This is a genomic window from Flavobacterium sp. (genome assembly GCF_027531705.1).
In the GTDB taxonomy this organism is placed as follows: Bacteria; Bacteroidota; Bacteroidia; order Flavobacteriales; family Flavobacteriaceae; genus Flavobacterium.
Genome location: NZ_JAPZSP010000006.1, coordinates 1 through 51451 on the forward strand (window position 1 = coordinate 1; position 51451 = coordinate 51451).

Consider the following 51451-nt stretch of genomic DNA (forward strand, 5'->3'; position numbering starts at 1 on the left):
GCTCTACAGAATATACTAAATCTTCAATAGAAAATTATTCTAAAAGATGGTTTGAATATCCTTATCCTGCTGCCATAAATGTTGCTGGTAATGAAGGCGGAATGGAATATCCAGGAATCGTTTTCTGTGAATACAAATCAAAAGGAGCAGAACTTTGGGGCGTTACCGATCATGAATTTGGTCACATTTGGTTTCCAATGATTGTGGGTTCAAACGAACGATTATTTGCTTGGATGGATGAAGGATTTAATACTTTTATTAACGGATTGAGTTCACAAGATTTTAATAATGGAGAATATAAGCAAGAAACTCCCAACATGCATCAAGCGGCTTATACACTGACTAATCCAGATATGGAACCAGTTATTGCTGCTCCTGATAATTTGAAAGAAGATAATTTAGGTTTTTTAGCGTATTACAAACCAGCAAGTGCGCTTGAAATATTGAGAAATCATATTTTAGGAGCAGAACGATTTGATTTTGCTTTCAAAACTTATATCAATCGTTGGGCATATAAACATCCAACGCCAGATGATTTTTTCAGAACTATGGAGAATGTTTCAGGTGAAAACCTTAGTTGGTTTTGGAGAAGTTGGTTCTTAAACAATTGGCAATTTGACCAAGCAATTAAAAGTGTTAAATATGTAAAAGGTGATGCGTCCAAAGGAGCGATTATTACGATAGAAAATCTTGAAAAAATGCCATTACCAGTTATTGTTGAAATTAAGACTGTTAATGATAAAGTGAAAAGAATAACATTGCCAGTAGAAGTTTGGCAACGTAACGTAGCTTGGTCATTCAAAGTTGATACTAACGAAGAATTAGATACTATTAAATTAGATCCTGATGCTGTTTTTCCTGATAACAATGAAGATAATAATTTGTGGATAGCTTCTAAAAATGGTGTAGAGAAAGTTGAAAATCTTGAAGCTTATACTGGAAAATTTGCGAGTAAAATGATTCCAATAAAAATTGAGGTTATTGATGAAGACGGAACATTAGTAATAAATGCCGAAGGACAACCATCTTTACCTTTGGTAAATGAAGGAAACGGAAAATTCACCATGAAAGAAGCAGGTGTTAGTGTGCAATATGACAATAAAAAAGAAACTTTTGCACTAGATATTAGCGGTCAAATATTTGAATTCGCAAGAGAAAAGTAAATTATAAAATAGAATCTTTAAAATATAAAAGTCGCAAAGAGATAAATCCTTGCGACTTTTTTTATTCTTTTTAGATTAGTAAGAAAAACGACTGTATATTTGTAATCAAATAAGTTAAGAGTATGAAAAAATATTATTTTTTGATTGTTGGATTTTTATTTTTTGGAGTTGCGAATGCGCAAGTTGTGAATATACCAGATACTTTTTTTAAAATGAAATTGATAGAAATTGGTATTGATTCGAATAATGATAATGAAATTCAAGTTAGTGAGGCATTGGCTACAACTATTTTAGACGTATCTTATTCTTCAATTGCTGATTTAACAGGTATTGAAGAATTTGTAAATCTTCAAGATTTAAATTGTGCTGGTAATGAATTAATCAGTTTGAATATTGATCAATTGACAAGTTTACTTCATTTAGATATTAATGGCAATCAAATAACTAATTTAAATCTAAATGAATTGACAAATCTTACTATTTTGAGTTGCCCTAACAATCAAATTTCTTATTTAGATTTGAGTGGCTTGACAAATCTTGAAACTTTAAATTGTGAATTTAATCAATTAGCTAGTTTGGATTTAAGTGAATTGATTAATCTTCATAATATAAACTGTAACTTTAATCAAATTTCAACTATTAATTTTAGTGGTTTAGTAAATATTGAAGAAATTATCTGCAAATACAATTCAATCCAAAATTTAAGTTTGGTTGGTATGCCAAATTTAAAGCATTTAGAATGTAATGTCAATATCATTTCAAATTTAGATTTAACGGGATCAACAGCTATTCTTGAATGGTTGGATTGTTCTTCAAATAATTTGACAACTTTAGATTTAACAACGGCTACTAATCTTAAAGGATTACTTTGTTCAGGTTCACCAATAACTAGTTTGAATATTAGTGGTCTTTCAGAGTTAGAATCAGTAGATTGTTCATATTGTTCATTATCAAATCTAGATATCAATGGTTTAGATAGTTTGTATTATTTAAATTGTGATAATAATCTTTTTACTAATTTAGATTTTTTAAACGTATTTACATCTTTAGCTGAATTTCACTGTGCAAACAATCAATTGTCAAGTTTGGATTTTAGTGGAATAGGATTTGGTTTTTTAGACTGCTCTCATAACCAACTAACAAGTTTGATTTTGAGTGATGTTAACATTCTTAAATGCTCTTACAATCAACTTACTAGTATAGATTTATCAAGTGTTTATAGTCTTCAGTCTTTATCGTGTGATAATAATCAACTAACAAATTTGAGTGTCGAACATTTACAAATTGGTGGTTTTATGGAAGGAATTAATTGCTCTACTAATCAATTAATATCCTTAAATATTAAAAATGGGACTGTTGAGAATGAATTAAATTTTTCAGGCAATCCTAATTTGCAATATATCTGTTCTGATGATGATCAGCTAGCATCTATTGAAAATAAGCTTGTTGATTATGGTTATACAAATTGCAATGTAAATTCATATTGTTCTTTTGTGCCTGGCGGATATTTTTATTCCATCCAAGGAAACGTAAAGTATGATAATGAATTCGATGGCTGTGATGCATTTGATAATAGTTATCCAAACTTAAAATTTAATATTAGTAGTCAATCAAGCAGTGGTAGTTTTATTACTAATTCGTCTGGTAATTATATGATTCCAGTTTCATCAGGAACGCATACAATTACTCCAGTTTTAGAAAACCCTTCCTCTTTTACAATTTTTCCAACATCATTAGAAGTTTCTTTTCCCAACGAAATTTCAAATCTTATTGTTCAAGATTTCTGTGTTACATCTGTACCTATTAATGATTTAGAAATTACTTTATTACCTTTGAACATTGTTCGTCCGGGTTTTGATTCTAAATATAAAATAGTATACAAAAACAAGGGTAATCAAACGCAATCAGGAACTTTAGATTTATCTTTTAATGATGCTGTTTTAGATTTAGTGATCTCTAATCCTTTTGTAACTAGTCAATCTACCAATAATTTATCTTGGGATTTTTCAGATTTACAACCATTTGAAACTAGAGAAATTTTAGTAACATTAAATCTTAATTCTCCACTAGAAACTCCGCCGGTAAATGCAGGTTATGTGTTAAATTACACAGCAACAATTTCTGGTGCTACTGACGAAACACCATTAGACAATATTTCAACTGTAAACCAAACGGTTGTCAATTCTTTCGATCCAAACGACAAAACTTGTCTTGAAGGCGCAACAATCACACCAAATCAAGTTGGAAAAGAGGTGCATTATATGATTCGTTTTGAAAATACTGGAACAGCAAATGCTCAAAATATTGTGGTAAAAGATATGATTAATACAACCAAGTTTGATGTTAATTCATTAATTCCAATTAGCGGAAGTCATCCATTTGTAACGAGAATTACTAATACTAATAAAGTTGAGTTTATTTTTGAAAACATTCAATTACCATTTGATGATGCCAATAATGATGGTTATGTAGCTTTCAAAATTAAAACAAAACCTAATCTAATTTTAGGCAATACTTTTAGCAATACAGCAAGTATTTATTTTGATTATAATTTTCCAATTGTTACCAATACTGCAACAACTACCGTTTCAAATGTATTAACCAATCAAGATTTTGAGTTTGCTTATTTTATTTCAATAAATCCAAATCCCGCAAAAGAAACTTTAACGATTAATGCTCAAAATATTGAAGTTTCTTCAATTAGTATTTACAACACTCTAGGACAATTAGTTCAAGTCATTCCTAATGCTAAAGAAATAAAAACAATTGATGTTTCTCAATTAAAATCTGGCAATTACTTTATCAAAGTTATTTCAGATAAAGGAATGAGTAGCAGTAAGTTTATAAAAGAGTAATTTTCAAAATTAACAAAAAAAAGTCGCAAAGAGTTAAATCCTTGCGACTTTTACATTTTATAAAAACTTTACTTCTTTTTAGAAAAATCTGTCGTTGCTGTCAATTCTGCAATGCGAACAATAACGTCAATTGCTTTTTGCATACTTTCTACAGGAACATATTCATATTTTCCGTGAAAGTTGTGTCCACCTGCGAAGATGTTTGGGCAAGGTAATCCCATGTATGATAAACGACAGCCGTCAGTTCCACCACGAATTGGTTTGATTAATGGTTTTATGCCCAAATCTTTCATTGCTCTTTCTGCTAAGTCTACTATATATTTTACAGGCATAACTTTTTCTTTCATGTTGTAATATTGGTCTTTAACTTCCGCAATTACTATATCTTCGCCAAATTGTTTTGCAAATTTCTTATTGATTTTTTTGGTTATTTTTTCAATAATTTCTTTACGCTTTTTGAATTTTTTGGCGTTGTGATCTCGAATAATCAATTCTAATTTGGTTTCTTCAATGCTTCCTGATAGTTGGGTAACGTGAAAAAAACCTTCGTAACCTTTAGTTTCTTGTGGTGTTTCACCTTTTGGCAATTCGTTGATGAAATCGTTGGCAATCAACATTGAGTTGATCATTTTACCTTTTGCATAACCAGGATGCACACTTTTTCCTTTGAAAGTAATTTTGGCACCAGCCGCATTAAAATTTTCATATTCCAATTCACCTATTTGACTTCCGTCCATAGTGTAAGCCCAATCTGCACCGAACTTTTTCACATCGAATAAATCTGCTCCACGACCAATTTCTTCATCTGGTGTAAAGCAAACTCTGATTTTTCCGTGTTTGATGTCTGGATTTTTGATTAAATGTTCCATAGCGGTCATAATCTCGGTAATTCCAGCTTTGTCGTCGGCACCAAGAAGCGTCAAACCGTCAGTTGTGATAAGCGTTTGTCCTTTGTATAACAATAAATCTTTGAAATAACTAGGCGATAAAACGATGTTGTTTTCTTTGTTCAAAACTATATCTCCACCATCATAATTTTTTACAATTTGAGGGTTTACATTAGCACCAGTAAAATCGGGAGTTGTATCGAAATGGGATACAAAACCTATTGTTGGTACTTTTTCTTTCACATTGCTAGGTAAAGTCGCCATAACATACGAATACTCATCAATCGTAACGTCTTGCATTCCGATTGCTTTTAATTCTTCTACTAGTTTGTTGGCTAAATCCCATTGTTTTTTGGTACTTGGAGTAGTTTCTGAATTGGGATCAGATTCGGTATCGATTGTAACGTAGCTTATAAAGCGGTCAATAATATGTTGCATAAGAATTTTAATATTTTAGCAAAGGTACAAATTCAAAATGAATCTTTGAAGTTTGCGAATAGGACAACTTTTAAGTTTCTTTTTGCAGGTGCCAGAATTCTTTCCGCATACGTAAGAATTCTTTTTGCAGGTTCTAGTTTTCTTTCTGCGTACACGAGAATTCTTTCTGCCTACGCTAGTTTTCTTTTTACAGGTACTAACTTTCTCTCCACATACGCCAGTTTTCTCTATGCATAGGTGAGATTTCTTTTTGCAGAAGCTAGTTTTCTTTTGGTAGGCTTGAATTTTTATTTTTTATGAATAGGCATTGTGTGACTTTGTGCTTTTCTTTGTGTTTTTGGTGTAAATATTTAGAGGTTGCACAAAGTTTTTCACGAAGTTTTGCTAAGACAGAATTCTATACAGTCATTGAGAACAATTGTGTTTGTGGTGCTTTGCGTTTTAGGCGTAGGTCAAATGCCATGCATAGGTTGCGTACAAAGGGTTTTCCTTTTTCGGTTACGGTTATGTTAGTGCTGCTTATTTCTACCAAACCGTCGTGTTCCATTTCGTCTAACTGATGGATGATTTCTGGCAACTCGTTAAAAAACAATTCTTTGTCTTCCAAAGAAGTCGTAAATTGACACATTAGATTCAAAATGTGTTTGCGTATAATCAAATCTTCGTTGGTTAGCAGATGTCCTCTGTAAACAGGTAGTTCGTTTTGCTCCAATTTGGCGTAGTATTCTTCGAGTGTTTTTACATTTTGTGCAAAACTATACCAACTATCACTTATAGAAGAAACGCCCAAACCAATCATAACCTGCGTTTTAGACGAAGTGTAGCCCATAAAGTTGCGGTGCAATTTCTCATCTAAAAACGATTGGTACATGCTGTCACTTGCAAGTGCAAAATGATCCATTCCAATTTCGTGGTAACCGTTTTGGCTTAGTAATTTTTTGCCTTCTTCGTATAGTCTACGCTTTTCATCATCTCTTGGCAAATCTTCATCGTTAAAACCGCGTTGTCCGTTACCTTTTATCCAAGGCACATGCGCATAGCTGTAAAACGCCAAGCGATCGGGTTGGAGTGAGTTGGTTTTGTCAATAGTATCCATAACGTCTTCAAGCGTTTGGAACGGTAAACCAAAAATCAAATCGTGCCCAATAGAAGTGTAACCAATTTCTTTTGCCCAAAACGTAACTTTCGCTACATTATGAAACGGTTGGACACGATGTATGGCTTGCTGAACTTTGCTAGAATAATCTTGAACACCAAAACTTACGCGTCTAAATCCCAAATCATATAAAGTTTGCAAATGTTTGCGAGTTGTATTGTTAGGATGTCCTTCAAAACTGAACTCGTGATTGGTTGCTTTTTTGGCTCTTTTAAAAATACCATTGATAAGCGTAGTCAAATTTTCTGGTGAGAAAAAAGTGGGTGTGCCGCCACCCAAGTGAATTTCTTTGATATTAGGTTGTTCCGAAAGTAAATCGCAGTACAAATTCCATTCTTTCAGAACTGCCTCTATATAAGGATGTTCTACATCGTGTCGTTTGGTTATGCGTTTGTTGCAACCGCAAAACGTACAAAGGCTTTCACAAAAAGGCAAGTGTATATAAAGGCTAATGCCTTCGATAGTATTGCTTTCGTCAAAAGAGTTTTGGAGTGTTTTTTTCCAGTTTTCTAGAGAAAATAAATTTTCTTCCCAATATGGAACAGTAGGGTAGCTGGTGTATCGAGGACCAGGAACATTGTATTTTTGTATTAAGGAAACTGACATGAAATACTATCTTTTAAGATACAAACTTAGTTTTAAGGATTGTATAATAAAATGATAAATATCATGTGAAGGTACGAGGTTAGAAATACGAGGTACGAAGTTTGGATGTAGATTGCAGAAAGTAGATGGCAGATTTCAGGTTTTCATGGGTTCTCGATACAATTTTGTATTTCAAAAACTAGCGTTTTTAAAACACAAAATCACTCGAAGTGACGTTTGGTTTAGAAAGAAGTTTTGTGTTTTTTGGGAAGTGTGGATTTTATGTTTTTTAGAATTTTTATGTTTCAATTCTCCACTTTCGTCACTTCGAGTTTTTTATAAAATGCGTTAGCTTTTTAGAAAAAGTATCGAGAACTTAGAAGCAATATAATTAGTTTTTCACAGGTTCTCGATACAATTTTGTATTTCAAAAACTAGCGTTTTTAAAACACAAAATCACTCGAAGTGACGTTTGGTTTAGAAAGAAGTTTTGTGTTTTTTGGGAAGTGTGGATTTTATGTTTCTTAGAATTTTTATGTTTCAATTCTCCACTTTCGTCACTTCGAGTTTTTTATAAAATGCGTAGCTTTTTAGAAAAAGTATCGAGAACTTAGAAGTAATATTTTTTCAATTTTTCAAAGGTTCTCGATACATCCACCGCTGCAGACACTCGAAGTGACGTTGAGTTAAAAAAAAAACTTTGTGTACTTTGTGTTTTTTCTTTGCACTCCTTGCGGTTAAAAAAAACAAAACCCCGAAGTTTTACGTTCGAGGTTTCCAATTATTTTAAAGAAAAAACTATTCTGCTTTTAGGTTGCGAAGTTGTTTTAATTTGTCTTTTAAAACCGTTAATTCTTCTTTGTGTTTTTCGATGTTTTTACGTACTTCTAACACAATTGAATTTTCTTTTTTGGCGTTTTTAGTATTGGTAAAAAACTGAATGTTGTTTTCCAATTGGAAGATTTCGCCTTGCACTTCGTCGATTTTGCGCATTAGGAAAACTTTTTCGTTTTCTAATTTTCTCGAATCGTCAGAACCAGCTAATTGCTCAATACGATTGTTGAAACGCATCATGTCGGTTTCTTTTTTGCTCAAGCTCAATTTTTCGAATAAAACATCTAATATTTTATTGAATTTTCCTTCGATATGTCTTCTGCCAAAAGGAACTTTACCAAAACCTTTCCAAGTTTCGATATGCGCTTTGATAGCATCTAAATCGGTTTTGTGATCGCCCGTCATTTCAAAAGCACGCAAAGTTTCAAGGTATTCTTTTTTCTTTTCGAATGCCTCTACTTCTTCAGCGTTTTCTTCGTTTTTGCTTTCTTTTAATTTATCAAAATAATGATTACAAGCCGCTCTAAATTCAGCCCAGATTTTATCAGAAAACTTTCTTGGCACGTGACCAATCGTTTTCCATTCATCCTGAATTTGTTTCATGATTGGCGTAGTTGCTGCAAAATCTGTACTGTCTTGCAATTCAACTGCTTTGGCAACCAAGGCTTGTTTTTTGGTCAAGTTATCGGTTTGGTCTTTTTTAATGTCTTTGTAAAAAGAATTTTTAAGTACATTAAAATTACGAACGGCTGTTTTGAATGTTGACCAAGTTTCTTCGTTTACTTCGCTAGGAACTTTTCCTGTTGAGAAAAATTCGTTGCGTAACGCTTCTACTTTTGCCACTTGAGCTGCCCAAAGAGCATGAGAATTTACTTTTTCGGTAGCTAAAACTTCAATTTGAGCAATGATATTTTTCTTTTTCTCTAAATTTTCTGTTTCACCAGCACGCAATTTTTCAAAAATAAGTTCGCGCTTGTCGTGCATAATTTTGGTTAATTCACTGAATTTATTCCAAATTTCCTCACGGTGTTCTCTCGAAACGGGACCGATTTCTTCTTTCCAAATTTTGTGTAAATCCTGCAATTCACGGAAAGCTTTGTTCACGTCTTCCATTTGTGTTAACTCTTCAACACGTGCAACGATTTTTTGTTTTTGTTCCAAATTGTGTTTGAAATCAATATCTCTAGCTTCTCTATCTAAATGAAGGAAGTCATAGAAATTCTCCATATGAAAATGGTAGTTATTCCAAACGTGGTTGTATTTATCTTTAGGAATTGAGCCAGCGTTTTTCCAGCGATCTCTAATATCGTTCAATTGCTTAAGCGAATTAGTAATATTTCCTGGATTGGTAACCAAATTTTTCAATTCTTCAACAAGTGCTAAACGATTTTGAAGATTGGCTTCAAGATTAGATTGTAAGCTTTTATAATGTTTGTTTTTTCTATCTCTATAATGAGAATAGATTTGGTCAAACTTAGTTTTTAGTGGAAAATGATATTCAAAATCCTCAGTTGTATCTGGATTTTCGGCATGAAATTCTTCTTTTTTCTCATCAATAAAATGATGGTATTTTGCCAAAAATGATTTTTTAATTTCTTCAACGTGCTCTTTCACAGCCATCACTTTTTCGTTTTCAGCTACTTTTTCAAGTGCATCAACAAGAGATTCCATCGACATTGCTTCATAATCTTCCATAGGAATTTCATGGCGAATGGTTTCGTCTTCGCTTTCGGCAGCGTTGGTTGCAGCAATTTCATTGATAGCGATGATACTTTCGTCAGCTATTTCTAGCGTATCGTCAGCAACTTGTTCATCAGTCAATTCTACGATGTTTTCTTCGGTAGTGGCTTCAACTTCTGGCGCTGGTTCGGCAATTTCTTCTATTGTAGCTGTTTCTTCAGTTTCTGCAACTGTTTCTTCAACTTCTTGAATTTCAGAAGTAGTTGCTTCTACAGCATTGTTTTCGCGGTTTCCATCTGCTAGATTTTCGTTACTAGGCAGGTTATCATTCTTTTCTTCAGACATTTTTTTAAATGTGTAAGGTTTATAATTATACTATATAATAGGGCGAAAGGTAGTAAACACGGAACAAAATTCAAAACAAATCGAAAAATTAAACAAATAAAAATGAAAAAGCATCATTAAAGAAATTTCTTTAACGATGCTTTTATAAAATTAGACAAACTTTTTAGACACAAATTTCACAAATTATCACAAAATTGTTTGCTACGATTATTACATAAATGATTGCTGATAGCAATTTTAATTAGTGAAATCTATTTTTAGAATTTTTTAATTCGTGTAAATTCGTGTAATTAGTGTTTAATGAAAATCTAGTTGTTTAAATCAAAATCTTCCAATTTTTTATCTTCAATTTTGCTATTGTGAAGGACAACTGGTTTACTGTTTTTGCGCATTTTGATATTCAAAAATTCTACAAATAATGAGAAGAAAATGGCAAAATATAAGTATCCTTTTGGAATGCTATGTATTTCAACATCAGAACCAAAGCGGAAATGCGCTAAGTGAGAACCTTCTGCTAAAAGCATTACGCCAATCAAGATTAAGAATGACAAACCAAGAATTTGAATAGTTGGATGTTCGTTCACAAATTTACTTACTGGACCAGCAAAAATCATCATTATAACGATAGAAATCACTATAGAAAGAATCATAATTTCGATAGCGCCTGAGTAGCCAAAACCACCTTCTGCTGGAGATTTCATGCTAATCATTCCGATGGCTGTTAAAATACTATCAAATGAAAAAACGATGTTTAGCATCGCTATTTGAAAAACGGCACTTGATAAACTTGAAGCCGATTTTCCTGAAGCACTTTCTTCTTCGCCTTCCATTTTGTGATGAATTTCAGAAACGGATTTGTATAATAGAAACAAACCACCACCAAATATTATTAAACTTTGACCCGTAATATGTGCTTCAAAAAATCCCCAGTCAATATGAAAAAGTGTTTGTTGTAAACTTAAAACCCATGAAATTCCGAATAATAAAATTATTCTGAAAACCATTGCAAGTAATAAACCGATTCTTCTAGCTTTTGGTTGGTCTTCGGCTTTCAATTTTCCTGAAACAATTGATAGAAAAACGATGTTGTCGATTCCTAAAATGATTTCTAAAAAAGTTAAGGTTAATAAAGCTATCCAAGCATTTGGGTTTGAAATTAATTCGAGCATTTTATTTTAAAATTTAGTTTATAAAAGTTGTTAAACGTATGTTAGTCGAGTTTTGTTACAAAACCTTGTTGTTTTTTTGCATCGCCTACAAAAGAGAATTCAAAGGTATAGGTTTTTTCTTTTGTGGCAACAATTTTCATACTAATAGCTTTCTTTTCGGCACTATTCTTCGGATTTATTTTTTGCAAAATAAATTCACAATCGTTAATCCATCGTACCGAAGCTGAATCTGTTTTTCCTTGAAAAGTTTCAACTTGAAGTTTATCAGTTCGTTCGAATGTTGAAGTTATTTTTTTACCATCAATTTCTTTAGTAAATTCAAATTTTCCTGTTTTAAAATCGGTGCAATTGCATTCGGTTTTTGATGGCATACAGGAAGCAAGTGTAAGCAAAAATAGGATAAGAATTGGTTTCATTTAGTTGTTTTATTTTTTTTAAATTGTTAAAATTTATTCTATTTTTAAATCATATTTATCTAATAAATTCGGAATTCCTTGTAATGAAAACTTTGCTTTTTTCATCGAATTGAATTCGGGATCAATTTTGAAATTATAAGAAGTGGTAAAATCGACTTCTTTTAGTTCTGTTTCATTGAAAATAGCATTGATAAGATTACAATTTTCAAAAATAGAATTAGCTAAATTGGTTCCAATAAAATTTACTTCTTTAAGTGAACAAGAAATGAAATTGGTTTTTGGCATTTTTTTATTGGCAAATGAAGCATAATCTAATGTAGAATCTTGAAAATGAACACTGAATAAAAAATCTGTACATTCTTGAAAAGCGATTCCTAGTAATTTGCAGTTTTTGAATGTAACTGTTTTTAAACTTGCATTTTGAAGCTTAGACATTGATAAATTGCAATCAATAAATTCACAATCTATAAAAGTTGTTTCGGTAAAATTTGCATTAGAAAAATCACAATTTTTGAACGTACAACCGTCAAATTCGCGATTGGTAATCTTGGCGTCGAGTAGAATTACTTTTTCAAAAGTGGTGTTGATGTATAGAAGCTCGTTCATTAATGATTTTTTGGTTTTCTAGAAGTATGTCGTACTCTAAGAATTTGTATTTCTTGATTTGTTATTCTGAAAGAAATCTTATAATTATAAACATGATAAGCTCTGAAAGTTCCATCATTAGGTTTTCTTTGTTCGTCTAATTCATAAATTTCTGGTTTTGAAATCAAAACTTCAGCGCTATCAAATATAGTTTCAATTACTTTATCAGCAATTCTTATTGATTTAGTTTCAAAAAATATATAAAAATGAATATCTTCTAGTTGAAGTAAAGCATCTTCTGACCAAATTATTTTCTTCCCCATTTTTTAGAGATAGCTCGAGCTTCTTCCATTGAATAAAACTTTCCTTCTTCGATGTTTTTCAGGGCATTATCAATTTCTTGGTTGTATTCTGAATCGGTTTCAGGTTTATTGAAAAATTCCAAAAGATGTTTCAATTTTTCAATAAAAGATGTGTCATTGATAGTGTCAATTTCTTTATGAATCCACTTTTTATTTGTTAAAATATCCATAGCCTAAAATTTTAGCTAATATACAAAATTAATCATTAAATAAAGCTTTCATAATAGTTTGCAAGCCTTTGTACATAAAATAGACAGCTAATCCTGAAAGAAAGATTCCGACTGCTAAAACAAGATAATGCCAAACATTTTGCTTGTTGATAAAGGCGTTATAAATCACTGATGGACCAATAAAAAGTAGTGGTAAAGCAAAAACTAAATATTTGATTCCTTTGGATAAAACAGTTCTATTTGTTGACATTTTTTTACAAATTATAATTATCTACAGCTTTTCGAACGCTTCCATATTTTGAAAGTAGCGTAGCGGCTTCTTCGTAACTAACTGGGATTTCGCTCATAATCATTTTTACGCCTCTGTCAACTAATTTGTCGTTGCTTAGTTGCATGTCGACCATTTTGTTGCCTTTTACTTTTCCGAGTTGTATCATGGTTGTTGTTGAAATCATATTTAACACCAACTTTTGAGCAGTTCCTGCTTTCATTCTTGAACTTCCTGTGACAAATTCTGGTCCGACAACAACTACAATTGGGAAATTTGCTACCAATGCGAGCGGACTTCCTTCGTTGCAAGTTATACAACCAGTCACGATGTTATTTTCGTTGCATTTTCCCAAACCTTTGATGACATAAGGCGTTGTGCCAGAAGCTGCAATTCCGATTACAACATCATTTTGCGAAATGTTTTGTTCTTGCAAATCTAGCCAAGCTTGCGTTGTATTGTCTTCGGCATTTTCAACTGCACAACGAATTGCTTTGTCACCACCAGCGATTATTCCGTTTACCAAATCAAATGGAACACCGAAAGTTGGTGGACATTCTGATGCATCAACAATTCCTAATCGTCCAGAAGTTCCTGCGCCGATGTAGAAAAGCCTTCCACCTAATTTCATTTTCTCAACAATTTTGGCGACCAAAGATTCAATTTGAGGCAATGCTTTTTCGACTGCCAATGGAACGGTTTTGTCTTCATTGTTGATATTTTGCAATAATTCGGCAACAGACATTTTTTCTAAATGTTCGTATTTGGATGATTGCTCTGTGGTTTTGATAAAATTCATAACCAATTATTCTTCGTAACGTTGAATTTCTCTATCGTAAAATTCGTTGGCAAGAGTAATCAAGTTTTCCATTTCGGCATTGAGTTCGGCTTCGTCAAGATCTTCATCTTCTTCCATAAATTCTACTTCATCATCTTTTAGATTGATAATAAAACGTGGATAATCAAGGTGAATGATGAAAATATCTTCGGGAAAATCTGTGTTGTCGCCTAGAACAAATTTTGGTAATTGCATTATAGTTATTTTAGATATTATAAAAGATTTTTAAACTTCAAGATGACCCCAATTTTCACCAGTTCTTATGCGCCAAAGTTGTTGTGTACTTATATTGAATTGTTTGGCAATTAATGTTAAACGTGTTTTATTATCTTCACGTTTCAACATTTTTTTGATGCGAATAACTTGAGTAGAAGTTAGTTTTCTACCATCTGCTTTTTTGTTATATTCAATAATAAATTGCTTAGCTTTAATAACTAGTGGATTTTTGCTATGGTGCGCTGTAAGCTCTTTTTGATTTGCCCATTTTAAGTTAGATACATGATCATTAACTTTGTCAAAATCTAAATGAAGCACAAATCGTCTGTCATCATCAGGAGCTTTTTCGATGAAATATTCTGCAACGAGTCTGTACATAAACATATAAACTGATTTACGTTTGCCATCTGTATAAACTGCATATTTCCATATTCTATAACCTTCGAGCATGCTTCCTCTTAGTTCGTTTCCTTTTAAAACTTCCTCTTTATAACTTACAAGACGACCATAATTAGAAATGGCATAATTTAATTTTAAGCTTTCTGGAACAACAATTTTTCTAAATTCCTCACCTCTTAAAAGTTGAATCATGATAAAATTATTTAGTATTAATTAATTTTTTAGTTAGAATGTGAAAGCGAATATACAAAAAAAGTGCTGCAAATGATAATCCTGCTAAAAGTCCTATCCAAACACCAACAGCTTTTAAGGATGTATGTTCGCCAAGATAGTATGAAATAGGAAAACCAATAACCCAATAGGCCACAAAAGTGATGTACATTGGAATCTTTACATCTTGTAAACCACGTAACGCACCAAGAACTACCACCTGAATTCCATCTGAAATTTGAAAAACTGCCGCAACTAAAAGTAATTTGGCTGCAATTGAAATAACTTCATTATTGTCTAAAAGTTGAGCTTGATTTTCCATATTTAGAAAAATATAGGGTAACGAATTATGCAAAAGCACAAATAGTATGGCAAAAATAATTTCGATAAAAATAGCCAGCAAAAATATAGAACGCGCTATAATTACCAAATTTTTATAATCTTGATTTCCTTTTTGATTGCCAACTCTAATCATGGCTACAACACTCAATCCCATTGCAAACATAAAAGTCATCGACGCCAAGCTCAAAGCTATTTGATTAGCAGCTTGACTTGTTTTACCAATATTTCCGCAAAGCCAAATTGCTGCTGTGAAAAGAACCACTTCAAAAAGCATTTGCATAGCAGATGGAAATCCTAGGTTGACAATTTTAGAGATAGTCTCTTTCTTGATTTCGTCAAAACTGAATCCTTGAAAATAGTGTTTTAGTTTTTCTTGTTTGGCTAAAATAAAGTGCATAAAAACAACCATAGCAATACGGGAAATTACCGTTCCTAATCCGGCACCGATGATTCCCATTTTTGGAAAACCCCAAACTCCATATATTAAAACATAATTAAAAAACACATGCACAATATTTGCCATAACAATAGCATACATTGAATATTTGGTCATAGAAAGTCCGTCGGCAAATTGCTTATAACCTTGGTAAATAATAAGGGGCACAAGCGAAAAAGCAACCCAATCAAGATAAGGTTTAGCTAATGTTATTACTTCTTCGGGTTGTTGCAATAATTCCATTACCGGTTTGGCAAGTACTACCAATCCAAATAGGGCAAAACCTAAAATGGTGCATAAAAATAACCCGTTGTGAAAAGCCAAACGTATTTTGCTACGATTATTTTCGGCATCAGCTTCGGCAATTATTGGTGTTATGGCTGTTGAAAATCCGATTCCTAATGACATGGCTACAAAGATTAGACTGTTTCCTAGAGAAACCGCTGCCAACTCTGTTGAGCCTAATTTGCCCACCATAATATTGTCGACAATTGCTATTAAGGTATGGCCAACCATTCCTAGAATAACAGGATAAGCCAGTTTAAGGTTGTATGAAAACTCTTTTGTATAGGTAGATAAGTTCATTTTTGTTTTTTAATTAATCCCAACATTCCATTAGTAATAAATCGCCTTCTTGGTGTTTGATTTTTACAATTCCGTCTTCTATTACGTGGTTGCTACTTCCTGTTCGGTAACCTATTGTAAGCTCTTCATTCCTTAATGGATAATATAAGTTTTCGGTTGTTATTCCAGTTACTTTTCCAATCGGAATGAGAGAAATTGGCGTTTTTGCAGTATACCATTTTTCAAATTTTGTTGGTAACAAGAATATTTTTGAGTGATCGTCGAGAATTACAATTTTCAATTTATCTCGGTAACTTACAATATTGGTGATATTTGTGATAGTATGATCGGCTCGTTTACCAGTTGCCCAAACAACATTTACGGCTTTGTGTCCTTTTTCTATAAGATAGTCAAAAGCTTTTTCTAAATCGGTTTTGTCTTGGTTGGGTGCATACACAATTTCTAGTGGAAACTGTTTTTCTTTGTAAAGTTCTGGATTAAAATTATCATCGAAATCGCCTAATAAAACATCTATTTTTATGTCTAATTGCAAAACACGGTCGATTGCGTTGTCTAAAACTATCACAATTGGTGACCATTCTAATAATTGTCCTAATAATTCATAACTGCATGCGGCGCCGTTAGCAATAATTAATGCTGGTTCTTGGTCGTCGCGAACAATGTGATGAGAAGACATTTTGATTTAGGATTTTTTATAAATGCAAATTACGAACATAATCGTTTGAATTCATAATTTTTTTAGCCAAGATAGTAATGGAAAGCAAAACCTTGTTATAAGTTTAGTTTTTCTTATTTTTTCAAAGCGACCAACGGAAGCTCTTGAAGAAATTTAGAAAACTGCTTATAACAAGGTTTTCTTGGAATGGATAGCTTGATTAGCTACTCAATGGTATAAGAACCTGTATCAATTTCGGATAAGTGAAAGTAACCTAACGGATAATTGTCTGCGTTGTTTTGGTTTACGATATTTCCACGAAGAGTTGCTGGCGGTGTTGAAAAAGGACTTCCACCGTCACTGCCAGCTATGCTTAACAATTTGTTCATGTAATTACTATATTTTTCGGTAATTCCTTGTAACGAATAATCGATTACATCTCCAGCTTTTAATTTGTCATCGATATAAACGCCAAACATCATGTTTCCTTGAAAAAATTCATCAGTTATAACGCCATATTCAGGATATACAATATTACTGTTTTTGGCACCAACAAGGTAAAAATTATCTTCGTCACCGTTGTCAACAAAATAAAATTTGACTTGAACAATTTCATCACCACCAAAACCCGGAATCATTGTTTGTTCGTCAAACTCGATTACTGGTGTCGGCATGAGTTTGGAAGTTGCTTTATAAGTTTCACCAGCATAAACAATAGTTAGTTGGTATTCGTCGTTGATAATTGGATTAAAATTAGTGCAAACATAAGTACCTGGAGTAGTTTCGGTAAAATTATAAATTATAGTAATATCTGAAGATAAATTGATAACAGAAACCGTTGCGCCAGTTGCTGGTGGAATTGTATTAGAATAAAAATCAGTAGTTGTTGAAAGATTTATTGTTTGAACATTTCCCGTTTCGCCTTTTTGCCATTTTATAGAAGCATCTATAACTAGTTTTGGATTGGCTGTATCTAAATTGACATCGATAACATCTTCACAGCTTAGTATTGAAAATGAAGTTAAAATAAGGACGATATATAGTTTTATATTTTTCATACTATTAGAATTTAAAATTATAAGAAACTGAAGGCACAATTCCGAAAATTGATAATCTTGAAGCTTCATTGTTTCCTGTTTCAGAATTTTCACGGAAGCTTATGGAAGCAGCATTTTTACGACCGTAAATGTTGTAAACGCTAAAAACCCATTCGCCTTTCCATTTTTTTGTTTGACTACTTTTAGGCGTTAGTGTTGCAGCAACATCTAGATGATGGTAGGTTGGTAAACTATTTTTATTACGTATTCCGTAACTTGGAACTGTAATGCCTTGGTAAGTATATTGCCCATTTGGATAGGTTACAGGTTGACCAGTTTGCAGCGTGAAGTTTGCACCAAAATTCCATTTTTCGTTCAATTTATAACTTCCTGTAACGGCGAGATTGTGTGTTTTATCATAAGCAGAACGATACCATTCGCCATTATTAATTCCGATTTCGTCAGCGGTTCTTCCTGGTGTTTTTTGTTGCGATTTTGATAAAGTATAAGCAATCCAACCGCTCAAGTTTCCAGTGTTTTTGCGAAGCATGAATTCAAGTCCATAAGAACGCATTTCGCCGTTAAGAATAACTTGTTCGATAGCTTCGTTTGCAATCAAATCGGCGCCATCAATATAATCCATTCTGTTTTTGATTGTTTTATAAAAACTTTCAATTTCTACAGTATAAGCATCTTCTTTGAAATTGTTAAAATAACCAATAGCAACTTGGTCAGCAATTTGAGGTTTGATATAATTATCACTTGGCATCCAAACATCAAGTGGAGTAGGTGAAGCCGTGTTTGAAACCAGTTGAAGGTATTGTACCATTCGATTATAACTAGCTTTTACCGATTGATTTTCATTCAATTCATAAGCTGCTGCAAAACGTGGCTCGAAGTTGTCGAAACTAGCGATAGTTTTGTTTTTTCCAAAATTAGTAGTGCCGATTGGTTTTGCTTTTTCGTAAATTTTTAAATCAGCATCATAATTTACAGGTTGATTATTTTCGTATAAATTTACCGTTGAATTTCCTAATCGATAAAATAAACTGTAACGTAAACCGTAATTAATAGCTAATTTGTCAGTAAGTTTTTGTTCGGCTTCGAGATACAATGCTGGTTCAAAAGCGTATTTTTTGTCTAATTGTTTAAAATTGATTTGTGAATTTTCGTCAATTGGCTCGATGGTTCCAGGATTGAAATCGTAATAAGTTCCATTGAAACCGTAATTCAATTTGATATCATTGGATAAATAATGTTTGAAATCGTATTTTAAGTTATAATTTTTGATTCCAGAATCCCAATTGAAGCCAATGAAATCAAGTGTTAATCCGTAGTAGTAATCACTATAGATTAATGATAAATTTGAAAATAATTTGTCATTGAAAAGATGATTCCAACGCAGATTTAGAGTTGAATTTCCATAGGTATTAGTAAACGTTTCGTTTAGTGAAAACACATCGCGACCAAAATAACCTGAAAGATATAAGCTATTATTTTTATCTAATTTGTAGTTCAATTTGGTGTTTAAATCATAAAAATAAGCAGAATTTTTATTGTCAGAAAGCTTCAAAAATAAATGCGCATAAGATCCACGACCACCAACAAGGAAAGAACCTTTGTCTTTTACAATTGGACCTTCAGCAAGAATTCTACTGGTAATTAATCCAATTCCGCCATTGATGTGAAAATCTTTACTGTTTCCATCTTTTTGGTAAATATCTAAAACTGAAGAAGCACGACCGCCAAACTTAGAAGGTATTCCACCTTTATATAATTTCAAATCTTTGATGGCATCTGGATTGAAAACCGAGAAAAAGCCGAAAACGTGTGATGAATTGAAAATAGTTGCTTCGTCTAACAAAATCAAATTTTGATCGGCACCACCACCACGAACGTTAAAACCCGATTGACCTTCGCCAGCATTGGTAACACCTGGTAGAAACAGAATCGATTTGATAACATCAACTTCTCCCATCACAACAGGCATTTGCTTTATTGTGCTAATTGAGAGTTTGTTAACACTCATTTCAGGTTTTCGAATATTAGCTCTTGTTTTTTCGGAAGTCACCACAACTTCTTTCAACTCTTGACCAGATTCTCGCAGCGAAAAATTTCTTTTGGTATTTTGATTTAAAGAAATTGCTTCTGAAATGGTTGTAAAACCTACATAACTGATTAGGATTTCATAATCACCTTTGGGTAATGTTAGCGAGTAAAACCCGTATTCGTTGGTTGTTGCGTAGAGTTTGGTGTCTTTGGCAATAACATTTACACCTATTAATGTTTCGTTGCTGCTGGCATCAGAAATGGTTCCGCTAAGCGTAAATTTTTCTTGAGAGAATCCTAAATTTGAAATAAATAGAATTAAAATGAAGGGTATAATTTTTTTTAAAATCATGATTTTGGTTTTGTACTGCAAATTTGACGAAAAATTGGTGATTTTGTTACACAACGACTGTTAATGTATCGTTAAGTAAAATAGTTAAGGTAATTTAGAAAGCAACATTTGAATGTTTGTTATAATCAAATTAGGTTCACTGAGCATAACATAATGACCAGATTTGGTTGTTGTTATATGTGTAAAATCGGTAATACCATTTCTTAAAGCTTCTTTTGAATTGAACCATAATTGTCTATCATCTGCGTTATGTTCAGCATCAATTTTCATACTAGTTATTGCAATTACAGGAATGTTTGGAAGATTTGGTAGTGTTGTCATATATTGTGAATCTTCTATTAATTGTTGTGCTTCCAAAGTTCCACCAAAATTGTTTCCGTAAGCATCTTTAAATAGATTGTAAATTAAATCTTCTTCGGCTTGATCTGGATTATTATACAATTCGTGAGATGCATCAACAAAAAGTAAAGCGGCTGTTTTAGTCGGATTTTGAATGGCATAATCTCTAATAATCATTCCACCAAGAGAATGTCCTACTAAAATTACTTTTCTACCATTTGAAAATTTGTTGATTACCGATTCCAATTCAGTTCTTAATTTTGAAATGGTTCTTGCTTCATTATTTATATCTGATTTTCCATAACCAGCTCTATCGTAGAGTAAAACATCAGATGATTTTGCAATATTATTTGCTACGCTTTTATCTTTCCAAACTTTATGATCATCCCCAAGTCCTGATTCAAAAACGATTAGATATTTAGAATTATTAATTATTGAAAACGAAGCTAGTTTGTGCGTGATTAAATCAATTTTTGCTTCTTTAAAACTTGCTTCCTGAGTATTGTTATCATCGTCTTTTGAGCATGATGAAATAACTAAAAGAACTAAACTTGCAAAGATGTTTGCCAAATGTTTCATTTTGTTTTTTTTAAAATTATTTGGCAAAAATCAACATTGACAAGAGTTAGAATGTTCCTGTTTATAAATCGGAACTACTTTTTTTGTATTCTGAAGGTGTTTTTCCTGTTATTTTTTTGAAAGTGGTATTGAAAACGGTTTTAGAATTAAATCCAACTTCAAAACCTATTCCAAGAAGACTTAAATGATTCATTTTCGGATTTAGAATTAAATTTTTTGCTTCTTCAATTCGATATCTATTTATAAATTGAAAAAAATTTTCATCAAATCCATTATTAATTAAATATGAAAGTAGGTGAGATGAGAGATTCATTTTGTTGGCTAGTTTGACTAAATTAAGCTCACTATCTAAAAAAGGTTTTTCAGTTTCCATTAATTTTATCAATTCGGATTTTATTTTATCTAAATTTTCATCTGAAATTAGTTTTTTCTTTTTGTCTTCGACCAAATTCGATTCTTCAATGATTGAAATAATTTCATTTTTTTCTTCAATAGAATAAGGATAAATTTCTTCTTGTTTTAGCCAGAAAAAAGCAATGTACATTATTGTAATTAGATATAAAAAGCTAGTAAAAATATCGAAAAGAATAAATTTTTCTGAAAGTTGAAATAAAAGATCTGTCGCAAAAAAGAATCCCATAATAATTACAGCAAGACTAATTTTTTTTAGCCAACCTAAGTCAATGTTTTCAGTTGTTGAACGATAAAGCAAAATGTTTTTTTGATGCTCAACAATTTTTCTATAAGATAAAAAACAATAGGTGAAAACCTGAATTGAAACAATTGAAGCTAAAATATAGTTTGCCACATGAATAGTGTTTTGCGAAACATCTTCTGCTTTTGGATTTTCATCAAAAAAAAAGGATAAAATAAATAGGAATAGATAAAAGTATCCCAACCAAAAATGTAAATGATTTAGATGTTTCCAGCTATTAGTTGGCTTAATAAAATATGTGATGCTTAGATAAAAAAATGGAGAAATAAGAAAAATAAAAATAGAAAGTCCCTCTACAATAATTGAACTTTCATAAATTGTTTTTGATTCAACCAGAATAGTTACGCTGGTTAAAACGAGTAAACAAAAGATAAAACCCGCAAACCATTTATTTGCTATAACATTCACTTTTTTTACATTAATTAGAATAATGTAAAGCAATAAAAAGCAAGCTCCAGCTATTAATGCGCTTAAAAAAAAGGACATAAAAAGTAATTTATCTTGGTTAGACAAATAAACAGAATTTATGTTACAAAATGACAAAAAAAAGACAACCATTGCTGATTGTCTATATCTTATAATTAGTTTAAAAATTGTTACAATTTCATCTCTGATTTTTTAACAATTTTAGCAATTCTTTTTTGTAAATCACCCATTAGCTCTTCCATCGCGCTATTACACATCGGAAGTACTTTTTCTGCTGATATAACAGGAATTCCACCCACCATTATGGCTGTTTTTTTTGAATCTTCACCTTCAAAAAAAGCAAACACCTTTTCTCCTTTTTTATTGTATAGTGCAAGTCTTGCAGTGGCTCTTACTTTTAATGTTGATGTCCCTCCAATTCCAAAACCTTTTTGAAATGCAAAATTAAGATTTACGAATAATACTCCATCTACTTTGTCGCCTAATGCTTTTGCAATTCCTTCTTCATTATATTTACCTGCAAAGCCTTCATAAATGTATTTGTAATTTGGGTATAATAAATAATTTCTATCAAAATATTTATCTTCATACTTTGGTTCAAATGAAATATAGTTTGGATTTGTCAATACCTCTTGCTCTGGCATTAATTCAAATGGGAATTGTTTTGAATATTCGTTAAAAAAATCATTATGAAATTTTTCTAAAGTAGGCGTTAAATTAAAATTTGGATCGTCTCTTAAGTTTGTCACTTCTTTTATAATTGTTGCTAAACCACCAAGTTCAGAAACATCTACCATTTTGTCGGCATAAAAAGTAACAACGGCTACTTTCTTTTTTTGAGCAGATGATACTAGTGTAGTTGCTAGCAGTAGTACTACTAAAATTTGTTTTAAATTTTTCATTTTATTGTTTTTAAAGTTTTTACAAATATAGTTTTATTTTTAATTAAAAAAAGACAACCATTTCTGATTGTCTTTTTTAATATAAATTATAGAAAATAAATTATCCTAATTTACTATCCAAGTTAGTTTTAATTGCTTCTAAGAATGCTTCAGTTGTTAAGTAGTCTGCATCTGTTAAACCTTCTGGCTTAACTAACATAGCTAAATCTTTAGTCATTTTTCCAGATTCAACTGTATCAATACAAACCTGCTCTAAAGCATTACAGAAATTAATTAATTCTTGATTTCCGTCTAATTTTCCTCTATGCTCTAAGCCTCTTGTCCATGCAAAAATTGATGCAATTGGGTTGGTAGAAGTTGCTTTTCCTTGTTGATGCATTCTGTAGTGACGTGTTACTGTTCCGTGAGCAGCTTCAGCTTCAACCGTTTTTCCATCTGGAGTTACCAATACAGAAGTCATTAATCCCAATGAACCAAATCCTTGTGCAACAGTGTCTGACTGAACATCGCCATCATAGTTTTTACATGCCCAAACAAATCCTCCGTTCCATTTCATTGCAGATGCAACCATGTCGTCTATAAGTCTGTGTTCGTAAGTCATTCCGTTTGCATCAAAATCGGCTTTGTAGTGTTGTTGAAAAACTTCTTCAAAAATATCTTTGAATCTTCCGTCGTAAGCTTTCAAGATTGTGTTTTTGGTAGAAAGATATAATGGCCATTTTTTAGTCAACGCCATTTGGAATGAAGAATGAGCAAATCCGTAAATACTTTCGTCAGTATTGTACATTGACATTGCTACACCATCACCTTTAAAATCGTATACTTTCCATTCAGTAGTTTCACCAGCTTCGTTGGTAAAAGACATTGTTAATGTTCCTTTTCCTTTAATAACTTTATCAGTAGCTTTGTATTGATCTCCAAAAGCGTGACGACCAATAACAATTGGTTTTGTCCAACCTTGTACATACCTTGGTACGTTGCTCATAATAATTGGTTCACGAAAAACTGTTCCACCAACTATATTACGAATGGTTCCGTTTGGTGATTTCCACATTTCTGATAAATTGAATTCTTTTACGCGCTCTTCGTCTGGTGTAATAGTAGCGCACTTGATACCGACATTGTATTTTTTTATTGCTTCGGCTGAGTCAATGGTGATTTGGTCTTTGGTAGCTTCTCTGCTATCTCTGCCTAAATCGTAGTATTTTATATCTAATTCTAAGTAAGGAAGAATTAATTTGTCTTTAATAAATCTCCAAATAATTCGTGTCATTTCATCGCCATCCAATTCGACTACTGGATTGGCTACTTTAATTTTTGCCATATTAATTGTGTTTTGTTTGTTTTTATAAAAAAATCGCGGAAACAAATATAAAGAATTTAAACCTTTAAAATAAAACTTTAGACACGAAATCGATTGAATTGTGAAATTGCTATTTTAAGGTTTTTAAATTGCGAATTTGATAATTTGAACCTATTTTTTTTGCATAAAAAAAGTCTCGAACAAATCGAGACTTTCTATAAATTGTGAAAAAAGAATTATCTTCTTTTGTCTTTAATTTTTGCTTTTTTACCAGTAAGTTCTCTGAAGTAGAAAATTCTTGCTCTACGTACAGCACCTTTCTTGTTAATTTCAATTTTTTGTAAAGCTGGTAAGTTTACTGGGAAGATACGCTCTACACCAATTGCACCAGACATTTTACGGATTGTAAAAGTTTCTGTTGATCCAGAACCTCTTCTTTGAATAACAACTCCTTTAAAAAACTGAGTTCTTGTTTTTTCACCCTCTTTAATTTCGTAGTAAACTGTGATAGTATCACCAGCTCCAAATACAGGGAAATCTTTTCTTGTTACAAATTCGCTATTAACGAAATCTACTAAATTTGCCATTTTAATTGCTAATTATGGTTTAAAATCAGAGCAACATTCGCGGTTTTCGCCAGAGGTTGGTCAAATGTGGGTGCAAATTTACAACTTTATTTTAAATAAACAACTTTTCATTTTAGTTTTCAGTCTCAGTCTCAGTTTTCAGTAAATATACTGAGACTACGACTGTCAACTGCGACTATTCTTCCAACAAATCAGGTCGTCTATTCTTAGTATGTTCAAACGCCATATCTTCTCGCCACTTGTCAATTTTGGCAAAATGACCGCTAGTTAAAACTTCTGGTACTTTCCAACCTTTGTAATCGGCAGGTCTTGTATATATTGGTCCCGAAAGCAATCCATCCTGAAAACTATCGGTCAATGCTGAGGTTTCATCACTCAAAACACCTGGTATTAATCGTATAATGGAATCGCAAAAAACGATGGCACCAATTTCACCGCCACTCAAAACATAATCACCAATCGAAATTTCTTTGGTAATAAAATGGTCGCGAACGCGTTGATCAACACCTTTATAATGTCCACACAAAATAATTATATTTTCGTACATCGATGCTGTATTGGCCATTTTTTGGTTCAGCGTTTCTCCATCAGGCGACATGTAAATAACTTCATCATAATCACGCTGACTTTTCAAATGAGTAATACAAGCATCAATTGGTTGCACCATCATCACCATACCAGCGCCACCACCAAAAGGATAATCGTCAACCGATTTCTGTTTATTGGTTGTATAATCTCTCAAATTATGAAAATGAACTTCCACCAAACCTTTATCAATAGCACGTTTCATAATCGATGCTTCAAAAGGACTTCGTAGTAATTCTGGTAAAATGGTAATGATATCTATTCGCATTTGGCAAAGATAGTTAAATGACAATATCAAATTCAAAAATCAAATTCAATAAAATTGTAATTGATTTTTGCTATTGTAATTGATTTTTGAATTCTATTTCTTACTTGCTTTTATAGCATAAACCATCGGGATTTTATTTTCAAACTTTTTAATTCTGAATTTATTAGGTTCAAATTCTTCGGTTTCATTAAAGCAATTGTACGGAGAATAATCATATTCATTGAAACAATTAATTTCCAAACCGCTAGTAATAAGAGCATTCAAAATTTCAGAAATCGGGTGATTCCAGCCGATAGTTTTTGCTGAAAGTTGAGCTTCTTTATCAGCATACGTTCCAGATTCTTCTTCTATTATTGGTTCAATATTAAAATAGCTATAAAAAACTTCTTTAAAATCATTATCGTACATCCAAACCACAGGATGAAAATCTGCCATTACAAACTTTCCATCTGGTTTTAAAAAATGCGAAATCACATTTGCCCATTTCTCCAAATCAGGAAACCAACCAATGGTTCCGTAACTTGTAAAAACAATATCGAATTTCTCGTCAATAAACTTTGGAGTGTCATAAATATCACAACAAACAAAAGTCGTGTCCAAATTTAATTTTGCAGCAAATTCTTTGGCTCTATCAATAGCTTTATCTGACAAATCAATTCCTGTAGCTTTTGCGCCCATTCTCGAAAAAGTCATCGTGTCTTGACCAAAATGGCATTGTAAATGCAAAATATTTTTTCCTTTTATATCGCCAAGTAATTCTAATTCAATAGTATTTAAAGTTGATTTCCCGTTAAGAAAACCTTCCATATCATAAAATTCAGAATCAATATGAACATCGGTTTTATTGTTCCATGTTTGTTTGTTGATAGTTATGTAGTCAATTTTTGTTTTCATTTCAAAGTAATAATATTTCAAATGTAGTATTTAATATAAATTAGAACAATTTTAATTTTGTAAATTTGCACCACAAATAAAAAATACAATAGAATGGAAAACGGAATATACGCTAAATTCAACACTTCAAAAGGTTCAATTTTAGTAAAATTAACGCACGATTTAACACCAGGAACAGTTGGAAACTTTGTAGGATTGGCTGAAGGTCAGTTAGAAAACTCAGTAAAACCAATGGGGAAACCGTATTATGATGGATTAAAATTCCACAGAGTAATTCCAGATTTTATGATTCAAGGTGGTTGCCCACTTGGAACAGGAACTGGCGATGGTGGTTACAAATTTGATGATGAGTTTCACCCAACTTTAAAACATGATAAACCAGGCGTTTTGTCAATGGCAAATGCTGGACCAGGAACTAACGGAACTCAGTTTTTCATAACGCATGTTCCAACACCATGGTTAGATGGTAAGCATTCTGTTTTTGGTCATGTTGTAGAAGGTCAAGATATTGTTGATGCTGTTGCGCAAGGTGATTTGCTTGAAACAATAGAAATTATTAGAGTAGGTGAAGAGGCAGAAAAATGGAATGCAATAGAAGCTTTCAGAACTTTTGAAGGTTCAAGATTAAGAAGAATTGAAGAAGCAAAAAAACAAGCTGAAGAAGCAATGGAAAAATTAGCAGCTGGTTTTGATAAAACAGAAAGCGGTTTGCGTTATAAAATTATCCAAAAAGGAAATGGTAAAAAAGCAGAAGCTGGAAAAACAGTTTCTGTTCATTATACAGGACAATTAGAAAATGGTAAAACGTTTGATTCTTCTTATCCAAGAAAAAAACCAATCGAATTTCCGTTAGGAAAAGGACATGTTATTGAAGGTTGGGATGAAGGAATTCAATTATTGCAAGTGGGTGATAAAGCTCGTTTTGTAATTCCATCGTATTTAGGCTACGGAACAAGTGGTGCTGGCGGTGTAATTCCACCAAATGCAACTTTGGTTTTTGATGTTGAATTGATGGATGTGAAGTAAAAGTACGAGGTACGAAATACAAGATACGAAGTTAAAAGTAATCCTGATAGTTAATTCTATTGGGATTTTTTTATATTTACAGAAATGATATTGTATGAAAAACACATTAAATTTCAGTTTTATATTTTTCTTATTTACTTTATTTGGATTTGCCCAACATGATTCATTAAAGGTATATAAAAGCCAAATAAATAGTAATTCAAATAAAAATTTCATTAAAAAGCCAATACTAGTCGTTGATGGAAAATTAATTGATAACGAATACTTAGATAAAATTGTTCCTGATAATATAAAAAGTATAACAGTTTTAAGAGTAGAAAAAGCTATTTCAAAGTTTGGAGTGTTGGCAGCTAATGGAGTTCTTTTGGTTGAAACAAAAGGAATAAGTCGAAGAGAAAGAAGAAGAATGCAAGATCTTTACCAATTAGTTCAAATAAATAATTCTGACAAGAAAGTATTTCAACTTAAAGGTAAAATTTATGATTGTGAAGAAGTCCCGATTTCTTCTGCAAGAGTTTTTAATTTAAACTCATCGGTAGAAGTTGTTACAGACAGTTTGGGAAATTTTGAGATACCGGCAAGAATTGATGATGTATTAAATTTCACTTGTCTAGGTTATGAATCAACAAGAGAATTGATTGTAAGTGAAAAGTTAAAGAATGTTTTTTTAAAATCAGCAATAGATAACAACACAGGAATTATGGTAAAAAAACCTGTAATTTATCTTTATCCTGAAAAAACTACAGAAGTTGATTTTAAATTTAATTTCAAAGGGAAACTTTTGACAACATTTCCAAAATATGATACAAGTTGGAAGATCACAGCTTATCCTGATGGTAAGATTTTTGATAAAAAAACCAATCGATTTTATAATTCATTATTTTGGGATGGAGAAATGGCATTTCCTTCAGAGCATTATGACTATAAATCAGGATTTGTCGTTGCCAAGAAAGATTTGACATCATTTTTAATTCAAAAACTAGAACACATTGGTCTGAATACAAATGAAACGAATGATTTTATTCAATTTTGGTTGCCTATTTTAGAAAAAAACGAATTGAATTTTATTCACTTTTTAGTTAATTCTGATTATGATAGTATTTCTACAAACGACATTAACCCAAAACCAGATACCAATTTAAGAGTATTTATGGAGTTTTATAGTTTAGAAGAATACATTCAAATAGAAGAGCAAAAATTGCCAAAAACAAATCGCATAGGTTTTACTCTAGTAGAATGGGGTGGAAGCGATGTTAGTCAAAATAGTTTCAATAAATATAATATTTTAAAATAATTATCTATTTTTACTTTTTATAATCCAAAAACAACTAAAAAATGAAGACAAGAATTTCAATTATCTCCTTAATAGCATTGCTAATTTTTGCGTGTTCTCCTAAAACTTCACCAACAACAAGTACTAGTCAAACTGCTAAAATCGTTCTAACACCAGACTTGATTGCAGCCAAAATGTCTTACGAAAACAATTGTGCAAAGTGTCATGAATTGTTTAAACCCAAAGATTATACAGCCGAACAATGGAAACCAATTTTGCTAAGTATGCAAAAAAAAGCTAATATTACAGACCAAGAGAGAGAAAAAATATATGCTTATTTGACTATGAATTAATCATATTAAAACATGAAAACATTACAACAATGGTTTGATGAATATGCAGTTAGTCATCAAAACGAAACTAATATATCTATTCATTATATTTGTGTGCCAGCAATTTATCTTTCAATTGTTGGTTTGATTATGACTATTCCAGCTGGAATTTTAAATAAGATTTTTACTTCACACTTGCCAGTTATTGAAAATTGGGCATCTGTAATTTTAATTTTTGTACTGCTTTTTTATGCAAGCTTATCAATTGGATTGGCAGTAAAAATGTTTTTCTTCTCGTTTTTTTGCTTGGCTTTTAATAGTCTGATAAGCGATTATTTACCTTTATTACCCTTTTCAATTGTTATCTTTGTCATTGCATGGATTGGACAATTTTACGGACATAAAGTAGAAGGAAAAAAACCTTCTTTTCTAAAAGATTTACAATTTTTACTAATTGGACCTGCTTGGGTGTTTGAAAAGTTGACTAAATAAATAATAATAAAAAAGTCCAAATCTATTTGAAATTTGGACTTTTTTTTTCTTTAAATCGTAAAACCATCTGGCAAAGTAACTCCTTTTTTTACCACAATAATTCCATCTTTTATGGTGTATAAATCGGTATTGGCGTCTTTTAAATGTTTGCCACCATTAAGCTTTACATCGTTTCCGATTTTACAATTTTTATCAACGATTGTGTTGTTTATGAAGCATCTTTCTCCAATTCCAATGTTGATAATGTTGTTGTAAATATTATGACTTATTTCATCCAAATTCTGATAATAATCGTTACCCATCAAATAGGAATTGGTAATGATTGAATCTCTATTAATTCGCGTACGGATTCCAATTACTGAATGCTCAATTTTGGTTCCGTTTATGATGCAACCTTCTGCTATTATTGATTTGTCGACGGTCGAACCACCAGTAATTTTTGAAGGTGGTAATACTCTGGCACGAGTATAAATTTTTCCTGAGTTGTCAAACAAATTGAATTTCGGAATATCGTCTGTCAATCCTAAATTAGCTTCAAAAAATGAATCAATGTTTCCGATATCAGTCCAATAACCTTCGTACTGATAACTTAATATTTTTTGTTTTCCGATGGCTTGCGGAATGATTTCTTTACCAAAATCTTTCGTGTCAGGATTTGACATTAAATCAATTAACAATTTGCGATTGAAAATATAAATTCCCATTGAAGCCAAATAATGCTTGCCTTCAGCTTTCGATTCCTCACTAACTTCCGAAGTCCATTCTGGTAATAAATCAGCATTTGGTTTTTCAATAAATGAAGTGATAAAGTTCTCAGAATCGGTTTTCAAAATTCCAAATTCGGGTGCTTCTTTTGCATTTACTGGTAACGTTGCTATCGAAATATCGGCACCGCTTTCTTGATGCGCTTTTATCATTTCATTGAAATTCATTTGATATAATTGATCACCTGATAATATCAATGCGTAATCAAATTCGTGATTCAAAAAGTGGTTCATACATTGCCTTACAGCATCCGCCGTTCCTTGAAACCATGTTGGATTATCAGGTGTTTGCTCTGCAGCCAAAATATCTACAAAAGCAGTGCTAAAATGACTAAAATGATACGTGTTTTTGATGTGCTGATTTAGCGAAGCCGAATTAAATTGTGTCAAAACAAACATTCTTTTAATGTCAGAATTAATACAATTTGAAATCGGAATATCTACCAAGCGATACTTTCCAGCAATTGGAACTGCAGGTTTAGAACGACTTTCTGTTAATGGGGATAATCTTGAACCTTGTCCGCCACCCAAAATAATGGCTAATGTACTTTTTCTCATTTTTTTGTCATTGTGAGGAACTAAACAATCGTATCCTCTATGTTATTTTTATTTTTTGGGCACCTTTTCCGCCTTCCACTCCCGCTTTTTTATCTTTTCTAAAAAAAGAAAAGATAAAAAGAGCTCCGTTCAAGTCGGGGTGCAACGTCTGTCTTTTATTTAAACTTTGTTTTTTCTAACTTCTTCCATCTTCCATCTTCCAACTCCCATCTTCCAACTACCATCTTCCTCACGCTTTTTCTTTCTCAAACTTAACAATCACTTCTTCGTAATAATTATAAGTTGTTTTGGCTATTGATTCCCAACTAAATTTTTCTAAAACTCTTTTTCTTCCTGCTTTTCCCATTGCCGTTGCTAACTTTTCATCTGCCAATAATTGATTCACTTTTGAAGCAAAATTCTTTTGAAATTCAACTGGATTTTTCGGATTGAAATCGGTTCTTGAAACACTTTCAAGTTCAATTAAATAGCCAGTTTCGCCTTCTACAATAATTTCAGGAATACCACCAACGGCACTTCCAACAACTGGCGTTTCGCACGACATAGCTTCAAGATTTATAATCCCAAATGGTTCGTATAATGACGGACAAGCAAAAACGCGTGCATGACTATACAAAACTTTTATTTTTTCTCTCGAAAGCATTTCAGAAATTAGGATGACACCGTTTCGAGTTGCTTTCAAATCAGAAATTAATTCTTCCGTTTCTTTGGCAATTTCGGGAGTGTCTGGCGCACCAGCGCAAAGTACAATTTGGCAATTTTCATCAAAGTATTTGGCTGCCGAAATCAATTGCGAAATTCCTTTTTGACGCGTAATTCTTCCCACAAAAAGCACAAATGGAATTTCAGGATTTATACCATATTCTAAAAGAAGATTAGTGTCAAAAGTTGGTTGGTAAAACTCAGGATCAATTCCGTTGTGAATAACCGTAACTTTTTTAGGATTGATTCCATAAGCCTCAACAACATCAGTTTTCATTTGTTCGCTAACGGCAATTATGCCATCGGCTGTGTTATAGGCATGATTTTCTATCCAGCGAGAAAGAAAATAGCCATTGCCCAATTGTTCTACTTTCCAAGGGCGATGTGTTTCTAAACTGTGCGTTGTCAAAATTAATGGAACTTGTAACAATTCGCGAGAGAAAATACCCGCCAAATGCGTGTACCAAGTATGACAATGAATAATATCGGCTTGTAAAGTATGTTGCGACATTTCCACATTTTTACTCAAATTATGAAACATTTTTATGTGCGGATTAGTATCATCTTCCATTTTGGTTAACGATGATTGTATTCCGATAACGTTCATTTTATCGTTTTCTTCCAACTGATTTCCGAAACAGCGTACTTCTACTTGAGCCAATTTAGCTAATTCGTGACTTAAAAAATCGATATGTACACCAGCACCACCGTATATATTGGGCGGAAATTCATTTGAAAAAAGCGCTATTTTCATTTTTTGATAAAATCATAATTTGTGAATCATAAAGTTATGAAATTATTTGTATCAAATTACTTTTTAAATTATATAAAAACTATACAAATTGTATTTTTGTAAATCAACACCTTATTTATGGAAACAATTACTTGGAATGATTTTGAAAAAGTAGAAATGCGAGTAGGCACAATTCTAGAAGCAAACGATTTTCCCGAAGCAAGAAAACCAGCTTATCAATTACGAATTGATTTTGGTAACGAAATTGGAATAAAAAAATCTTCTGCTCAACTAACAAAGCGTTATTCGAGAGAAGATTTAGTTGGTAAACAAATTATCGCCGTTGTCAATTTTCCAAAAAAACAAATTGGAAATTTTATGAGCGAATGTTTGGTTTTAGGTTCTGTAAAGGATAATGATATTGTGTTGTTATCATCAGATTTGAAAGTAGAGAATGGGTTGAGAATTGGGTGATTTTGATTAAATAATTAAATACCTTCAACTTTTTCACTTTTCTCCGATTTCACTTTTAGAGTTTTTTTTGTAACTTTTAAATCTTTGAAATAACCAGTTGTAGCAATATCTACATATAATCCAACATATCCTTTTTTGTTTTTGCCTAACATTTTATTTACAATAAACGAAGAGTATTTCATATCGTTGATGAACATTTCGGCAGTTTCGCCATTTATTTCTAAACGCATTGTAATCCATTCATTTAGCATTACTGGAGCAGAACCTTCATACGAACCTGCTGGAAATTTATCTCTCAAAGTCTGAAATTTGAAATCTGGATATGAAAAATACTGTACCGCGTGATTTCTTGCCATTTGGTTATCAATTCTTCCAACTTTTGGGCGTAAGTATATTGATTCGAACTCAGAATCATCTTCTTTAATTCTATAATAAAGACCAATAAATCCTGCCGCTGGAGCATAAGGCGATGGATTTTGAATTTGGCTATACATTTTTATTTCTATTGTTCCGTTTTCAAAATCATCTAAGTCAGCAAGTCGAGCATAATGACGGTCGTCAACAGTATTTTCTAAATTGTTTTCGTCAAATGGTAGTGCTTTTAAATCTCTTTCAATTTTTAATACTTTTTTTCCTTGAAATTTCACAACTTCACCAGTAACATTATGTAATTCAAATGTTTGTTTTTTTAATTTTATTGTTTTCCAGTTTTGTGCATTAATAGAAACACCAAAAATTAATGTTGATGTAATTAATAGAAACCTTATGAATGAATTTTTCATTGCTTATAATTTTAATTTATATTTTGTAAATGTCCAATTATAATGTGTCACTTAGCAATAAATTAGTTTAATAAAAATTCTTAAACTAGTTTAAGCAAATGTTAGCAATTTAATTTGCTTTAGCTCTAATTTGACTTAAAAATTCAGGTGTTATGCCTAAATATGCAGCAATTTGAGTATTGGGTAATCTATTTGACAATTGAGAATATTGTTTTAGAAACTCTTTATAGCGTTCTTGTGCATTTGAACTAATATTTTGCAAAAGTCTTTTTTGTAATGAAATGTGAGCATTTTCAATAAGAACTCTAAAAATAAGATTAAATTTTGGTGCATTGGTATATAGTTGAATAAGGTTTTCATAACTTATTTGTAGCACCAATGTATCTTCTAAAGCATCAATATTTAACTCAGATTCTTTTTTTGTATGAAAGCTTCCGATATCTAAAATCCAGTTATTTTCTGTAGCAAACTGTAAAATATGTTTATTACCTTTTTCGTCTATTTTATAAAGTCGTAAGCATCCTTCAACCACAAAATTGAATTGTTTACAAATATCACCTTCTTGCAAAATATAATGTCTTTTTCTAAACAATCTTGGTTTGAAAAAGTCCAAGACCATTTGTTTTTCAGCTTTATTTAGTCGAACTATATTTTGAAAATAGTTGAGAAGTTGTTCAATTTGTTTTTGTACTAATTCGTCTTTATCCATAAAACAAAAGTACAGAATTTTTTTTTGTACGTAATGACTATGTATACTTGTAATCCGAACTACATTATGTTCCATTTTAGTTTGTTTAAATGAAACAAGCTATTGTTTGATATAAAAGTTGAGAAAGTTGACCTTTTGCAGAAATGTATGTTAATATAATTGCGTTAAACTAATTTTTATTTATCTTTTTTTCTAAATATTTCCTTCATCGTTTCCGAGTCAATGCTTTTCATGTCGATTAGTTTCAACGACTTTACCATTTTTAAAGTACTAGTTTTATATTCCTGAAAATGAGGTGTTTTAAGGTGCGCTTCGTAAGCTTCTCGATTTGCATAAATTTCTAAAATACGGATTTGTGTTGGGTTTTCAATTTGATACAATGGATATATTGCTATAACACCAGCTTCTAATAGAACTGATGCTCTAGATTCTTCTTTAAGAATAGAATTATATTCATCAAGATAGTTTGAATCAATTTCAATTTCTGATATACGAATCATCATGTCTTTTGTTTTAGCAGAAACGGCTTGAGCATTTGAATTAATTGTTACTAAAAGTAAGTTGAATAGAGTCGCTATAAAAAATATTTTTTTCATTTATAAAATTTTAATTCTTGAAACTGAGTCAAACGTGTTACTATCATTACTAAACTTAATTTATAACCAACTTCCTAACAGTAGTCTTATTATTTTTCTCAATATTTATAAGGTAAACACCTGTACTTAGGTTGGTTTTGTTAAATTCCATCAGATTGTTTTCTGCATCAACTTGTTGGATTAAGTTTCCTAAAATATCATAGATTTTTATTTTAGAATTAACCAAATTAGTTCCTTCAATGCTAAATGAACCTTTTGTTGGATTTGGATAAATTTTCAATTCTTCTGAAGCTTCAAAAATTTCATTTGCCAATAGAGTATCAACTGAGAAGCTATAGTCAAAACCACCACCAAAATCAGGATTGAATGTTTTTAGTACAACATCATTTGCATCTAATAATTTTACATATCCGGTTCCTTGTGCTGTATTTGCCCACCATTGTAAACCATCTTTTCCAGTATCGTTTACACGTAATCTGTAGCAACCATTTGCAATTTGTGGTGCTTGGTAAGTGTAAGTATAAATAGTGTTTGCTGTTGGGAAAGTTTTGGTGTCAACTACTGTTCCTTCAGCGTCATATAAAGTGTAATTATTTTGACTTGGACTATTATTAGTTTTCAAGCTAATTTTAAAAGTTGTCGGCACAACATCAGGAAGCGTAAGTGGAGACGTCATCATGTTGTTGTTAGCATATTGGTCTGGACTTTCATTTACCAACATAATTTTGGCATGAAATTTATTTCCAGTAGCTTGTATTGCAGTTGACCATAATTCATTAAGCGGTAAAACCACATCTACATCTGCCATTGAAGCCAAAGTTCCTGTCCAAGTAAACGTTTGATGTTCTGAAGCATTGTTTAACCAATAATCAAAACTTATAGAAGTTATAGCATTACTTCCATTATTTCTAACGGTAATTTTTGGTTTTTCACACATTGGATTCACTCTCGAGAACTCTGCATTGGTGTTATTTGGTTGTTTAACAGTAACAATAGCAGCATCTGTTGCAAAGTTGGGTGCGCCATAACCAATAATTTGGTGTGACACATGATAACGATAATCTCCAGCAGAAACACTCGGATTTGAAGTTGTATATTTTACTTCCATTGTTGTTCCTGGTGTAACGTGCGGTGTTAAATCTTGTTCTTTTAATAGTGAGCGTTGCCCAGGACACCAACCTTGACGGTTATAAACCCAAGTTCCACCTTGCGGATATATTGGATTTTCTGCACATTGTTGTGTAATTCCCCACGTAAATTTTTGTACATTGTTAATTCTAATTCTGTGAGAAACAGCTCCACCATTTTGTGAAAATTCACCATGAGCACCATGACCAGTAATTGAAGATTTTAATTTGAATGAAGTCGCATCTGCACTAAAAGGGAAATTATTTGGAGCAATTGCTGTTCCGTTGATAATTCCGTTTATAGGTAAATCACCCGTTCTGTTTGTTCCTTGCCAAAGTTGTTCGTATTGTACAATGTTTCTTGGCGGTGTTCCAACAATGAATAAGAATTCTAGATCCATTTCCTCTTGTCTTTCACCACCTAACGATAGTAAAACTCTTTTGTTTCCACGAAGAATTTTTTCATAATCGGACATGTCAAAATACCAAGATTTACCATTCATTCCTAGGTCTAATCCTATTCCGTAAGGTGTTACAAATGAAACCAATTCGTTGTAAAATGGAAATCTTTTAAAATAAGTTAAATCAGTAACAGCGATTGTACCTTCTGCAGTCACTGGAAGTGTTGTTAAAACTGTTCCTGTATCACCACTGTAAACATTTTCAGGAGTTGCATCAAAATAATCGCTTGTTGAAAGTAAATTTACACTATCATTTTGCATTGGTGAAAGACCTTCGTTTGATGTGATTGAATAGTTACGAACTGTTCTGGCAATTTTCGGATTTGAATATCTTTCAACAACATCAGTAACAGTCAAATCGTATGTTCCTTTATGAAAAGTGATTTTCGGAACCGCATTAGATTCTGTGAAAGTGGTTGTTAGTTGATTGCCTCTTTCATAATCCCATTTCAAATTTTCACCTGTTGAAGTGATATTATTTTTTGAATCAGTAATTACTTGACCATTTCCTTCGTCAAATTTGTAGTAAGCTACTAAACTTGCATAATTTGGATGTGTCGCATCAATTGTTTTATTTTTCCAATCGATGATAGTTTGTGCAGCTAATTCAGCATTCCAGATAGTTAACTCTTTAATTTTTCCTTTGTAATCGCTATTAGATTCAACTGGAATTTTACCAAGAATTAAATTCATAATACTAATTACTTTAGTTTTTCCTGTTCCACTATGCCATAATGCTCCGTTTAGGTAAATATTCATGTTTCCTGTTGAGGCATTTTTTGTAAATGTCCAATGGTTCCAAACACCAGCGATTTCGTTAAAAGTATGTGTTTTTTGAATTCTATCAAATGAATTAGAAACATTTCCACAATCAAAATAAATATTGCCTTCCCAAGGTAAATGAAGATTTAATTGTCTTTTGTTGATATCATTATCTGATGAACCATACAAAATACTGTTTCGAGACGGCATTAAATCAGCGTCGCCTTTAGCCCAAAAAGAAACTGAAATTTCATTGTTGATTGAATTTAAAAATTGATTGTTTAATTCGACTAAACCTGAATAAGATAAATCAGCAGAATAAGTGTTACTAGCTGTTATAGTTCGCAAATCACTATTATTATAACCTTGAAATTCAATAGTTGTTCCATTAATAGCATTTGAAAATGAAATATCTAACAAAATACTACTAGTTCCATTCCAATTAAATGGTGTGTAAAATTGAATCACATTAGCACCATTTGCAAACGAATAATCTCTAAAAAAAACTTCGGTTAATCCTGTAAAATCGGCATTTTTAGCTTGTAAGGTTGTCAACGAAGAATTTTTCATTTGAACTCTGAAAAACTTTGCCAATCCACCACTATTTGTAACATTAAGAGTTATAGCGTTTATATTTCCAGCGGTTAATCCAGCGGCTGAAAGTTCTGCAGCTGTTAGTAAAACTTGACTTCTACCCGTTTTTAGATTTGTTTTTAAAAGATTTGAAATTGATAGTGCATTAGTTCCAACATCGTGAAGAGTAACCGAATTACTTGAATTTACTACAACATTTTTTTGAGTAAAATCATAATGATTATAGGTTTGTTGTGTTGTGTATGGATAAGAAGTTCCAGTGAAATTAGAAACTACATAATCTTTTTGAATACTTGGTACTTTTTCTACTTTTGAAGAATCGGCAACATACGTATTACATGAATAATCCCATTCTCCACAACCTAAATTTCTGTCGGCAGCAGTAGAAACTAATCCATCTTTGCATCGCATACTGTATTTAAGAATAATTTTTTCAAAAGTTAAACTCGGATTACTTGGAAAAGGAATCAAAGTATCTCGCGACAAACTGTTATAAGTAAAAGCTTTGACTTTGATGGTGTCGCCAACATTTTGTGCATTTGTAAAATTAAAAAACAATGCAGTAATTGCGAAAAGTAGTAGTTTTTTCATCAAAAAAATAGTTTAATGTTGTTTTATAGATTTCAAATATAATTAAAATCCGTTGAATATTTCCAAAAAAAATAACCCTATACTAATTGTAATAGAGTAGGGTTATGATGATTTTATTTGGAATAAACTTATTTCTCAATTTCTTTGAGCGAATCCATTTTTTTGTGTGCTAAGAAACCTTGTAAATCTTCAAAGTGTTCTTTTACGCGTTTGTTTCCAAATTCAAAAACTTTTGTTGCTAGTCCGTCGAGGAAATCTCTATCGTGTGAAACTAGTATTAACGTTCCATCAAAATCGCGCAATGCATCCTTTATGATGTCTTTGGTTTTCATATCTAAATGGTTAGACGGCTCATCTAGAATTAGTAAATTGACAGGTTCAAGCAATAATTTAATCATTGCCAAACGCGTTTTTTCACCACCTGATAATACTTTTACTTTCTTTTGAATATCATCACCTTGAAACATAAAAGCTCCTAAAATATTCTTGATTTGCGTACGAATATCACCAACGGCAATTCTATCTATAGTATCAAAAATAGTAGCATTTTCGTCTAATAAAGCAGCTTGATTTTGAGCAAAATAACCAATTTGAGCATTGTGACCAATTTCCACACTTCCGCCATTGATTTCAATTTCTTTCATGATGGCTTTTATCATGGTAGATTTTCCTTCTCCATTTTTACCAACAAAAGCAACTTTTTGTCCTCTTTCGATAACAATATTGGCATCTTTAAAAATTACATTATCGCCATAACTTTTGCACAAATCTTTAACCACAACTGGATATTGTCCCGAACGAACCGATGGTGGAAATTTCAATTTTAAGGCAGAATTATCAACTTCATCAACTTCTATAGGTACAATTTTTTCTAACATTCGCACTCTTGATTGAACTGCATCAGTTTTTGAAAAAGTTCCTCTAAATCTGTCAATAAATGCTTGATTATCGGCTATAAATTTTTGTTGTTCATCATACGCTTTTTGCTGATGAACTCTCCTGTCTTTTCGTAGTTCTAAATAATGTGAATATTTGGCTTTGTAGTCATAAATTCGTCCCATTGTAACTTCGATAGTTCTATTGGTAATATTGTCAACAAACGCTCTATCGTGGGAAATTACCATTACTGCTTTGGCTTGGCTAATCAAAAACTCTTCTAACCACTGAATACTATCCATATCTAAATGGTTTGTTGGCTCATCTAGCAAAATCAAATCGGGTTTTGTCAATAGAATTTTGGCCAATTCTATACGCATTCTCCAGCCACCCGAAAATTCTTTGGTTGGTCTATTGAAATCTTCTCTTTCAAATCCTAAACCTTTTAATATTTTTTCAACTTCAGCTTCATAATTCACTTCTTCAATTGAATAGTATTTCTCGCTTAATTCTGAAACACGCTCAATCAATTTCATGTAAGCATCGCTATCATAATCGGTACGAATAGTCAATTGTTCGTTGATTTCGTCCATTTCCTTCTTCATATTCAAGACTGTAGCAAAGGCTTTTGAAGTTTCTTCTAAAACCGTGCAATTGTCTTCTGTCAATAAATGTTGAGGTAAATAGGCAATTACGGCATCACTTGGAGCTGAAATATTACCACGAGTAGGCTTATTTGCACCGGCTACAATTTTTAATAAAGTAGATTTTCCAGCACCATTTTTACCCATTAGGGCAATTTTATCAGTTTCATTTATAGCGAAAGTTACTTCGCTAAAAAGGGTTGTGCCACCAAATTCAACGGCAATATCGTTTACTGTAATCATTTTTGAGTATAGAAGTTTAAGAGTTTAGAAGTTTAGAAGTTTAGATTCCAAACGATTTTAAAAAGGTGCAAATATAGATTTTTTAATTAATTTAGTCTGCCACAAAATAATCCAAATCATTTTGAGTGGGAACAATATAAATACGTTCCCATTTATCACCTTCAATAAGTTTCCATGAATGGCCTTCGCCCTCAATATCTTTTGCAATGAGAATAATTCCTGGTTCAATGATAAAACTGTTTCCTTCTGAAGTTGTAAACTCTAATTTACCTTTTAGCGTTACTACAAATTGCTCTCTTGGTGCTGTATGTTGTTCTTGTTGCCAAGGTTCTATTTTGGTTTGAATATTGAAATAATTTACCTCAATTTTATGGTATTCTGGTAAAGTGCCCAGTTCAAAATAGGAGTTTCCTAAAACATCATTTAGTAATCGAATTGCTTTCATAATACCAATATTACAAACTCAACCTAAATTCTTCAATAACAGGACTTGCTTTGCCGTAATCGACTTCTTGTATAAAAAGCTCTACTGGTTTTTGGTTGTTGATGCTTGGTAATACATTGGCTTGGTTGTTATTTCTTATAACAGTAGTAATGCCAATTGCCTCGATTTTTTCTTGTAACGAAAGTGCCAAAATTTCATCTCCCGAAAATAGTTTTATTAAGCCCATGTTTTTTTGGTAAAGATAGGGAGATTGTTGGATATCCATATTGGATTTTTTCAAAAAAAGTCATGATAACTGTTTGTATAAAATTAGAAAAATTATAATTAAGTTTATAAAAAATTTAAACATGATTAATGTTACATGTGCAATTATCTTTTTTGATAATCAAATTTTGGTTACTCAGCGAAGTGAAAAAATGAAATTACCATTGAAATGGGAATTTCCAGGTGGAAAGTTAGAAGAAAATGAAAGCGAAATTGATTGTATAAAAAGAGAAATCAAAGAAGAGTTAAATATTGAAATTGAAGTTTTAAAAAGGTTATCGAATAGCATTTACGATTATGGACCTTTTAAAATCAATTTGATTCCATTTATCTCAAAATATGTATCCGGAGAAATCATTTTGACCGAACATAAGGATTATAAACTACTTGATATATCAGAATTATTAAATTTAGATTGGGCAGAAGCAGATTTGCCAATAGTAGAAGAATTTTTAAAACTTGAACTATGAACCAAGGATTATATGAAGAATTAGTCACGAAACTAATTAACTATAAATTAAACGAATTAGATAAGAATACTTTTCAAGTAAAGAAAACCTCAATTGATAAAGCGGAAGCAGCTCAATTATTATCTCAACATATTGGTAGAACCATAAAACAAGCTTTTAACTTAATTAAAGGCGAAGATATTATTGAAACTCAAATTGCGATTGCCAATAAAATTATTCTTTTTTTAAAAGAAGAATTGAAAAAAGAAGAGTTTGAAGATGATTTAATAGAAACTGAAGGTAAAATTTTGAAAGCAGTTTTCACTAAAGTTGACTGTCATTTTACAGATTTAGATTTACACTTAAAAGAAATTACACCTTATACAAGATTAATTCATAGCGAACTTTTTACTGGCGGAAATTCAGGAACAACTTTAGAAAGTGAGTTAAGAAAAGAAATTTTATCATCAGATGAAATCGATTTGTTAGTTTCTTTTATTAAATGGAAAGGAATTAGAATTCTTGAACGTGAGTTAATAGAATTTACGGAGCGAGGCGGAAAACTAAGAGTAATTACAACCACATATATTGGCGCAACAGATGCAAAAGCAGTTGAATTTTTATCTTCATTAAAAAACACAGAAGTTAAAGTTTCTTATAATACAGGAAATGAAAGGTTACATGCAAAAGCTTATTTGTTTCAAAGAAAAACAGGTTTTCACACAGGATATATTGGTTCTTCAAATTTTTCTCGTTCTGCATTAACAGATGGATTAGAATGGAATCTAAAAATAACAACCAAAGAAGTTGGCCACATTATAGATAAATTCAAGAAAACTTTCGAAGCTTATTGGCAAAATTCTGAGTTTGAATTATATGATAAAAATATTCATTCTGTAAAGTTAGTTGAAGCTTTAAAACAAGGAAAATTTTCTAAAGAATACACTTTTACAACATCTTATTTTGATTTAAAACCTTTTCATTATCAGAGTGAAATCCTTGAAAAATTAGAAGTTGAAAGATCAGTTCATAATAGATATAGAAATCTTTTAGTTGCCGCAACAGGAACTGGAAAAACAGTTATTTCTGCTTTTGATTATAAAAATTTCAGAAATAATAATGAGTCATCAAAGTTACTTTTTGTCGCTCATAGAAAAGAAATTTTACAACAAGCAAAAGCAACTTTTCAAGGAATTTTAAAAGACAATAATTTTGGTGATTTATGGGTTGACGGATTGGAACCAAATTCAAATGAATATGTTTTTGCTTCGGTCCAAACTCTAAATAATCGACTAAAAGAAATTAAACTTTCACCAGAATATTACGATTTTATAATTGTTGATGAAGTTCATCATATCTCGGCATCAACATATAGACCTATAATAAGCTACTTTAAACCTAAAGTTCTTTTGGGATTAACAGCAACTCCTGAAAGAATGGATGGAGAAGATATTTTAGAAGATTTCTGTAATCGTATTGCTGCTGAAATTAGACTTCCTGAAGCTTTAAATAAGAAATTATTAAGTCCGTTCCAATATTTTGGAATTACAGATAGTATAGATTTAACAAATGTTAAATGGGAAAAAGGAAAGTATGTCGCAAGTGAATTGACAAGTTTATATACAAAAAATGATGTGCGTGTTGGTCAAATAATTTCAAATCTAGAGAAGTACACAAACGACATAAACGATGTAAGAGCAATAGGATTTTGTGTTACAGTTGACCATGCTATTTTCATGACAGAAAAATTCAATTTAGCAGGTTTAAAAGCCGAATGTTTGACAAGTAAAAATTCAACGGAAAGAGAAAAAATTAGATCGCAATTCAAGAAAAAAGAATTCAATTATTTGTTTGTAGTTGATATTTTTAATGAAGGTGTCGATATTCCAGAAATAGATACAGTTTTGTTTTTAAGACCAACAGAAAGTTTAACAGTTTTTCTTCAACAATTAGGTCGTGGATTGCGTTTAGCAGAAGGAAAAGATTGTTTGACAGTTTTAGATTTTGTGGGAAACTCAAGACCTGAATACGATTTTGAAAGTAAATTTAGAGCATTAATAGGAAAAACAACAACATCAGTTCAAAAAGAAATTGAAGATGATTTTCCTCATTTACCTTTGGGATGTTCAATTATTTTAGAAAAGAAAGCAAAAGAAACTATTCTTGAAAATATTAAAAAAGCAACATCTTTAAATATAAATCAACTGATAGCAAAGATTAGAAATTTTCAACATCAAACAACATTGCCATTAACTTTAGAGAATTTTATTAGTTTAAATAACTTATCAGTTGAAACAATTTATAAAAAAGATAGTTGGTCAAGATTATGTCAAAAAGCAGGAGTTATTGATGATTTTGAACCAATTAATGAAAAGCAAATTTATTCAGCCATTGGTAAAAAGTGGTTGTCCACAAATTCTACAAGTTATTTCAATTTCATTTTAAAAATTGCAAAATCTGATTTTAATATTCAATTGAACGATTTTAATGAAAATGAAAAAACTATGCTATTAATGTTGCATTATGATGTATGGCAAAGTGCGGGAGGTTTTAATTCATTGGAGAAAAGCATAAAACAAATTGGGAAAAATAAAATTCTTGTTAATGAAATTATCCAAGTTGTTGAAATTTTAATTGATAGAGTATACTTTAAAGAAGTAGATATTCAATTACCTTACAATCAACCATTAAAAGTGCATGCAAGATACACTAGAGATCAAATTTTAGCAGCTTTTAGATTAAGTACATTCGAAAGAAAATCGCCAAGTAGAGAAGGTGTTGCTGAAAATCTTGATTTGAATACAGAATTACTTTTTATCAATTTAATTAAATCAGAAGAAAACTTTTCTCCAACCACTATGTATGATGATTATGCAATAAGTGAAACTTTATTTCATTGGCAAAGTCAAAATTCATCAAGACCAGATATTGGTAGAGGTTTGTCTTATATTAAACATCAAGAAAATGATAAAAAGATTTTGTTATTTGTAAGAGAAAAAGCTAATGATGAAAAAGGTAACACGATGGGTTATGTTTTTATAGGTGAGGCCAGATTTGTTGAAAACGAAGGCGAAAAACCAATGAATATTAAATGGGAACTTAATGAACCAATGCCAAATTATCTTTGGAAAGATTCAGCGAAAATGTCAATCGGATAATTTTTATATTTCCATAAAAAAAACACCAACATTTCTGTCGGTGTTTTAAGTACTAATTTTTAGATTCTGAAACAAGTTCAGAATGACAAAGTTGCGGCTACTCTTCCAAAAGAACTTCCAAAATACTTATAGCAGCATCGCTAATTTTAGTACCAGGACCAAAAACGGCTACGGCTCCGGCATCAAAAAGATATTGGTAGTCTTGTGCGGGTATAACGCCACCTACAATGACCATAATGTCTTCGCGTCCGTATTTTTTGAGTTCTTCAATAACTTGTGGTACCAATGTTTTGTGTCCGGCTGCTAGTGAGGAAACGCCCAAAATATGCACGTCGTTTTCTACGGCTTGTTTAGCCGCTTCGGCAGGCGTTTGGAATAGCGGTCCTATGTCCACATCAAAACCTACATCGGCATAACCTGTAGCTACTACTTTGGCACCACGGTCGTGACCATCTTGTCCCATTTTGGCAATCATAATACGTGGGCGACGGCCTTCTTTTTTGGCGAAAGCATCGGCCAATTGTTTTGCTTTTTCAAAGCTTGCGTCGTTTTTTATTTCTTTGCTATACACACCACTAAAAGTTTTGATTTGTGCTTTGTATCTTCCAAAAACCGCTTCGAGTGCATCGCTAATCTCACCTAGTGTGGCTCTGTTGCGTGCGGCTTCTACTGCCAAAGCTAGTAAATTATCGTTTTGGTTTTGTGCACAATCGGTTAATTTTGCCAAACTTGCTTTTACTTTGTCGTTGTCGCGAGTGGCTTTTATGTGTTCCAAACGTTCTATTTGTTGCTTGCGAACCATTTGGTTATCGACATCTAAAATATGCAATGGATCTTCTTTTTCCAAACGGTATTTGTTGATACCCACAATAATATCTTGGTTGCTATCTATACGTGCTTGTTTGCGTGCCGAAGCTTCTTCAATACGCAATTTAGGAATACCCGACTCGATGGCTTTGGTCATACCGCCCAATTCTTCGACTTCTTCAATTAGTTTCCAAGCGTTTTGTGCAATTTCGTTGGTTAGGCTTTCTACATAATAGCTTCCCGCCCAAGGGTCAACGGTTTTGCAAATTTTGGTTTCTTCTTGCAAAAAGATTTGCGTGTTACGAGCAATTCGTGCTGAGAAATCAGTTGGTAACGCAATCGCTTCGTCTAGCGCATTGGTATGTAACGATTGAGTTCCACCAAAAGCAGCAGCAGCAGCTTCGATAGCCGTTCTCGCCACGTTGTTGAAAGGATCTTGCTCGGTTAAACTCCACCCCGATGTTTGGCAATGTGTGCGCAATGCCAATGATTTTTCGTCTTGCGGATTGAATTGTTTTAGGAGTTTTGCCCATAACATTCTACCAGCGCGCATTTTGGCAATTTCCATAAAATGGTTCATTCCAATAGCCCAAAAGAACGAAAGGCGAGGAGCGAACTCGTCTATTTTCATGCCAGCAGCCAATCCAGTTCGGATGTATTCTAGACCGTCGGCTAATGTGTACGCTAGTTCGATATCGGCCGTAGCACCAGCTTCTTGCATGTGGTAACCCGAAATAGAAATAGAGTTGAATTTAGGCATGTTTTTGCTAGTATATTCAAAAATATCAGCAATGATTTTCATAGAAGGCGTTGGCGGATAAATATAGGTATTACGCACCATGAATTCCTTAAGAATATCATTTTGAATTGTTCCTGAAAGTAAATTGGATGAAACGCCTTGTTCTTCGGCAGCCACGATGTAAAAAGCCATGATAGGCAAAACAGCACCGTTCATAGTCATAGAAACCGACATTTCGCCTAATGGAATTTGGTCAAAAAGCACTTTCATATCTTCCACCGAGTCGATGGCAACACCTGCTTTTCCGACATCGCCAAAGACACGTTCGTGGTCTGAATCGTAACCGCGATGGGTTGCAAGGTCAAAGGCTACAGAAAGTCCTTTTTGTCCGGCCGCAAGATTTCGTCTGTAAAAAGCATTACTTTCTTCAGCAGTTGAAAAACCAGCGTATTGTCTGATAGTCCAAGGTCTTCGAACGTACATAGTGGCATAAGGTCCGCGAAGGTTGGGTGCAAAACCAGCTCCAAAACCAAGATGTTCCAAGTTTTCGATGTCTTCTTTGGAATAAGTTGGTTTTAGCTCAATGTTTTCGGCAGTGTGGAAAGTTGGTTCCTCACTTTTGGAATTTGTATTTTGACTTTTGGAATTTGTCAAAGTAATATTTTGGATATCTTTTCTTTTCATGATAGTAAGAAAATGTTATTCTTTTATTAGTTTTAATGACTCTTTTTGGTCATATGTTATAATGTAAATTCCCTTTTGAAGATGAGATATATCAATATCTGTGGATTCTAAAGATAATTTTCCACTCAATAATTTGCGTCCATTCATGTCAGTTAGCGAATAACTCGAATTAGGAGTACCATTTGATTTAATGGTTACAATATTTTTTACTGGATTAGGAGAAATTGAATACTTTTTTTCAAAAAAACTATTTGAATTTAAGTTTTGTAAATTTAATTTTGCTAGAAAAACTCCACTTTGATTTGAAGATTGATTAAATATTGTGCCATCAAAATTTACAGTTGCAAGGGCTGATACAACTCCATTTACATATAAACTATTTTCAAAAATTGAAACACTATCAGCTCTATCATAACTTGAACTCCCAGTATTTTTTGCCCAAATTGCATCCCCATTTGGATTATATTTTGTTACAAAAATATCTGCATTACCATTATTATTTAATTGAGGAAGTGAATCAAACATAACTGTATCAGAGTACATTCGGCCTACAATATATATATTATTTGAATTATCAATATCTAGCCCAGACGCACCATCAAAAGCTGTAACACCTCCAGCTGATTTTACCCATTGGATTTGTCCGTTTACATCATATTTTGCCAAAAAGATATTGTTATTAAAACTACTATTATCATTTGTAGATATTGATTTATTTATACTTATATTGCCTAGCGTCATAATTGGGGAGTTAAAATCTCCTGTTACGTATATATTATTTAAATTATCTATTTTTATATCACTTAATACTTCATTATTAGTTCCAATTGATTTTTTTGCCCATATTAATTGCCCAAGGGGATTTAATTTAATTATAAAAAAATCAAAACTACTACTTGTATTTGTTAATATAATTCCAGCATTGAAAGATTGAGACATAAAATAACCTGCAACATATATATTACCAATATTATCAGTAGCTAAACATGTCAAATTATCATAATTGATTCCTCCAAATCTTTTAATCCAAGTTGAATCTCCATTTGGATTTATTTTGATTAAAAAAACATCATGATGATAAGAATTATTTATTGAACCAGTATTATTGGTTAAAAGTCCATCAAAAAAAAAGGATTCAGATGAAAAAACACCACCTAAAAAAACGTTATCTTGATTATCTATACTAATAGATTTCCCATAATCTGATCCATATCCGCCTCCACTTTTTAGCCATATAATATTTCCGTTTGAGTCAAATTTTGCAATAAAAGCATCATTTTGAGGTGTAGTATTTGTAAAATCTGAATTTGAAACAGTTAAGTTTTCAATTGTTAACGTTGGAGAACTAAAGTTGCCAGAAGCATATATATTATTTTGAGAATCACAACAAACACTATATACTATTTGTTCTCTAATACCTCCAATTTTTTTTGCCCATAATACATCTCCAGTTGAATTATACTTGGTAATAAAACCATCTCTGTAATCGTCATTTGATAATGTAAAACTACCAAAAGTTATTGTTGGTGACACAAAAAATCCAGATGAAATTACATTTCCATCATTGTCGCATGTAGTTTTTATACTATCATCAAAACTATTTCCTACTGATTTTCTTGCCCATTCCCAGTTTGGAGCTTGAGCAAATATTAATTGAGAAATTATAAAAAGGAAACTAAATATTACTTTTTTCATGTTATTTTATTTTTCAGTTGTTAATCTTTCTTGTTCCAGTTTTTCGGCTAAGCGTTTTTCGATTATGGGTGTGATTAACGTTTTTCTTGGATTTTGTTTTACAAATGGGTATAACTCCAATTCGTCTTTCATTCGGTCGTTTTTGTTTGGATATTTGTTGGTTCCAAGTAAAACTTCTTTTCCAGAATCGAATAACTCTTGTTGTTTGGCAGCGCTTTCACTAATTTTTCTTTGAATAGTTCCTTCGATAAGTTGGGTAATGAAACCGCCATTTCGTTCAATATCTTTGAATAAATCGAGTGCTTTTTCGGCCAATTGTTGTGTGATGGTTTCGATGTAATATGCGCCATCAGCAGGATTGTTTACTTTGTCAAAATAACTTTCGTGCTTAAGAACCAATAGTTGATTTCTCGAAATTCTGTCGCCAAATTCATTGTCTTTGTGATATAGAGCGTCATAAGGTAAGTTGGCAACGGCATTGGCACCACCAATTATAGCCGACATGCATTCGGTTGTGGTGCGTAGCATATTTACATTGTAATCGTATAATGTTTTGTTACGTTTGGTTGGTGTTGCTACAATATGACAATCAAAATTATGGTTGTACTCTTTAGCAAGTGAGTTGAAAACCAGTCTCAAAGCACGTAGTTTGGCAATTTCAAAGAAATAGTTGGTTCCAACCGAAACTTCAATTGTTATAGGTTGGTTTATAGAAGGAATTCGGTTGAAATATTCGTTTATGTGTGCTATTGTGTATGCAACTTGCTGTACCATATTAGCACCAGCATTATCGTATAAATTGGCATTGCAACTTAGGAATGTTGCCACCCCGTCCGTCGGCCACCCCTCCAGAGGATGGGAATTTTTGGCGATTGCATTTAGTTTTTCGAAATCCTTATCAAGATTTTCAAACCAGTTTCCGTCTTTGGCTAATTGCCCAATTGGGTCTAGTAGGATTTTGAAATTTGCTTTGTTTTGGGAAGCAAAGTTAGTTAGCTTGGTAACGAAATCGATTGAGAGAAAAGACAAATAGAAGTAATAGGAAACTTTTTCTAAAGGAAGATTTTGCATTAGTTCTTCGATAGAAGTGGTTTCGTTTTCTATTGTAAATCGGATGCTTTCTGCGCCACGAGATAAGGTTTCTAAAGCTGTTTTGTTAGATTTTTTAACGTCGTGAACGAAGATGTTTTGTAAAATAGTAAAAGCGTTTGTTGGTGCTGATACATTGTTCTTGGCATCCAATTCGTCGAGGTGATAAAAGGGTTTTACTTTGATGCCTTCTGGACTTTCCCATACTAGGGTTTCGTTGTAATCGGCACCTTTAAGTTCGTACTGAATTTGTTGTTTCCACTGTTTGGAAGAAACAGGGTCGAAATCGGAAAAAAGGTTGTTGTTTGACACTTTTTTAATTTTTTATGGTTGTATAAGAAAAGAAAAAGTCTAAAATAGCCCTGATCGCAATGGCATCCTTTTTCTTTTTTCTTTAAAAAGAAAAAGATACAATGGAGAGCAGGACTGAACCTGTTAGAAACGCTATTGTTGTGCTTCTAATAAGCTATCTTTTATTCTTTGTTCTTCAAATTCTATTATGTAAATATCTTCGCTGTCCTTTTTCATATAGTATTTTTCGCGAGCGTATTTTTCTATTTGATTGGGATTTTTGAGTAATATAATGCTTTGTTCGTCTTTTTTGATTTCTTCTTGATAGTATTCTTTGTTGGTTTCGAGTTCATCGATTTGTTTGTTTAGAAAACGATGGTCGAAATAGGAATAGTTGTCGAGAAAAAGCATCCAAATGATAAAGAACAACAATACCCACACATATTTATTGCTGATAAATTGGAGTAGGGCTGATTTCTTTTTTTTTGGATTTTCCATACGTTAAAGGTACAAAAAAATTAGGATAAACGTTGATTAATTACCGCTCTAACTACATCAATAGCAACCGTGTTGTATTTATCGTTAGGAATGATAATATCGGCAAAGGCTTTGGTAGGTTCAATGAATTGTTGGTGCATCGGTTTAAGCGTTGTTTGGTAACGATTTAGAACTTCTTCCATGTCGCGACCACGCTCGGCAATGTCACGTTTTAGACGACGAATAAGACGTTCGTCAGAATCGGCATGCACGAAGACTTTTACGTCAAACATTTCGCGAAGTTCGGGATTGGTAAGAATAAGAATTCCTTCGACAATCATTACTTTTCTTGGATGCGTTGAAATGGTATCCTCGGTGCGATTGTGTGTTACGAATGAATAAACAGGTTGGTCAATGGTTTTGCCTGCTTTTAAATCTTTGAGATGACTTACTAAAAGTTCAAAATCGATGGCTCTTGGGTGGTCGAAGTTGATGTTGCTACGTTCTTCATAGCTCATACCTACATTTTGTTTGTAATAAGAATCTTGTGATATGATACCGACTTCAGTTTCTGGTAATTCATTCATAATTTGATGAACGACTGTTGTTTTTCCACTTCCTGTTCCGCCTGCAATTCCGATAATGAGCATATTTTGAATTTAGTTGATTGTTGCTACAAAAATAGTAATTAAAACGAAATTAATTTTTGGTTTAGGAGGAAAAAATTAAAATTTATTTTGATTTAAAATTGTGGTTGGATTGAATTGTGTATAAAAGAAAAAATCCCTTCCACAGAGTGAAAAGGATTTGGTCGGGGTGGCAGGATTCGAACCTGCGGCCTTCCCGATTTTATCGGGACGCAATAACCGGTTTAAATTTTTCACAAAAAAAATCCCTTCCACAGAGTGAAAAGGATTTGGTCGGGGTGGCAGGATTCGAACCTGCGGCCTCCTGCTCCCAAAGCAGGCGCGATAACCGGGCTAC

General features: G+C 32.2%; 46 protein-coding genes. 9 read left to right on the forward strand and 37 right to left on the reverse strand.

The genetic code is table 11. From position 1 onward, the window contains the following. Positions 1-1163, forward strand: a 1163-nt coding sequence (locus O9267_RS02650) for a M1 family aminopeptidase (RefSeq protein ID WP_298175689.1), incomplete at its 5' end; no start/stop codon positions are given. Between the two features lie 122 nt (positions 1164-1285). Beyond that, on the forward strand, positions 1286-4018 hold the full coding sequence (locus O9267_RS02655; protein WP_298175690.1) for a leucine-rich repeat domain-containing protein: 2733 nt from the start codon (positions 1286-1288) through the stop codon (positions 4016-4018). A 68-nt stretch (positions 4019-4086) separates the two neighbouring features. Here the strand turns inward: O9267_RS02655 and pepT are convergent, their stop codons facing one another. The 23 genes from pepT to O9267_RS02770 form a co-directional block, all read right to left on the reverse strand. Next, positions 4087-5343, reverse strand: a complete 1257-nt coding sequence (gene pepT, locus O9267_RS02660) for a peptidase T (protein WP_298175691.1) — start codon at positions 5341-5343, stop codon at positions 4087-4089. Between the two features lie 397 nt (positions 5344-5740). Further along, positions 5741-7105: an oxygen-independent coproporphyrinogen III oxidase gene (hemN, locus tag O9267_RS02665; RefSeq protein ID WP_298175693.1), complete on the reverse strand. Its 1365-nt coding sequence runs from the start codon at positions 7103-7105 to the stop codon at positions 5741-5743. A gap of 777 nt (positions 7106-7882) precedes the next feature. Continuing rightward, the gene (locus O9267_RS02670) at positions 7883-9943 is read right to left on the reverse strand and encodes a DUF349 domain-containing protein (RefSeq protein ID WP_298175695.1); all 2061 of its coding nucleotides are present in this window, start codon (positions 9941-9943) and stop codon (positions 7883-7885) included. 308 nt (positions 9944-10251) lie between these two features. Then, complete coding sequence (locus tag O9267_RS02675) at positions 10252-11112, reverse strand: TerC family protein (protein ID WP_298175697.1); 861 nt, start codon at positions 11110-11112, stop codon at positions 10252-10254. Positions 11113-11153: 41 nt separating this feature from the next. Continuing rightward, positions 11154-11528, reverse strand: coding sequence for a DNA topoisomerase IV (locus tag O9267_RS02680; protein WP_298175699.1), 375 nt, complete (start codon positions 11526-11528; stop codon positions 11154-11156). Between the two features lie 33 nt (positions 11529-11561). Next, positions 11562-12134 carry a pentapeptide repeat-containing protein gene (locus O9267_RS02685; RefSeq protein ID WP_298175701.1) on the reverse strand — a complete coding sequence of 191 codons (573 nt, stop codon included), beginning with the start codon at positions 12132-12134 and terminating at the stop codon, positions 11562-11564. Further along, complete coding sequence (locus tag O9267_RS02690; protein WP_298175703.1) at positions 12134-12436, reverse strand: type II toxin-antitoxin system RelE/ParE family toxin; 303 nt, start codon at positions 12434-12436, stop codon at positions 12134-12136. Before O9267_RS02690 ends, O9267_RS02685 begins: the two co-directional genes overlap by 1 nt. Next, the gene (locus O9267_RS02695) at positions 12421-12645 is read right to left on the reverse strand and encodes a hypothetical protein (RefSeq protein WP_298175705.1); all 225 of its coding nucleotides are present in this window, start codon (positions 12643-12645) and stop codon (positions 12421-12423) included. The genes O9267_RS02690 and O9267_RS02695 overlap by 16 nt, the downstream gene beginning before the upstream one ends. Positions 12646-12673: 28 nt before the next feature. Continuing rightward, entirely contained in the window at positions 12674-12895 is a 222-nt protein-coding gene (locus O9267_RS02700) for a DUF6095 family protein (RefSeq protein WP_298175706.1), read from the reverse strand. Between the two features lie 4 nt (positions 12896-12899). Continuing rightward, positions 12900-13712, reverse strand: a complete 813-nt coding sequence (gene murQ / locus O9267_RS02705; RefSeq protein WP_298175708.1) for an N-acetylmuramic acid 6-phosphate etherase — start codon at positions 13710-13712, stop codon at positions 12900-12902. 6 nt (positions 13713-13718) lie between these two features. Beyond that, positions 13719-13946: a hypothetical protein gene (locus tag O9267_RS02710; protein ID WP_298175710.1), complete on the reverse strand. Its 228-nt coding sequence runs from the start codon at positions 13944-13946 to the stop codon at positions 13719-13721. A 30-nt stretch (positions 13947-13976) separates the two neighbouring features. Next, entirely contained in the window at positions 13977-14558 is a 582-nt protein-coding gene (locus tag O9267_RS02715) for a hypothetical protein (RefSeq protein WP_298175712.1), read from the reverse strand. A gap of 7 nt (positions 14559-14565) precedes the next feature. Beyond that, a complete protein-coding gene (locus O9267_RS02720; RefSeq protein ID WP_298175714.1) occupies positions 14566-15939 on the reverse strand; it encodes an MATE family efflux transporter in 1374 nt (457 codons plus the stop codon). A gap of 13 nt (positions 15940-15952) precedes the next feature. Further along, positions 15953-16615 carry a thiamine diphosphokinase gene (locus O9267_RS02725; RefSeq protein WP_298175716.1) on the reverse strand — a complete coding sequence of 221 codons (663 nt, stop codon included), beginning with the start codon at positions 16613-16615 and terminating at the stop codon, positions 15953-15955. A 203-nt stretch (positions 16616-16818) separates the two neighbouring features. Next, the gene (locus O9267_RS02730) at positions 16819-17652 is read right to left on the reverse strand and encodes a DUF4249 family protein (RefSeq protein WP_298175717.1); all 834 of its coding nucleotides are present in this window, start codon (positions 17650-17652) and stop codon (positions 16819-16821) included. Positions 17653-17656: 4 nt separating this feature from the next. Beyond that, positions 17657-20032, reverse strand: a complete 2376-nt coding sequence (locus O9267_RS02735; RefSeq protein ID WP_298175719.1) for a TonB-dependent receptor — start codon at positions 20030-20032, stop codon at positions 17657-17659. A gap of 84 nt (positions 20033-20116) precedes the next feature. Then, positions 20117-20950: an alpha/beta hydrolase gene (locus tag O9267_RS02740; RefSeq protein WP_298175721.1), complete on the reverse strand. Its 834-nt coding sequence runs from the start codon at positions 20948-20950 to the stop codon at positions 20117-20119. A 61-nt stretch (positions 20951-21011) separates the two neighbouring features. Next, positions 21012-22151, reverse strand: coding sequence for a helix-turn-helix domain-containing protein (locus O9267_RS02745; RefSeq protein ID WP_298175723.1), 1140 nt, complete (start codon positions 22149-22151; stop codon positions 21012-21014). A 110-nt stretch (positions 22152-22261) separates the two neighbouring features. Continuing rightward, a complete protein-coding gene (locus tag O9267_RS02750; protein ID WP_298175725.1) occupies positions 22262-22993 on the reverse strand; it encodes a hypothetical protein in 732 nt (243 codons plus the stop codon). A gap of 100 nt (positions 22994-23093) precedes the next feature. Then, the gene (locus O9267_RS02755) at positions 23094-24317 is read right to left on the reverse strand and encodes an NADP-dependent isocitrate dehydrogenase (protein ID WP_298175728.1); all 1224 of its coding nucleotides are present in this window, start codon (positions 24315-24317) and stop codon (positions 23094-23096) included. Positions 24318-24532: 215 nt separating this feature from the next. Further along, positions 24533-24883 carry a 50S ribosomal protein L19 gene (gene rplS, locus O9267_RS02760; protein ID WP_298175729.1) on the reverse strand — a complete coding sequence of 117 codons (351 nt, stop codon included), beginning with the start codon at positions 24881-24883 and terminating at the stop codon, positions 24533-24535. 175 nt (positions 24884-25058) lie between these two features. Next, positions 25059-25736, reverse strand: a complete 678-nt coding sequence (trmD, locus tag O9267_RS02765) for a tRNA (guanosine(37)-N1)-methyltransferase TrmD (RefSeq protein WP_298175730.1) — start codon at positions 25734-25736, stop codon at positions 25059-25061. Positions 25737-25829: 93 nt separating this feature from the next. After that, the gene (locus O9267_RS02770) at positions 25830-26630 is read right to left on the reverse strand and encodes a class I SAM-dependent methyltransferase (protein WP_298175732.1); all 801 of its coding nucleotides are present in this window, start codon (positions 26628-26630) and stop codon (positions 25830-25832) included. Positions 26631-26723: 93 nt separating this feature from the next. Here O9267_RS02770 and O9267_RS02775 point away from each other — a divergent pair, with 93 nt between their 5' ends. The 4 genes from O9267_RS02775 (at position 26724) to O9267_RS02790 (ending at position 29753) form a co-directional block, all read left to right on the forward strand. Beyond that, positions 26724-27656, forward strand: coding sequence for a peptidylprolyl isomerase (locus O9267_RS02775; RefSeq protein WP_298175734.1), 933 nt, complete (start codon positions 26724-26726; stop codon positions 27654-27656). A 94-nt stretch (positions 27657-27750) separates the two neighbouring features. After that, positions 27751-28950, forward strand: coding sequence for a hypothetical protein (locus O9267_RS02780; RefSeq protein WP_298175736.1), 1200 nt, complete (start codon positions 27751-27753; stop codon positions 28948-28950). Positions 28951-28991: 41 nt separating this feature from the next. Then, a complete protein-coding gene (locus O9267_RS02785; RefSeq protein ID WP_298175737.1) occupies positions 28992-29282 on the forward strand; it encodes a cytochrome c in 291 nt (96 codons plus the stop codon). Positions 29283-29294: 12 nt separating this feature from the next. After that, a complete protein-coding gene (locus tag O9267_RS02790; protein ID WP_298175739.1) occupies positions 29295-29753 on the forward strand; it encodes an Mpo1-like protein in 459 nt (152 codons plus the stop codon). A 50-nt stretch (positions 29754-29803) separates the two neighbouring features. Here the strand turns inward: O9267_RS02790 and O9267_RS02795 are convergent, their stop codons facing one another. Further along, positions 29804-31075, reverse strand: a complete 1272-nt coding sequence (locus tag O9267_RS02795) for a glucose-1-phosphate adenylyltransferase (protein ID WP_298175741.1) — start codon at positions 31073-31075, stop codon at positions 29804-29806. A 229-nt stretch (positions 31076-31304) separates the two neighbouring features. Beyond that, complete coding sequence (gene glgA / locus O9267_RS02800) at positions 31305-32531, reverse strand: glycogen synthase (RefSeq protein WP_298175743.1); 1227 nt, start codon at positions 32529-32531, stop codon at positions 31305-31307. Positions 32532-32648: 117 nt separating this feature from the next. Between glgA and O9267_RS02805 the strand changes: the two genes are divergently transcribed. Further along, positions 32649-32984 carry a tRNA-binding protein gene (locus O9267_RS02805; RefSeq protein ID WP_298175745.1) on the forward strand — a complete coding sequence of 112 codons (336 nt, stop codon included), beginning with the start codon at positions 32649-32651 and terminating at the stop codon, positions 32982-32984. A gap of 14 nt (positions 32985-32998) precedes the next feature. Here O9267_RS02805 and O9267_RS02810 read toward each other — a convergent pair whose 3' ends face one another. The 7 genes from O9267_RS02810 to O9267_RS02840 all read right to left on the reverse strand — a co-directional run bounded on the left by O9267_RS02810 (position 32999) and on the right by O9267_RS02840 (position 41079). Then, positions 32999-33766 carry a hypothetical protein gene (locus O9267_RS02810; protein ID WP_298175747.1) on the reverse strand — a complete coding sequence of 256 codons (768 nt, stop codon included), beginning with the start codon at positions 33764-33766 and terminating at the stop codon, positions 32999-33001. 109 nt (positions 33767-33875) lie between these two features. Then, positions 33876-34475, reverse strand: coding sequence for a Crp/Fnr family transcriptional regulator (locus tag O9267_RS02815; protein WP_298175749.1), 600 nt, complete (start codon positions 34473-34475; stop codon positions 33876-33878). Positions 34476-34651: 176 nt separating this feature from the next. Further along, positions 34652-35071 (reverse strand): antibiotic biosynthesis monooxygenase, encoded by a 420-nt coding sequence (locus O9267_RS02820; RefSeq protein ID WP_298175751.1) that lies wholly within the window; start codon positions 35069-35071, stop codon positions 34652-34654. A 55-nt stretch (positions 35072-35126) separates the two neighbouring features. After that, the gene (locus O9267_RS02825; RefSeq protein ID WP_298175754.1) at positions 35127-38606 is read right to left on the reverse strand and encodes a T9SS type A sorting domain-containing protein; all 3480 of its coding nucleotides are present in this window, start codon (positions 38604-38606) and stop codon (positions 35127-35129) included. Positions 38607-38734: 128 nt separating this feature from the next. Then, positions 38735-40369: an ABC-F family ATP-binding cassette domain-containing protein gene (locus O9267_RS02830; RefSeq protein ID WP_298175756.1), complete on the reverse strand. Its 1635-nt coding sequence runs from the start codon at positions 40367-40369 to the stop codon at positions 38735-38737. Between the two features lie 91 nt (positions 40370-40460). Then, positions 40461-40814, reverse strand: a complete 354-nt coding sequence (locus tag O9267_RS02835; RefSeq protein WP_298175758.1) for a hypothetical protein — start codon at positions 40812-40814, stop codon at positions 40461-40463. Positions 40815-40824: 10 nt separating this feature from the next. After that, on the reverse strand, positions 40825-41079 hold the full coding sequence (locus O9267_RS02840; protein ID WP_366521974.1) for a DUF2007 domain-containing protein: 255 nt from the start codon (positions 41077-41079) through the stop codon (positions 40825-40827). An 82-nt stretch (positions 41080-41161) separates the two neighbouring features. On the opposite strand from O9267_RS02840, the gene O9267_RS02845 reads away from it, so the two are divergent. Further along, positions 41162-41548: a (deoxy)nucleoside triphosphate pyrophosphohydrolase gene (locus O9267_RS02845; protein ID WP_298175760.1), complete on the forward strand. Its 387-nt coding sequence runs from the start codon at positions 41162-41164 to the stop codon at positions 41546-41548. Then, positions 41545-44685 (forward strand): DEAD/DEAH box helicase, encoded by a 3141-nt coding sequence (locus O9267_RS02850; RefSeq protein WP_298175763.1) that lies wholly within the window; start codon positions 41545-41547, stop codon positions 44683-44685. Before O9267_RS02845 ends, O9267_RS02850 begins: the two co-directional genes overlap by 4 nt. Positions 44686-44782: 97 nt before the next feature. Here the strand turns inward: O9267_RS02850 and scpA are convergent, their stop codons facing one another. The 5 genes from scpA to udk all read right to left on the reverse strand — a co-directional run bounded on the left by scpA (position 44783) and on the right by udk (position 51117). After that, positions 44783-46915 (reverse strand): methylmalonyl-CoA mutase, encoded by a 2133-nt coding sequence (gene scpA / locus O9267_RS02855; protein ID WP_298175765.1) that lies wholly within the window; start codon positions 46913-46915, stop codon positions 44783-44785. Between the two features lie 15 nt (positions 46916-46930). Further along, positions 46931-48610 (reverse strand): T9SS type A sorting domain-containing protein, encoded by a 1680-nt coding sequence (locus O9267_RS02860; RefSeq protein WP_298175767.1) that lies wholly within the window; start codon positions 48608-48610, stop codon positions 46931-46933. A 6-nt stretch (positions 48611-48616) separates the two neighbouring features. After that, positions 48617-50011, reverse strand: coding sequence for a methylmalonyl-CoA mutase subunit beta (locus tag O9267_RS02865; RefSeq protein WP_298175769.1), 1395 nt, complete (start codon positions 50009-50011; stop codon positions 48617-48619). Positions 50012-50143: 132 nt separating this feature from the next. Next, entirely contained in the window at positions 50144-50488 is a 345-nt protein-coding gene (locus O9267_RS02870) for a septum formation initiator family protein (RefSeq protein WP_298175771.1), read from the reverse strand. 20 nt (positions 50489-50508) lie between these two features. After that, entirely contained in the window at positions 50509-51117 is a 609-nt protein-coding gene (udk, locus tag O9267_RS02875) for a uridine kinase (protein ID WP_298175773.1), read from the reverse strand. Positions 51118-51451 lie beyond the last annotated feature (334 nt).

What these genes read in the sequence shown, in the direction of transcription:
- O9267_RS02655 (WP_298175690.1), top strand. Translation starts at nt 1,286, where the DNA reads ATGAAAAAATATTATTTTTTGATTGTTGGATTTTTATTTTTTGGAGTT.
- pepT (WP_298175691.1), bottom strand. Translation starts at nt 5,343, where the DNA reads ATGCAACATATTATTGACCGCTTTATAAGCTACGTTACAATCGATACC.
- hemN (WP_298175693.1), bottom strand. Translation starts at nt 7,105, where the DNA reads ATGTCAGTTTCCTTAATACAAAAATACAATGTTCCTGGTCCTCGATAC.
- O9267_RS02670 (WP_298175695.1), bottom strand. Translation starts at nt 9,943, where the DNA reads ATGTCTGAAGAAAAGAATGATAACCTGCCTAGTAACGAAAATCTAGCA.
- O9267_RS02675 (WP_298175697.1), bottom strand. Translation starts at nt 11,112, where the DNA reads ATGCTCGAATTAATTTCAAACCCAAATGCTTGGATAGCTTTATTAACC.
- O9267_RS02680 (WP_298175699.1), bottom strand. Translation starts at nt 11,528, where the DNA reads ATGAAACCAATTCTTATCCTATTTTTGCTTACACTTGCTTCCTGTATG.
- O9267_RS02685 (WP_298175701.1), bottom strand. Translation starts at nt 12,134, where the DNA reads ATGAACGAGCTTCTATACATCAACACCACTTTTGAAAAAGTAATTCTA.
- O9267_RS02690 (WP_298175703.1), bottom strand. Translation starts at nt 12,436, where the DNA reads ATGGGGAAGAAAATAATTTGGTCAGAAGATGCTTTACTTCAACTAGAA.
- O9267_RS02695 (WP_298175705.1), bottom strand. Translation starts at nt 12,645, where the DNA reads ATGGATATTTTAACAAATAAAAAGTGGATTCATAAAGAAATTGACACT.
- O9267_RS02700 (WP_298175706.1), bottom strand. Translation starts at nt 12,895, where the DNA reads ATGTCAACAAATAGAACTGTTTTATCCAAAGGAATCAAATATTTAGTT.
- murQ (WP_298175708.1), bottom strand. Translation starts at nt 13,712, where the DNA reads ATGAATTTTATCAAAACCACAGAGCAATCATCCAAATACGAACATTTA.
- O9267_RS02710 (WP_298175710.1), bottom strand. Translation starts at nt 13,946, where the DNA reads ATGCAATTACCAAAATTTGTTCTAGGCGACAACACAGATTTTCCCGAA.
- O9267_RS02715 (WP_298175712.1), bottom strand. Translation starts at nt 14,558, where the DNA reads ATGATTCAACTTTTAAGAGGTGAGGAATTTAGAAAAATTGTTGTTCCA.
- O9267_RS02720 (WP_298175714.1), bottom strand. Translation starts at nt 15,939, where the DNA reads ATGAACTTATCTACCTATACAAAAGAGTTTTCATACAACCTTAAACTG.
- O9267_RS02725 (WP_298175716.1), bottom strand. Translation starts at nt 16,615, where the DNA reads ATGTCTTCTCATCACATTGTTCGCGACGACCAAGAACCAGCATTAATT.
- O9267_RS02730 (WP_298175717.1), bottom strand. Translation starts at nt 17,652, where the DNA reads ATGAAAAATATAAAACTATATATCGTCCTTATTTTAACTTCATTTTCA.
- O9267_RS02735 (WP_298175719.1), bottom strand. Translation starts at nt 20,032, where the DNA reads ATGATTTTAAAAAAAATTATACCCTTCATTTTAATTCTATTTATTTCA.
- O9267_RS02740 (WP_298175721.1), bottom strand. Translation starts at nt 20,950, where the DNA reads ATGAAACATTTGGCAAACATCTTTGCAAGTTTAGTTCTTTTAGTTATT.
- O9267_RS02745 (WP_298175723.1), bottom strand. Translation starts at nt 22,151, where the DNA reads ATGTCCTTTTTTTTAAGCGCATTAATAGCTGGAGCTTGCTTTTTATTG.
- O9267_RS02750 (WP_298175725.1), bottom strand. Translation starts at nt 22,993, where the DNA reads ATGAAAAATTTAAAACAAATTTTAGTAGTACTACTGCTAGCAACTACA.
- O9267_RS02755 (WP_298175728.1), bottom strand. Translation starts at nt 24,317, where the DNA reads ATGGCAAAAATTAAAGTAGCCAATCCAGTAGTCGAATTGGATGGCGAT.
- rplS (WP_298175729.1), bottom strand. Translation starts at nt 24,883, where the DNA reads ATGGCAAATTTAGTAGATTTCGTTAATAGCGAATTTGTAACAAGAAAA.
- trmD (WP_298175730.1), bottom strand. Translation starts at nt 25,736, where the DNA reads ATGCGAATAGATATCATTACCATTTTACCAGAATTACTACGAAGTCCT.
- O9267_RS02770 (WP_298175732.1), bottom strand. Translation starts at nt 26,630, where the DNA reads ATGAAAACAAAAATTGACTACATAACTATCAACAAACAAACATGGAAC.
- O9267_RS02775 (WP_298175734.1), top strand. Translation starts at nt 26,724, where the DNA reads ATGGAAAACGGAATATACGCTAAATTCAACACTTCAAAAGGTTCAATT.
- O9267_RS02780 (WP_298175736.1), top strand. Translation starts at nt 27,751, where the DNA reads ATGAAAAACACATTAAATTTCAGTTTTATATTTTTCTTATTTACTTTA.
- O9267_RS02785 (WP_298175737.1), top strand. Translation starts at nt 28,992, where the DNA reads ATGAAGACAAGAATTTCAATTATCTCCTTAATAGCATTGCTAATTTTT.
- O9267_RS02790 (WP_298175739.1), top strand. Translation starts at nt 29,295, where the DNA reads ATGAAAACATTACAACAATGGTTTGATGAATATGCAGTTAGTCATCAA.
- O9267_RS02795 (WP_298175741.1), bottom strand. Translation starts at nt 31,075, where the DNA reads ATGAGAAAAAGTACATTAGCCATTATTTTGGGTGGCGGACAAGGTTCA.
- glgA (WP_298175743.1), bottom strand. Translation starts at nt 32,531, where the DNA reads ATGAAAATAGCGCTTTTTTCAAATGAATTTCCGCCCAATATATACGGT.
- O9267_RS02805 (WP_298175745.1), top strand. Translation starts at nt 32,649, where the DNA reads ATGGAAACAATTACTTGGAATGATTTTGAAAAAGTAGAAATGCGAGTA.
- O9267_RS02810 (WP_298175747.1), bottom strand. Translation starts at nt 33,766, where the DNA reads ATGAAAAATTCATTCATAAGGTTTCTATTAATTACATCAACATTAATT.
- O9267_RS02815 (WP_298175749.1), bottom strand. Translation starts at nt 34,475, where the DNA reads ATGGATAAAGACGAATTAGTACAAAAACAAATTGAACAACTTCTCAAC.
- O9267_RS02820 (WP_298175751.1), bottom strand. Translation starts at nt 35,071, where the DNA reads ATGAAAAAAATATTTTTTATAGCGACTCTATTCAACTTACTTTTAGTA.
- O9267_RS02825 (WP_298175754.1), bottom strand. Translation starts at nt 38,606, where the DNA reads ATGAAAAAACTACTACTTTTCGCAATTACTGCATTGTTTTTTAATTTT.
- O9267_RS02830 (WP_298175756.1), bottom strand. Translation starts at nt 40,369, where the DNA reads ATGATTACAGTAAACGATATTGCCGTTGAATTTGGTGGCACAACCCTT.
- O9267_RS02835 (WP_298175758.1), bottom strand. Translation starts at nt 40,814, where the DNA reads ATGAAAGCAATTCGATTACTAAATGATGTTTTAGGAAACTCCTATTTT.
- O9267_RS02840 (WP_366521974.1), bottom strand. Translation starts at nt 41,079, where the DNA reads ATGGATATCCAACAATCTCCCTATCTTTACCAAAAAAACATGGGCTTA.
- O9267_RS02845 (WP_298175760.1), top strand. Translation starts at nt 41,162, where the DNA reads ATGATTAATGTTACATGTGCAATTATCTTTTTTGATAATCAAATTTTG.
- O9267_RS02850 (WP_298175763.1), top strand. Translation starts at nt 41,545, where the DNA reads ATGAACCAAGGATTATATGAAGAATTAGTCACGAAACTAATTAACTAT.
- scpA (WP_298175765.1), bottom strand. Translation starts at nt 46,915, where the DNA reads ATGAAAAGAAAAGATATCCAAAATATTACTTTGACAAATTCCAAAAGT.
- O9267_RS02860 (WP_298175767.1), bottom strand. Translation starts at nt 48,610, where the DNA reads ATGAAAAAAGTAATATTTAGTTTCCTTTTTATAATTTCTCAATTAATA.
- O9267_RS02870 (WP_298175771.1), bottom strand. Translation starts at nt 50,488, where the DNA reads ATGGAAAATCCAAAAAAAAAGAAATCAGCCCTACTCCAATTTATCAGC.
- udk (WP_298175773.1), bottom strand. Translation starts at nt 51,117, where the DNA reads ATGCTCATTATCGGAATTGCAGGCGGAACAGGAAGTGGAAAAACAACA.